Source organism: Halomonas sp. KHS3, from assembly GCF_000830495.1.
In the GTDB taxonomy this organism is placed as follows: domain Bacteria; phylum Pseudomonadota; class Gammaproteobacteria; order Pseudomonadales; family Halomonadaceae; genus Vreelandella; species Vreelandella titanicae.
On record NZ_JWHY01000001.1, the window covers coordinates 402,325 to 459,745 of the forward strand.

General features: G+C 52.9%; 57 protein-coding genes (2 of these 57 running past the window's edge). 16 read left to right on the plus strand and 41 right to left on the minus strand.

Annotated features, from left to right (window positions below; translation table 11 throughout):
- The 3 genes in view from glmU to RO22_RS01915 are tightly spaced (at most 12 nt apart) and all read right to left on the minus strand, a layout consistent with a single transcriptional unit that may run on beyond the window.
- A protein-coding gene (gene glmU, locus RO22_RS01905; protein WP_041157447.1) for a bifunctional UDP-N-acetylglucosamine diphosphorylase/glucosamine-1-phosphate N-acetyltransferase GlmU crosses the window boundary here: on the minus strand, positions 1-683 show its 5' portion. The gene continues 688 nt to the left of window position 1, outside the view; 683 of the gene's 1,371 nt are visible here — the first part of the coding sequence; its start codon is at positions 681-683; the stop codon falls past the left edge of the window.
- Between the two features lies 1 nt (position 684).
- On the minus strand, positions 685-1,854 hold the full coding sequence (locus tag RO22_RS01910) for an FAD:protein FMN transferase (protein WP_041157448.1): 1,170 nt from the start codon (positions 1,852-1,854) through the stop codon (positions 685-687).
- Between the two features lie 12 nt (positions 1,855-1,866).
- A complete protein-coding gene (locus RO22_RS01915) occupies positions 1,867-2,667 on the minus strand; it encodes an undecaprenyl-diphosphate phosphatase (RefSeq protein ID WP_041157449.1) in 801 nt (266 codons plus the stop codon).
- Positions 2,668-2,884: 217 nt separating this feature from the next.
- Here RO22_RS01915 and RO22_RS01920 point away from each other — a divergent pair, with 217 nt between their 5' ends.
- Positions 2,885-4,078 carry a cation diffusion facilitator family transporter gene (locus RO22_RS01920; RefSeq protein WP_041157450.1) on the plus strand — a complete coding sequence of 398 codons (1,194 nt, stop codon included), beginning with the start codon at positions 2,885-2,887 and terminating at the stop codon, positions 4,076-4,078.
- 26 nt (positions 4,079-4,104) lie between these two features.
- Here the strand turns inward: RO22_RS01920 and mgtE are convergent, their stop codons facing one another.
- From mgtE to argC, 19 genes are all read right to left on the minus strand, one after another.
- A complete protein-coding gene (gene mgtE / locus RO22_RS01925) occupies positions 4,105-5,487 on the minus strand; it encodes a magnesium transporter (RefSeq protein WP_009286337.1) in 1,383 nt (460 codons plus the stop codon).
- A gap of 173 nt (positions 5,488-5,660) precedes the next feature.
- Complete coding sequence (locus RO22_RS01930; RefSeq protein ID WP_027958509.1) at positions 5,661-6,089, minus strand: F0F1 ATP synthase subunit epsilon; 429 nt, start codon at positions 6,087-6,089, stop codon at positions 5,661-5,663.
- Positions 6,090-6,113: 24 nt separating this feature from the next.
- Positions 6,114-7,493: a F0F1 ATP synthase subunit beta gene (atpD, locus tag RO22_RS01935; protein WP_009286338.1), complete on the minus strand. Its 1,380-nt coding sequence runs from the start codon at positions 7,491-7,493 to the stop codon at positions 6,114-6,116.
- A 73-nt stretch (positions 7,494-7,566) separates the two neighbouring features.
- Positions 7,567-8,454 carry a F0F1 ATP synthase subunit gamma gene (gene atpG, locus RO22_RS01940; RefSeq protein ID WP_009286339.1) on the minus strand — a complete coding sequence of 296 codons (888 nt, stop codon included), beginning with the start codon at positions 8,452-8,454 and terminating at the stop codon, positions 7,567-7,569.
- A 68-nt stretch (positions 8,455-8,522) separates the two neighbouring features.
- The gene (atpA, locus tag RO22_RS01945; RefSeq protein ID WP_041157451.1) at positions 8,523-10,067 is read right to left on the minus strand and encodes a F0F1 ATP synthase subunit alpha; all 1,545 of its coding nucleotides are present in this window, start codon (positions 10,065-10,067) and stop codon (positions 8,523-8,525) included.
- A 16-nt stretch (positions 10,068-10,083) separates the two neighbouring features.
- Positions 10,084-10,620 (minus strand): F0F1 ATP synthase subunit delta, encoded by a 537-nt coding sequence (locus tag RO22_RS01950; protein ID WP_027958508.1) that lies wholly within the window; start codon positions 10,618-10,620, stop codon positions 10,084-10,086.
- 11 nt (positions 10,621-10,631) lie between these two features.
- On the minus strand, positions 10,632-11,102 hold the full coding sequence (locus RO22_RS01955; protein ID WP_022521052.1) for a F0F1 ATP synthase subunit B: 471 nt from the start codon (positions 11,100-11,102) through the stop codon (positions 10,632-10,634).
- Between the two features lie 76 nt (positions 11,103-11,178).
- On the minus strand, positions 11,179-11,406 hold the full coding sequence (atpE, locus tag RO22_RS01960) for a F0F1 ATP synthase subunit C (RefSeq protein ID WP_022521051.1): 228 nt from the start codon (positions 11,404-11,406) through the stop codon (positions 11,179-11,181).
- A gap of 76 nt (positions 11,407-11,482) precedes the next feature.
- Positions 11,483-12,310 (minus strand): F0F1 ATP synthase subunit A, encoded by an 828-nt coding sequence (atpB, locus tag RO22_RS01965; protein WP_009286341.1) that lies wholly within the window; start codon positions 12,308-12,310, stop codon positions 11,483-11,485.
- A gap of 32 nt (positions 12,311-12,342) precedes the next feature.
- On the minus strand, positions 12,343-12,735 hold the full coding sequence (locus RO22_RS01970; RefSeq protein ID WP_022521050.1) for an ATP synthase subunit I: 393 nt from the start codon (positions 12,733-12,735) through the stop codon (positions 12,343-12,345).
- Positions 12,736-12,940: 205 nt separating this feature from the next.
- Positions 12,941-13,870, minus strand: coding sequence for a ParB/RepB/Spo0J family partition protein (locus RO22_RS01975; protein ID WP_009286342.1), 930 nt, complete (start codon positions 13,868-13,870; stop codon positions 12,941-12,943).
- A gap of 15 nt (positions 13,871-13,885) precedes the next feature.
- The gene (locus RO22_RS01980) at positions 13,886-14,653 is read right to left on the minus strand and encodes a ParA family protein (protein ID WP_009286343.1); all 768 of its coding nucleotides are present in this window, start codon (positions 14,651-14,653) and stop codon (positions 13,886-13,888) included.
- A 47-nt stretch (positions 14,654-14,700) separates the two neighbouring features.
- Entirely contained in the window at positions 14,701-15,360 is a 660-nt protein-coding gene (rsmG, locus tag RO22_RS01985; RefSeq protein WP_009286344.1) for a 16S rRNA (guanine(527)-N(7))-methyltransferase RsmG, read from the minus strand.
- On the minus strand, positions 15,357-17,261 hold the full coding sequence (mnmG, locus tag RO22_RS01990) for a tRNA uridine-5-carboxymethylaminomethyl(34) synthesis enzyme MnmG (protein ID WP_039857846.1): 1,905 nt from the start codon (positions 17,259-17,261) through the stop codon (positions 15,357-15,359). The genes rsmG and mnmG overlap by 4 nt, the downstream gene beginning before the upstream one ends.
- 617 nt (positions 17,262-17,878) lie before the next feature.
- Positions 17,879-18,649 (minus strand): amino acid ABC transporter ATP-binding protein, encoded by a 771-nt coding sequence (locus tag RO22_RS01995; protein WP_022521047.1) that lies wholly within the window; start codon positions 18,647-18,649, stop codon positions 17,879-17,881.
- A gap of 11 nt (positions 18,650-18,660) precedes the next feature.
- Positions 18,661-19,332: an amino acid ABC transporter permease gene (locus tag RO22_RS02000; protein WP_009286346.1), complete on the minus strand. Its 672-nt coding sequence runs from the start codon at positions 19,330-19,332 to the stop codon at positions 18,661-18,663.
- Between the two features lie 118 nt (positions 19,333-19,450).
- Complete coding sequence (locus RO22_RS02005; RefSeq protein ID WP_009286347.1) at positions 19,451-20,227, minus strand: transporter substrate-binding domain-containing protein; 777 nt, start codon at positions 20,225-20,227, stop codon at positions 19,451-19,453.
- Between the two features lie 161 nt (positions 20,228-20,388).
- On the minus strand, positions 20,389-20,742 hold the full coding sequence (gene erpA / locus RO22_RS02010) for an iron-sulfur cluster insertion protein ErpA (RefSeq protein ID WP_007112206.1): 354 nt from the start codon (positions 20,740-20,742) through the stop codon (positions 20,389-20,391).
- A 103-nt stretch (positions 20,743-20,845) separates the two neighbouring features.
- Entirely contained in the window at positions 20,846-21,880 is a 1,035-nt protein-coding gene (gene argC / locus RO22_RS02015) for an N-acetyl-gamma-glutamyl-phosphate reductase (protein WP_041157452.1), read from the minus strand.
- A 134-nt stretch (positions 21,881-22,014) separates the two neighbouring features.
- Between argC and RO22_RS02020 the strand changes: the two genes are divergently transcribed.
- From RO22_RS02020 to RO22_RS02040, 5 genes are all read left to right on the plus strand, one after another.
- Positions 22,015-23,850: a chloride channel protein gene (locus RO22_RS02020; RefSeq protein ID WP_041157453.1), complete on the plus strand. Its 1,836-nt coding sequence runs from the start codon at positions 22,015-22,017 to the stop codon at positions 23,848-23,850.
- A gap of 9 nt (positions 23,851-23,859) precedes the next feature.
- The gene (hemJ, locus tag RO22_RS02025; RefSeq protein ID WP_022521043.1) at positions 23,860-24,291 is read left to right on the plus strand and encodes a protoporphyrinogen oxidase HemJ; all 432 of its coding nucleotides are present in this window, start codon (positions 23,860-23,862) and stop codon (positions 24,289-24,291) included.
- Positions 24,291-25,100: a hydroxymethylpyrimidine/phosphomethylpyrimidine kinase gene (locus RO22_RS02030; protein WP_041157454.1), complete on the plus strand. Its 810-nt coding sequence runs from the start codon at positions 24,291-24,293 to the stop codon at positions 25,098-25,100. The genes hemJ and RO22_RS02030 overlap by 1 nt, the downstream gene beginning before the upstream one ends.
- 36 nt (positions 25,101-25,136) lie before the next feature.
- Positions 25,137-26,417 carry a glutamate-1-semialdehyde 2,1-aminomutase gene (gene hemL, locus RO22_RS02035; RefSeq protein ID WP_009286351.1) on the plus strand — a complete coding sequence of 427 codons (1,281 nt, stop codon included), beginning with the start codon at positions 25,137-25,139 and terminating at the stop codon, positions 26,415-26,417.
- An 80-nt stretch (positions 26,418-26,497) separates the two neighbouring features.
- A complete protein-coding gene (locus RO22_RS02040; RefSeq protein ID WP_223828047.1) occupies positions 26,498-26,860 on the plus strand; it encodes a hypothetical protein in 363 nt (120 codons plus the stop codon).
- Between the two features lie 68 nt (positions 26,861-26,928).
- Here the strand turns inward: RO22_RS02040 and RO22_RS02045 are convergent, their stop codons facing one another.
- From RO22_RS02045 to RO22_RS02070, 6 genes are all read right to left on the minus strand, one after another.
- Positions 26,929-27,735, minus strand: a complete 807-nt coding sequence (locus tag RO22_RS02045; RefSeq protein WP_041157456.1) for a hypothetical protein — start codon at positions 27,733-27,735, stop codon at positions 26,929-26,931.
- A 60-nt stretch (positions 27,736-27,795) separates the two neighbouring features.
- Positions 27,796-28,335 (minus strand): hypothetical protein, encoded by a 540-nt coding sequence (locus RO22_RS02050; RefSeq protein ID WP_052475483.1) that lies wholly within the window; start codon positions 28,333-28,335, stop codon positions 27,796-27,798.
- A 239-nt stretch (positions 28,336-28,574) separates the two neighbouring features.
- On the minus strand, positions 28,575-29,405 hold the full coding sequence (locus RO22_RS02055) for a CsgG/HfaB family protein (RefSeq protein ID WP_041157457.1): 831 nt from the start codon (positions 29,403-29,405) through the stop codon (positions 28,575-28,577).
- Positions 29,406-29,454: 49 nt separating this feature from the next.
- A complete protein-coding gene (locus RO22_RS02060) occupies positions 29,455-29,871 on the minus strand; it encodes a curli assembly protein CsgF (protein ID WP_022521037.1) in 417 nt (138 codons plus the stop codon).
- Positions 29,871-30,392 (minus strand): CsgE family curli-type amyloid fiber assembly protein, encoded by a 522-nt coding sequence (locus tag RO22_RS02065; RefSeq protein WP_041157458.1) that lies wholly within the window; start codon positions 30,390-30,392, stop codon positions 29,871-29,873. Before RO22_RS02065 ends, RO22_RS02060 begins: the two co-directional genes overlap by 1 nt.
- 24 nt (positions 30,393-30,416) lie before the next feature.
- Positions 30,417-31,109, minus strand: coding sequence for a response regulator transcription factor (locus RO22_RS02070; protein WP_027958498.1), 693 nt, complete (start codon positions 31,107-31,109; stop codon positions 30,417-30,419).
- Positions 31,110-31,390: 281 nt separating this feature from the next.
- Here RO22_RS02070 and rdgB point away from each other — a divergent pair, with 281 nt between their 5' ends.
- From rdgB to RO22_RS02090, 4 genes are all read left to right on the plus strand, one after another.
- Positions 31,391-31,999, plus strand: a complete 609-nt coding sequence (gene rdgB, locus RO22_RS02075) for an RdgB/HAM1 family non-canonical purine NTP pyrophosphatase (RefSeq protein WP_009286354.1) — start codon at positions 31,391-31,393, stop codon at positions 31,997-31,999.
- Positions 31,992-33,176 carry a radical SAM family heme chaperone HemW gene (gene hemW, locus RO22_RS02080; protein WP_009286355.1) on the plus strand — a complete coding sequence of 395 codons (1,185 nt, stop codon included), beginning with the start codon at positions 31,992-31,994 and terminating at the stop codon, positions 33,174-33,176. The genes rdgB and hemW overlap by 8 nt, the downstream gene beginning before the upstream one ends.
- Positions 33,177-33,252: 76 nt before the next feature.
- The gene (locus RO22_RS02085; protein ID WP_027958496.1) at positions 33,253-33,927 is read left to right on the plus strand and encodes an OmpA family protein; all 675 of its coding nucleotides are present in this window, start codon (positions 33,253-33,255) and stop codon (positions 33,925-33,927) included.
- Positions 33,928-34,010: 83 nt separating this feature from the next.
- On the plus strand, positions 34,011-34,856 hold the full coding sequence (locus tag RO22_RS02090; protein WP_009286356.1) for a 23S rRNA (adenine(2030)-N(6))-methyltransferase RlmJ: 846 nt from the start codon (positions 34,011-34,013) through the stop codon (positions 34,854-34,856).
- An 18-nt stretch (positions 34,857-34,874) separates the two neighbouring features.
- On the opposite strand, the gene mnmE is transcribed toward RO22_RS02090, so the two are convergent.
- The 4 genes from mnmE to rpmH form a co-directional block, all read right to left on the minus strand.
- A complete protein-coding gene (mnmE, locus tag RO22_RS02095) occupies positions 34,875-36,245 on the minus strand; it encodes a tRNA uridine-5-carboxymethylaminomethyl(34) synthesis GTPase MnmE (RefSeq protein WP_039857850.1) in 1,371 nt (456 codons plus the stop codon).
- Positions 36,246-36,380: 135 nt separating this feature from the next.
- Positions 36,381-38,069 (minus strand): membrane protein insertase YidC, encoded by a 1,689-nt coding sequence (gene yidC, locus RO22_RS02100; protein ID WP_009286358.1) that lies wholly within the window; start codon positions 38,067-38,069, stop codon positions 36,381-36,383.
- A gap of 121 nt (positions 38,070-38,190) precedes the next feature.
- Positions 38,191-38,589, minus strand: coding sequence for a ribonuclease P protein component (gene rnpA, locus RO22_RS02105; protein ID WP_027958493.1), 399 nt, complete (start codon positions 38,587-38,589; stop codon positions 38,191-38,193).
- A gap of 7 nt (positions 38,590-38,596) precedes the next feature.
- On the minus strand, positions 38,597-38,731 hold the full coding sequence (rpmH, locus tag RO22_RS02110) for a 50S ribosomal protein L34 (protein WP_008959105.1): 135 nt from the start codon (positions 38,729-38,731) through the stop codon (positions 38,597-38,599).
- Between the two features lie 533 nt (positions 38,732-39,264).
- Between rpmH and dnaA the strand changes: the two genes are divergently transcribed.
- The 4 genes from dnaA (at position 39,265) to gyrB (ending at position 45,602) form a co-directional block, all read left to right on the plus strand.
- Entirely contained in the window at positions 39,265-40,731 is a 1,467-nt protein-coding gene (dnaA, locus tag RO22_RS02115) for a chromosomal replication initiator protein DnaA (protein WP_041157459.1), read from the plus strand.
- A gap of 60 nt (positions 40,732-40,791) precedes the next feature.
- Positions 40,792-41,895 (plus strand): DNA polymerase III subunit beta, encoded by a 1,104-nt coding sequence (gene dnaN, locus RO22_RS02120; RefSeq protein ID WP_022521028.1) that lies wholly within the window; start codon positions 40,792-40,794, stop codon positions 41,893-41,895.
- Positions 41,896-42,020: 125 nt separating this feature from the next.
- Positions 42,021-43,124 (plus strand): DNA replication/repair protein RecF, encoded by a 1,104-nt coding sequence (recF, locus tag RO22_RS02125; RefSeq protein ID WP_041157460.1) that lies wholly within the window; start codon positions 42,021-42,023, stop codon positions 43,122-43,124.
- 57 nt (positions 43,125-43,181) lie between these two features.
- A complete protein-coding gene (gene gyrB, locus RO22_RS02130) occupies positions 43,182-45,602 on the plus strand; it encodes a DNA topoisomerase (ATP-hydrolyzing) subunit B (RefSeq protein WP_009286362.1) in 2,421 nt (806 codons plus the stop codon).
- 250 nt (positions 45,603-45,852) lie between these two features.
- Here gyrB and gmhB read toward each other — a convergent pair whose 3' ends face one another.
- The 3 genes from gmhB to glyQ all read right to left on the minus strand — a co-directional run bounded on the left by gmhB (position 45,853) and on the right by glyQ (position 49,608).
- Positions 45,853-46,401 (minus strand): D-glycero-beta-D-manno-heptose 1,7-bisphosphate 7-phosphatase, encoded by a 549-nt coding sequence (gene gmhB, locus RO22_RS02135; protein WP_041157461.1) that lies wholly within the window; start codon positions 46,399-46,401, stop codon positions 45,853-45,855.
- Positions 46,402-46,570: 169 nt separating this feature from the next.
- Positions 46,571-48,637, minus strand: a complete 2,067-nt coding sequence (glyS, locus tag RO22_RS02140; RefSeq protein WP_041157462.1) for a glycine--tRNA ligase subunit beta — start codon at positions 48,635-48,637, stop codon at positions 46,571-46,573.
- On the minus strand, positions 48,637-49,608 hold the full coding sequence (gene glyQ / locus RO22_RS02145) for a glycine--tRNA ligase subunit alpha (RefSeq protein WP_041157463.1): 972 nt from the start codon (positions 49,606-49,608) through the stop codon (positions 48,637-48,639). Before glyQ ends, glyS begins: the two co-directional genes overlap by 1 nt.
- A 109-nt stretch (positions 49,609-49,717) precedes the next feature.
- On the opposite strand from glyQ, the gene rfaD reads away from it, so the two are divergent.
- On the plus strand, positions 49,718-50,674 hold the full coding sequence (rfaD, locus tag RO22_RS02150) for an ADP-glyceromanno-heptose 6-epimerase (protein WP_039857862.1): 957 nt from the start codon (positions 49,718-49,720) through the stop codon (positions 50,672-50,674).
- Positions 50,667-51,710 carry a lipopolysaccharide heptosyltransferase II gene (gene waaF / locus RO22_RS02155; RefSeq protein ID WP_041157464.1) on the plus strand — a complete coding sequence of 348 codons (1,044 nt, stop codon included), beginning with the start codon at positions 50,667-50,669 and terminating at the stop codon, positions 51,708-51,710. Before rfaD ends, waaF begins: the two co-directional genes overlap by 8 nt.
- Here waaF and RO22_RS02160 read toward each other — a convergent pair.
- From RO22_RS02160 to RO22_RS02185, 6 genes are all read right to left on the minus strand, one after another.
- Entirely contained in the window at positions 51,700-53,280 is a 1,581-nt protein-coding gene (locus RO22_RS02160) for a sulfatase-like hydrolase/transferase (RefSeq protein ID WP_101148389.1), read from the minus strand. The two genes, waaF and RO22_RS02160, sit on opposite strands and share 11 nt — an antisense overlap.
- 170 nt (positions 53,281-53,450) lie before the next feature.
- Positions 53,451-54,428: a glycosyl transferase family 90 gene (locus RO22_RS02165; RefSeq protein WP_052475486.1), complete on the minus strand. Its 978-nt coding sequence runs from the start codon at positions 54,426-54,428 to the stop codon at positions 53,451-53,453.
- The gene (locus RO22_RS02170; RefSeq protein WP_041157465.1) at positions 54,428-55,465 is read right to left on the minus strand and encodes a glycosyltransferase family 4 protein; all 1,038 of its coding nucleotides are present in this window, start codon (positions 55,463-55,465) and stop codon (positions 54,428-54,430) included. Before RO22_RS02170 ends, RO22_RS02165 begins: the two co-directional genes overlap by 1 nt.
- Before the next feature lie 3 nt (positions 55,466-55,468).
- Positions 55,469-56,251, minus strand: coding sequence for a glycosyltransferase family 2 protein (locus RO22_RS02175; protein WP_022521019.1), 783 nt, complete (start codon positions 56,249-56,251; stop codon positions 55,469-55,471).
- Positions 56,248-57,402, minus strand: a complete 1,155-nt coding sequence (locus RO22_RS02180; protein ID WP_041157466.1) for a glycosyltransferase — start codon at positions 57,400-57,402, stop codon at positions 56,248-56,250. Before RO22_RS02180 ends, RO22_RS02175 begins: the two co-directional genes overlap by 4 nt.
- Positions 57,399-57,421, minus strand: the end of a protein-coding gene (locus tag RO22_RS02185; RefSeq protein WP_041157467.1) for a glycosyltransferase family 8 protein. 922 nt of this gene lie beyond the right edge of the window; only the last 23 of its 945 coding nucleotides appear in the window; its start codon lies beyond the right edge, outside the window; it ends in the stop codon at positions 57,399-57,401. The genes RO22_RS02180 and RO22_RS02185 overlap by 4 nt, the downstream gene beginning before the upstream one ends.

A 57,421-nucleotide genomic window follows, 5' to 3' on the forward strand; every position in this document is an offset into this window, starting at 1 on the left:
GCTCGATTATTAACCCCTTCCACTTCAACGGCGGAGGCCGGTTGGGCAGTACATACCTTGATGCCTTCCGCTGCGGCCATGGCAATTACATCGGTCAGATAGTACTCACCCTGGGCATTTTCTGCGGAGAGCTGCGGTAACCAGCGTTTAAGCTGGGCACTCGTCATGGCCATAATACCGGTATTGCATTCGGTAATCGCAAGCTCGGCGCTGCTGGCATCTTTTTGCTCAACAATCGCCACTGCTTCGCCTGCGTCGTCACGCACAATTCGCCCATAGCCCGTGGGGTCAGCTAGCGTTACCGTCAACAGCCCCATGTGCTGCTCATCCACATGGGCCAACAGCTCGCTCAGGGATTCCCGCTGCAGCAGCGGTACATCGCCGTAAAGGATTAACACCTTACCGCTCCCTAACTGCTCGAGCGCTTGCGCCACCGCGTGTCCGGTGCCCTTCTGCTCGGCCTGAACGGCAAACTTTACAGGCTTTTCTGCCAGCACTTCGCGCAGTTGGTCAGCGCCATGACCAATAACGACATGGGTGCGATCCGGCTGCAACCCTGAAGCGGTATCCAGCACGTGCTGCACCATTGGCTTGCCGGCCAAGGGATGCAACACTTTAGGAATTTGTGAACGCATCCGCGTGCCTTTACCCGCGGCGAGAATGACAATATCCAGTTCTTGCATACTATTCACCTATTACTGATGGGTCAGCGGGCGCCGGGCTGTCTGTGGCGGGACTGTTGGTCGCTGGGGTTCGTCGTTGTTCAATGCCCAACTCATTAACCAGCGTTTCCCCAAAATAATTAACAAATTCCGGGCTAGCAATGCTGCGCCACTGCTCGCCATCACGCACGAGCAAAAGCACTTTAAGGTTATTCTCAATGGCCAGTTGCATCGCCTCCTGCTCGCCAACCACCAGTAGCGCCGTCGCCCAGGCATCTGCCCAGGCATTGGAGGGATGGAAAACAGACACCGAGGCAAGCTGGTGGGTCACCGGCCGCCCCGTGCGCGGATCAATGGTGTGGGAAAAGCGCTGGCCATTCACTTCAAAATAGTTGCGGTAATCACCCGAGGTGGCCACCGACATACTCTCTAGCGGGATAATATGCTGAGCACGCTGCTGAACATCTTCAGGCACCTCAATGCCAATCTGCCAGGGCGTTTGTTCTTCCTCATCGCGCAGGCCGCGGGCGATCAGTTCTCCGCCAATATTGACTAAGTAGTGCTCCAGCCCCTGCTGTTCCAGGTAAGCAGCTACGCGGTCAGTTCCATGGCCTTTGGCCACGCCGGAAAGGTCGACAAACACATCGCGGGTACGCCGCGCCTGCATATTTTGGGTGTCGATTTCTAGCGCATCAATGCCTACCTGGGCAAGCTCCTCGGACAGGGCATCGTCGGAAGGGACGGTTTCAGGCCGTGCACCGGGGCCAAAGCTCCATAAATTGACCAGGTCGCCTACAGTAATATCAAAAGCGCCGTGGCTGGCTTCAGCGACGGATTGGCTAATCGCAAGCACGTCAATAAGCTCATTGGAGAGCGGCTGCCACTCATCTAAAGGCGCTTCGTTGAAGGCGATCAGCTCCGAGTCATCCCGGTAGGTCGACATCGCCTGATCAACGCTCTCCAACTCTGCTTTAAAGCCCTCTTCCAATTCAAGAGACTCGCCCTGAGTAAGCGGATCCATAATGGTCACCTGGTAGAAGGTGCCGAAAATATTGCCATCAAAGCGTACCGGTGGTTCCAGCGGTCGATCACTCTCTGAGCAGCCTGCCACGCCTAACCCCAAGCCCAGCAGTGAGCCCGTTACGATCAGTGCACGTCCCCACCTTGCTGTGCGTTCAACAGCCTTTTTCATCGTTGCTTTATCCTAAAAATAAAAGAACCACAGCAGCCAGACGCCGAACAGCACGCGATAAATCACAAAGGGCTGCATTCCCAATTTTTTTATAACCACCAGAAAGTAGTGAATACACAAATACGCGCTTATTCCCGATAACAGGGTGCCCGCCAACATCGCGATCCAATCAATCGACTGTGGAACGCTAAACAGCCCTACTGCTTCTAGGCCACCTGCCAGCACAATCACCGGGATTGATAATAAGAAAGAGAAGCGCGAGGCGCCTTCTCGGTTCATGCCCACCATCAGCGCCGCGGTAATGGTAATCCCCGAGCGCGAGGTTCCTGGGATGAGTGCTAGCGCCTGGGCACCACCAATAATCAGCACATCCTTCAAACGCAGTTGGTACTCGCTGCGCGTACCCTCTTTACGCCAATCGGCATACCCCAACAATAGCCCGAAACCAATTAAACTGAAGCCGATAATCAGCGTAGAGCGCATAAAATGAGAAATAACATCGTGCAGTAGTAAACCAATAAGCCCCACCGGGATGGTCGCTAACGTCACCCATAAAGCCAGTCGTGCGTCTTCGTTCACTCCTTTGCCGCTGAGCGCAGCCAAGCTGCTAATGACCATCTGCCAAATTTCCTGCCGGAAATAGATAATCACCGCGGAGAGGCTGCCTAAATGTAGGGCAACATCAAAGGCTAGGCCTTGATCTTGCCACTCTGTCAGCACAGGCACCAAGATTAGGTGGGCAGAGCTTGAAACGGGTAAAAATTCTGACACTCCCTGAACAACCGCTAACACCACCACCTGGAGCCAATCCATAAAAAAATCCTGTGCATAGAAACAATTTAATGGTTGCAATGGCGCTTAAGGATACACATCCACCTATTCGTTGTCCGCCATTGCCTTTGCTGAGACTAGCCACCACTGACACACAAAGGTATCGTTTCACAGCCTGAAAGCAGTGGAGGCTATAGAGGATATAAGGAGTGCGCTACAATAGGCGTCTATTGAATGCGTGCGTCCTTGCAAGGTACCCATGACTCAGACCATCGAAACGCCAGTGGTTCACGACCAAGCGCGACTTAGCCAAGAGGCCAAGCGTGTTACCTACATCGGTGCGTGGCTAGATGCCCTATTAAGCATCGTCAAAGTCGTGATCGGTTTTATGGTCGGTTCAGCGGCGTTGATTGCCGACGGCATCCACTCCCTATCTGATTTAGTCACCGACGGCTTTGTCCTGGCGGCCATTCACTATGGGCGTCAGGAGCCCGATAAAGACCACCACTACGGCCACGGCCGTATCGAAACCCTGACGACCCTGCTGCTGGGAAGCGTACTGATTTTCGTGGCTGGCGCGATTGCCTGGTCGAGCCTGGATCGCCTGTTTAGCGGCGCCGACGTTAACGCCCCTGGCGCGCTGGCAATCGTGATTACTGTCATCGCGCTGTTTAGCAAAGAGTGGATTTTTCGCTACACCATGCGGGTTGCCAAGCGAGTAAAGTCAAAGTTACTCGAAGCCAACGCCTGGCACTCGCGCAGTGATGCATTATCCACTGCCGTGGTGTTGGTAGCCTTGGTGGGCGCCCAGTTTGGCTTGGGTTGGCTGGATGCCGTGGCCGCCATCATTGTGGGTTTATTAGTCGGCAAGGTAGGTTTGGACTTGCTGTGGGAGTCGGCGCGGGAATTGGTGGATACCGCGCTACCAGAGGACGTACAGGATCAGATGCACGATGTTGCCTGCAGCGTTCCGGGGGTGGATAGTGTCCACGATCTGCGTACCAGGCAATCCGCCGGCTGGGTAATGGTCGACCTACACGTGGTGGTCGGGCCGAAAATTACCGTGTCGGAAGCCCACGAAATCGGTAACGAAGTCAGCCGTCGCCTACGCCATGAGTTTCCCGCACTGACCGACGTGATATTCCACGTTGACCCCGAAGACGACGCCGGGGCGGGTGATCCTAGCCGCCTTCCCGGCCTTCCGCTCCGCCCTGAAGTAGAGGCTGCCCTGGATGCACGCTGGTACAAGCACCCTGTGTGGCGCACCCTGAACGAGCTCCAGTTGCACTACTTGGACGATAAGGTGTCGGTATCATTGATCATTGATGACGCAGTGCATCAGCCGCCCCAGTGCCTCGCTAGCCAACTAAAAGCGCTGGCTAGCGATATCGAGTGGCTCGGCCACGTCGAGGTGCTGTTTATCACCCGCGCCGCCAGTAGCTCGATGCGCTAGAGCCACTACCCGCTGGTTGTTTCCTCTTATAACCCCGTCAACAGCAGTGTGGCGATGCTGAAGTAGATCACCACCCCAGAGGCATCAATCAAGGTGGTGACCAGCGGTGCTGATGCCGTGGCAGGGTCGACCTTAAAGCGCTCGAGTACGAACGGCAGGCACATCCCCAACAAGCTGCCAAACAGCACGATGGTCACCATGCTCAAGGCGACCACCATTGCCAGCTCTTCTCCCCCGCGCATAATGCCAATAGGCGTTACCGCGATGGCCATGGTGATACCCAGTGACCCGGCGACAAGTAGCTCGCGGCCCAGTAGTTTGCCCCAATCTTTGACGCCAACGTCACCGGTCGCCATGCCGCGCACCATCAACGTGGCTGCCTGAGCCCCGGCGTTACCGCCACTACCGATCAATAACGGTAAAAAGAATACCAGTGCTACCTGGGCGGCAATGGTCTCTTCAAAATAGGCAATCCCGGCCCCCGAAAACAGATTGGCAAAGACCAGCAGTACCAGCCAGAATACGCGCTTACGGTAGAGGCTCCAGAGCTTCACACGGCTTACGCCATCTTCCAGTTGGCCGATCGACATCCCCTTGTGGAAATCCTCTGTCGCCTCGGATTCAGCGACATCCATCGCGTCATCGTGGGTCACGATACCGACCATGCGTTCATCGGCATCGATCACTGGCAGCGCCAACAAGTCATACTTCGCTACAATACGGGCGACATCTTCCTGGGCACTATCAACCCGTGTACTGATGACATCCTTGATCATAATGTCATCAACAATGGCGCCGGGGCGTGCCACCATAAGCTGACGCAGCGACATGGTACCGATCAGTTGTCCGTCGCTATCCAGGATATACAGCTGATAGACCGTTTCCGCGTCGGGAGCGGTCTGGCGTACCCTCATCATCGCCTGCGACACCGTCATGCCACTGGCTATGGAGACATAGTCAGAGGTCATGATGGCGCCGGCGGTACCCTCTTCGTAGCTGGCAAGCCGCTTCAGGTCTTCTCGCTCGCGGTGAGCCATGCGACGCAGCAGTGCCTCACGACGGTCTTCATTGAGAAGATTGAACAGATCGGCACGTTCGTCCGACCCCATTTCTTCGAGCAGCTTGAGAACCTGGCTGTCATCCAGCTTTCCTACCACCTCGAGCTGGCTCTCCCCAGGCAAATAGCCCAACACATTGGCTGCCCGTTCCGCAGAAAGAATATCCAGAAGGGCGAGCGCAGCAGGCAGCTCTTCGTCATCCTCGATCATCTCTTCGAGCACTTCACCGATATCCGCGGAGCGGGTTTCGGCCAAACGCAAAGAGAGCACCGATTTACTGGGCACTTCCTTGCCCAACTCGTCGAGCAGCTCGGCTTTTAATTCCTGTAGGCTTTCATCATTCAGTGCCATGATTCTCCCCCCTTGCGCTTACAAGCGTCGTGCTGCCGAGCTAATCCATCACCCAGCCCATTCTACTGACCAAACTCATCATACTTACTTATTTGACTGCCAAACAAAAAAACGCCCCTTAAACCCTGGTAGCGGGTTTAAGGGGCGTTGGACACACGCCAAGTGCGTGAGTATTAGCCTTTACCCGCCTTTTTACGCAGCTGCTGAATCGTTCGCAGCTGTGCAACGGCTTCGGCAAGTTCAGCGGCAGCACGAGTATAATCGAGCTCCGATGACTTCTCATTAAAGGCTCTCAGCGCCTGCTGACGCGCTTCTTCGGCAGCGGCCTCGTTGAGGTCGCTGGCACGTGATGCAGAGTCGGCCAGAATCGTCACGACATTCGGCTGGACTTCCATGAAGCCCCCCGAGACAAAGAAGTTCTCTTCCTTGCCGCCATCGTGAATCACGCGTACCGGACCCGGCTGAAGCTCGGTCAGCAGCGGGGCGTGACCCGGCAAAACACCCAGGTCACCCATAATCCCGGAAGCAATCACCTGCTCAACGGTACCTGAGAAGATCGATGCTTCAGCGCTGACGATATTGCAAGTAAAGCTATTCGCCATAGCGAATCCCCCTAATGGACGGGATTACTTCTTCATCTGGTTGGCTTTCTCGACGGCTTCGTCGATGGAGCCGACCATATAGAAGGCCTGTTCCGGCATATCGTCGTATTCGCCAGCAAGAATGCCCTGGAAGCCACTGATGGTGTCTTTCAGTGAGACATACTTACCTGGTGAACCGGTAAATACTTCGGCCACGAAGAACGGCTGCGACAAGAAGCGCTGGATTTTACGCGCCCGGGAAACGGCCAACTTGTCTTCGTCAGACAGCTCGTCCATCCCCAGAATGGCGATAATATCCTTAAGCTCTTTGTAGCGTTGAAGAACGTTCTGCACACCACGAGCGGTGGCGTAGTGCTCTTCACCGACGACCAGCGGATCCAACTGACGTGAGGTGGAGTCCAACGGGTCGATCGCCGGATAGATACCCAGCTCGGCGATAGAACGTGCCAATACCACGGTAGCATCCAGGTGCGAGAAGGTGGTCGCCGGCGACGGGTCGGTCAAGTCATCCGCAGGTACGTAAACGGCCTGTACGGAGGTGATTGAGCCGGTTTTCGTCGAGGTAATACGCTCCTGCAGAACGCCCATCTCTTCAGCCAGCGTAGGCTGATAACCTACCGCTGATGGCATACGACCCAACAGTGCCGATACTTCGGTACCCGCCAGGGTGTAGCGGTAGATGTTATCGACGAACAGTAGAACGTCGCGGCCTTCATCACGGAATTTCTCAGCGATGGTCAGGCCGGTCAACGCTACGCGCAGACGGTTACCCGGGGGTTCGTTCATCTGACCATAAACCAGCGATACCTTATCGATAACGTTGGATTCAGTCATTTCGTGATAGAAGTCGTTACCCTCACGCGTACGCTCACCAACACCGGCGAATACAGAGTAGCCGCTGTGCTCGGTGGCGATGTTGCGGATAAGCTCCATCATGTTAACGGTCTTACCGACACCGGCGCCGCCGAACAGGCCAACTTTACCACCCTTAGCGAACGGGCAGACCAAGTCGATAACCTTGATACCGGTTTCCAGCAGCTCGTTAGAAGCTGCTTGGTCGGCATAGCTCGGTGCTTTACGGTGGATCGGCATACGCTCTTGCTCACCGATCGGTCCCGCTTCGTCGATCGGTTCGCCGAGTACGTTCATAATACGGCCCAGCGTTTCCTTACCTACCGGTACGGAAATGGCGGCACCTGTGCTGGTCACGTCCATGCCACGCTTCAAGCCCTCAGTGGAGCCCATGGCGATGGTGCGCACCACGCCGTCGCCCAGCTGCTGCTGGACTTCGAGGATGGTCTCAACATCGGAGACCTTCAGCGCGTCGTAGACCTTGGGCACAGAGTCCCGCGGAAACTCTACGTCAATCACCGCGCCGATGATTTGTACGATACGTCCGCTCATCTTGGTTCCTCTCTAAAACCTGCAAATGAAACCTGTCTGCCGGGAGCCGCTAAAAGCGTCGGCTCCCTAGGCGTTATACGGCAGCAGCGCCGCCGACGATCTCAGAAATTTCCTGGGTGATGGCGGCCTGGCGGGCCTTGTTGTAGACCATCTCCAGATCGTCGATAAGGCCGCCTGCGTTGTCAGTGGCACTTTTCATAGCGATCATTCGGGCGGCTTGTTCGCAAGCGCCGTTTTCCACTACCGCCTGATACACCTGCGATTCGATGAAACGAACCAGCAGGCTATCGAGCAACGCCTTGGCATCCGGTTCATACAGGTAGTCCCAGCTTCCGGGACGGGCGTTTTCGTCGTCTTGCTCAGCGTCTGCGCCCATATCAGGCGACAGCGGAAGAAGCTGACGAACCACTGGCTTTTGGGTCATGGTGTTCACAAACTCGTTGTGCACCACGTAAAGCCGGTCGAGACGTCCTTCATCGTACGCTTCGAGCATGACCTTAATACTGCCAATCAGACCTTCAACGGTCGGGGCTTCGCCTAAACCACTCTTCGCCGCCACCAAATTGCCACCGTAGTTGCGGAAAAAGGTGCTGGCCTTAGCGCCCAAAGCGCAAAAATCCTGCTCTGCGCCCTGCTTTTTCCACTCGCTGGCCTGTTTAAGTAAGGCTTTGAAGAGGTTGTGGTTCAAGCCACCGCACAGACCACGGTCTGTAGAGACCACAATGTAACCAACGCGCTTAACCTCGCTACGCTCGACCATATAGTCGTGCCTGTACTCGGGGTTCGCGTCGGCAATGTGGCCGACCACATTGCGGATCTGCTTAGCGTAAGGCTGACTAGCTCTCATCAGATCTTGCGCTTTACGCATTTTAGATGCAGCCACCATTTCCATGGCGCTGGTGATCTTCTGCGTATTTTTAATGCTCCCGATCTGGGTGCGTATCTCTTTTGCAGCTGCCATAGCGATCTACCCTTCGTTCGTGGCTCTCAGAAAGCATGCAAACCCGTCCATCACAGACGGGCTAGACATTACCAGCTCTGAGTCGCCTTGAACTTCTCGAGACCCGACTTCAAGCTGTCTTGAATCTCACCATTGTAGTCGCCGCTCTGGTTGATCTTGTCGAGTAGATCAGCGTGCTCAGACTTCATGTAGTCGTGCAAGGCACGCTCGAAGTCCAGCACCTTGTTCACTTCGACATCATCCAGGAAGCCTTCGTTGGCGGCATACAGCGACAGCGCCATTTCAGCGATCGACATCGGCGAGTACTGGTTCTGCTTCATCAGCTCGGTAACACGCTGACCGTGCTCAAGCTGCTTACGCGTCGCTTCATCAAGATCAGAGGCAAACTGCGAGAACGCCGCCAGTTCACGGTACTGGGCCAAGGCTAGACGTACGCTACCGCCCAGTTTCTTGATGATCTTGGTCTGCGCCGAACCACCCACACGAGAAACCGACAGACCTGCGTTAATCGCCGGACGAATACCGGAGTTAAACAGGTTGGTTTCCAGGAAGATCTGACCGTCGGTGATCGAGATCACGTTGGTCGGTACAAACGCGGAGACGTCGCCGCCCTGGGTTTCGATGATCGGCAGCGCGGTCAAGGAACCGGTTTTGCCTTTCACTTCGCCGTTGGTGAACTTCTCAACGTAGTCGACATTAACTCGTGCAGCACGCTCAAGTAGACGCGAGTGGAGATAGAAGACGTCACCAGGATAGGCTTCACGACCCGGCGGGCGACGCAGCAGCAGCGATACCTGACGGTAGGCGACGGCCTGCTTGGAGAGGTCGTCATATACAATCAGCGAGTTCTCGCCGCGGTCGCGGAAGTATTCGCCCATGGTGCAGCCGGAGTAAGCGGCCAGGAACTGCATCGGCGCCGGATCCGCAGCGCCAGCAGCGACCACGATGGTGTGCTCCATGGCGCCGTGCTCTTCAAGCTTGCGTACCACGTTGGCAATGGTCGACTGCTTCTGGCCAATCGCCACGTAGACACAGGTCACGCCTTTGCCTTTCTGGTTGATGATCGCATCAATGGCAATGGCGGACTTACCGATTTGACGGTCACCGATGATCAGCTCACGCTGACCACGACCGATCGGCACCATGGCATCGATCGATTTCAGACCGGTTTGAATCGGCTCATCGACGGACTGACGGGTAATAACGCCCGGCGCCACTTTCTCAACGGCGTCGGTCATGGTGGTGTTAATGTCGCCTTTACCATCAATGGGGTTACCCAGCGCATCGACCACACGACCAATCAGCTCAGGGCCTACCGGCACTTCGAGAATACGACCGGTACACTTGGCGGTCATGCCCTCTTCGAGCTGCAGGTAGTCACCCAGCACTACGGCACCCACGGAGTCACGCTCCAGGTTGAGTACCATGCCAAAGATGCTGTTGGGGAATTCGATCATTTCACCAAACATCGCGTCTTCGAGGCCGTGAATTTTCACGATACCGTCGGAAACGGTCACGATGGTGCCCTGATTATGGGCTTCGGATGCGACGTCAAGCTTTTCAATTCGCTGCTTGATGATGTCGCTGATCTCGGAAGGATTCAGTTGCTGCATGCCATGTCCCTCAGACTCAAGCGGTTAGCGCTTCGGAAAGGCGGTTCAATCGACCACGTACGGAGCCGTCAATAACGGTATCGCCAGCACGCAGGATGACACCGCCAATCAGCGACTTGTCCACCTGAGTAGTAATAGAGATTTCGCGATTCAGACGTTTCTTAAGCGCGTTCGCTAGTTTGGTCTTCTGCTTACTATCTAACTTGTAAGCAGAGGTGACGTTCACTTCAACCCGCTGCTCGTGTTCGGCACGCAGGTGCTCGAACTGATCAGCAATGGAGGCCAACGCCATCAGGCGGCCCTGGTCAGCCAAAACAGTCAAAAATCGCTGTAAAGCCTCATCCTGTTGCTCAGGAATAAGCTCGACAAGCAGCGACACTTTTTGCTCGCTGTCTAATTTGGGACTGCTTAGCCGATGGCGCACGACGTCATCTGCTACCGCAACACTTAAAAAACCTAGCGCTTGTGACCAACTATCAAGCGCCTCATGATCACGCGCGTATTCAAACGCTGCCTTAGCGTAAGGACGAGCGACGGTAAGTAATTCCGCCATGGTTCACCTCCTTACAGTTCAGCAGCAAGCTCATCGAGTAACTTGCGATGGGCTTGTTCGTCGACCGACGCTTCAAGAACACGCTCGGCACCCATAACGGCGAGATAAGAGACCTGGGCACGAAGTTCATCCTTAGCGCGATTCACTTCTTGCTCAATCTCGGAACGTGCACTCGCTACTAGGCGTTCGCCTTCGGCGCGGGCCTGTTCGCGGGCTTCTTCAACTATCTGGGCAGAGCGTTTGTTGGCCTGCTCAAGAATCTGAGAAGCTTGCTCCTTGCTTTCGCGCAGCGTCTGCTCCGCCCGCTCTTGAGCAAGCTCAAGATCACGGTTAGCACGGCTGGCTGCATCCAAGCCATCAGCAATTTTTTTCTGACGCTCATGAAGCGCGTTGCTGATCGGAGGCCACACATACTTTAAGCAAAACCAGACAAAGATCGCGAAGGCGATCGTCTGCCCGATTAGCGTCATGTTGATATTCACAGGAATGTACCTCTGACAAGTTCGTGGCGACCGGAGTGAAACAAAACCGAGCGCTTAACGCTCGGCTGAGCTGTCATTAACCGGCAACAACGAAGATCAGGTACATTGCGATACCAACACCGATCATCGGAACGGCATCCAACAGACCTGCCATTAGGAAGGTTTTGGTTTGCAGTTGGTCGCCCAGTTCAGGCTGACGCGCTGTAGATTCCAGCAGCTTACCACCCAAAATAGCGAAGCCAATGCCGGTACCTAGAGCGCCGAGACCGATCATGATGGAAGCGGCAATGTAGATAAGTTCCATGGTAATGCTCCTAGTTTTTCAAGTTAAAGGTCGAGGGTTGAGGTTAAGGGTTAATGTGTTTCAAGCATTGCTCGGATTAGTGATGCTCGTGTGCAGCGCTTAGATACACCACGGACAGCACTGTAAAGATGAAAGCTTGTAGTACGACGATCAAAATATGGAAAATGGCCCACGGCACATCCAGCACCCAGATAGCCCAGAACGGCAGCATGGCGATCAAAATAAAGATCACTTCGCCGGCAAACATGTTGCCGAACAGACGCATCGCCAAACTAAACGGTTTAACCAGCAGCGCGACAATTTCCAGCAGGAGGTTAAAGGGAATCAGCGCCCAGTGGTTAAACGGGGTCAATGACAGCTCTTTGGCGAAACCACCCACGCCTTTAACCTTAAAGCTGTAGTAAAGGATCAGTCCGAATACCCCTAATGCCAAACCCAGCGTGGCGTTCACATCGGTGGTGGGGACAATTTTCATGTAGTCCACGCCCAGCTTGCTGAACAGCACGGGGAAGTAGTCGACCGGAATAATTTTGAGCGTGTTCATGAACAGAATCCACACGAACAACGTCAACGCGAGGGGGGCGATGATCGGGTTATGCCCTTTAAATGTCCCCTTGATCATGTCCTCGACAAACTCTACGACCATCTCAACGGCATTTTGCAGACCACTGGGTACTCCCGTGGTGGCCATTTTGCCCGCTTTGCGGAAAATCCAGATAAACAGCAACCCCATGGCAATCGACCAGCCCATGGTATCCAGGTGAATGGCCCAAAAGCCCATTTCACTTGCTTCTTCTGCTGAATGCGCCAGCGACCAGCCGTTCTCAGGATGATTGCCAAAGGTCAAATTCTGCAAGTGGTGCTGGATATAGTAAGTCGTTGAGACTTCGTTTCCTGCGGCCATGGATGTGTCACCTCAATCAGTTGTGCAATTTTCTAGGCATTAGCGTTTTTTGGCATTAACCAAGGCGTAAGCCAATGCGTTAGAACAACTGCAACATAAGCATAAAAAAAGAAAGTAGGGTTTGAGGGGGGCGCTGCCACGAACACTGCAACAAACAGTGCCACCGTCAAACCAAACTTGCCTGCCTCGGCGCGAAACAGGCGCATCGCTGCCTTTGAAGGGCTACTCGCGCGTAAAACCCCCATTCGTTTGATAAAAAAGGCGTGCGGTAATAAGGCTACCAGCGCCCCTTTAAAAACCGATGACACGCCTTCTAAATCGGCGACTAGATAGGCGGCCAACATACCAACGAAGGTGATCATCAGTTGCGCGATCGTGAGCCGAACGATGTAGGCTTTTCGACGCTGGGTTTCGTATCGCTGCATACCGGCCCAGCCTCACTGATAAAAACCAATACCTCGACCAGCTAATAGCTAGACAAACCAAGGCAACCTGCACAAATCTTGCGCGATTATAGGGAAGCGCTATCACACCTTCAACCGAAGTCGCACCGATTTTGCCCGCTTAAGGGCTGATTTGCGACCAAAGGGGGAAAACGTGTGCGCTTCTTACGTGATATTGAATAGCCTGCTATTTAATATGATTCAAGATGCCATCCAATTCTTCGAGGCTGGTATAACGTATCGTTAACTTACCTTTGCCTTTTTGACCATGATCAATGGAGACAGGCGCACCGAGCAGTTCGCCAAGATGTGTTTCAAGCTTGGCCACATCGGGCTGCTTGCTTTGACGGTTAGGCGTTTTGGTTGGTGTTTGGCTGGTTTGGACTTTTTTCACCAGCGCTTCGGTGGCCCGCACCGTCATATCGTTATTGACCACCTCATGAGCCACCTGCCGCTGCTGGGTGCTGTTCAGCGTCAGCAAAGCTCTTGCGTGGCCCATATCCAGGTCACCCCGTTCGAGTAGGGTTTGCACTTCCGGATCTAGCGCCAGCAGGCGCAACAGGTTGGCTACCTGGGTGCGCGATTTACCCACTGCGTCGGCAATCTGCTGCTGGGTAAGCTCAAACTCTTCGCCCAGGCGCTTGAGCGCCATGGCTTCTTCGATGGCGTTGAGGTTTTCACGCTGAATGTTTTCGATCAGCGCCAGCGCCAGGGCAACTTCATCGCTGACTTCCCGGATCACCGCCGGGATAACGTCCAGCTCAGCAAGTTGGGCTGCCCGCCAGCGACGCTCACCGGCAATAATTTCGTAGCGATCCACGCCAATTGGACGCACGACGATGGGCTGCATCACGCCCTGGGCGCGAATGGAGTCTGCCAGCTCTTCTAGCGCTTCGGGCTGAATATCCCGGCGCGGCTGATATTTACCTCGCGTTAATTGCCCTAACGGCAGACGTTCAAGGCGATCTTCGCTAACGTCATCGGCCGCGGCACTACGCGCGGCGTCAGAAAGCTCCAACGGGGTGCCGCTACCGGCAAGTTCTAAGCTGTCACGGCGACGGGCACCGGCACCAATCAGGGCATCCAGGCCACGTCCCAGCGCGGGTTTACGCGTCATTCGCTTTTCCTCATTTTATAACGCTAGGCGACGAATCATCTCTTTCGCCAACACACGATAGGCCTGGCTACCACGGGAGAACCGGGCATATTGCGTAACGGGTAGCCCGTGGCTTGGCGCTTCGGCAACTTTGACGTTGCGAGGAATGGTCGTTTTCAACAGCATGTCGCCAAAATAGTCACGCAACTGCTTATCCACTTCCCGCGTTAAGCTGGTGCGCTTGTCATACATAGTGCGCAAAATGCCCGCAATGGCAAGATCAGGATTCACATTTTGCTTAATCTGCTCAACGGTATCGAGCAGGGCCGACAGCCCCTCCAGGGCGTAAAATTCGCACTGAAGAGGGATCAGCACGCTATCGGAAGCCGTTAATGCATTCACGGTTAGCATGTTCAAAGAGGGCGGGCAGTCGATCAACACTACGTCATAGGCATCCGAGACCGAAGCTAGTGCGTTGGTTAAGCAGCTCTCGCTTTTATCGCGATCTAGCAGCTCGACTTCGGCGGCGGTGAGATCACCGTTACCCGGCAGTACGTCGTACTTGACCGCCAGCTTTTTGACAATCGTATCAGCGGCCGTTGCTTCGCCCAGTAGAACGTCAAGCACGCTTTTATCGAGCTCATATTTATCGATGCCGCTGCCCATGCTGGCATGGCCTTGGGGGTCAAGATCCACCAGCAGTACGCGACGGTCGAGCGCAGCGAGACTGGCCGCCAGGTTAACGGCCGAGGTGGTCTTGCCCACGCCGCCTTTTTGGTTGGTCAGGGCAATGATCTGGCTCACTTACTCAACTCCTTCTGGGGGTCAGAATCAACATTCAGCTTTCACATTTAGCTTTCAACATCCAAGATCAGCAGCTGCCGCTGGGCCGCTTCAAAGGGTACTTCCAATAGGTGACGCTGATATAAACGTATACCGGCGGGCAGGTCGCGCAGTTCATCATCCGCCCCCGGGCCTTTCATGGCTAACCACTGGCCATCGGCGCTGGGTAGCTGGCGGGTCAAGGTGACAAAATCGACCAAGCTGGCAAATGCTCGGGAAATCACCTGATCAAAAGCGGCGGCTTCAAACTGTTCCACCCGCGCCTGTACGGGAGTGACGTTTTCAAGCCCTAACTCCATTACCGCCTGACGCTGAAAGCGCACCTTTTTGCCATTACTATCCAGCAGTGTTACATCAAGCTGGGGGGCTAATATCGCTAATACGATACCAGGAAGCCCAGGACCCGCACCTACATCCAGTAGCCGCGGCCCCTGCACATAGGGCAACACAGCGGCGCTATCCAACACATGACGCGACACCATGTCGTCCACATCGCGCACCGCTGTGAGGTTATAAGCCCGATTCCACTTGTGCAACAGTGCCAATAAGCCTAGCAGCTGTTGGCGTTGATGTTCGTCAACGGCGATGCCTAATTGGGTAAGGCCTTGATCGAGCCGTGGTGCAACGCTTGTAGGTAGCGTCTTCAACAGTGGGTTCAACGAACTCATCCGTTAACTACCTCAGCTGCGGCTACCAACCGGCGCTTTTTCAGATGCACCAGCAAAATAGAGACGGCCGCCGGTGTAACGCCTGAAATCCGCGCCGCATGAGCAAGCGTTTCCGGCCGCGCTTCAGCCAGCTTTTGGCGAATTTCGTTAGACAAACCTTCGACTTTTAAATAATCCAGCTCCGCAGGCAGTGGCGTGGCTTCGTGGCGCTTGAGTTTATCGATCTCATGCTGCTGACGATCGATATAGCCTTGATACTTAGCCTGAATCTGCACCTGCTCGGCGACTGCTGGGTCAGTGACCAGGGTGCCCTCAATGCCGGGCAGATTGGCCAAATCGCTGTAATTCAATTCAGGGCGTTTAAGCAGATCACTCAAGCAATACTCGCGAGTGAGCGGTGCCCCGGTTTTTTCGGCCACTTGCTCAGCCGCTGGGCTTCCCGGTTGTATCCACAGGGTGCTTAGCCGCGCGCTCTCTTGTTCGATAGCCTCGCGTTTTTGGCTAAACGCTGCCCAGCGCGTGTCGTCGACAAGACCCAATTCCCGGCCCGCTTCGGTTAAGCGCAAATCCGCGTTGTCTTCCCGCAACAGCAGGCGGTACTCCGCACGGGAAGTAAACATCCGGTAGGGCTCTTTGGTACCCATAGTGATCAGATCATCAACCAGTACACCGAGATAGGCTTCATCGCGGCGGGGATACCAGGCGTCCAGCTCCTGAGCGCGGCGGGCGGCATTCAGGCCTGCGAGCAAACCTTGAGCACCGGCTTCTTCGTAGCCGGTAGTGCCGTTGATTTGACCGGCAAAAAACAGGTTGTGGATAAATTTAGTTTCCAGCGAGTGTTTTAAGTCTCGTGGGTCAAAAAAGTCGTACTCAATGGCGTAGCCAGGCCGGGTGATATGGGCGTTTTCCAAGCCTTTGATGGAACGCACCACCTGAATCTGCACGTCAAAGGGCAGCGAAGTCGAGATACCGTTGGGGTAGAGCTCATGGGTATCCAAGCCTTCGGGTTCGATAAACACCTGGTGGCTGGATTTATCGGCAAAGCGATGAACCTTGTCTTCTATCGATGGGCAGTAACGTGGCCCAATCCCTTCGATGACGCCGGAATACATCGGCGAGCGATCAAGATTGGCCAGAATCAGATCGTGGGTGTGCTGATTGGTGTGAGCAATGTGGCAACTCACCTGCTGAGGGTGCATCTCCCGCGATCCCAGGTAGGACATAACCGGCGTTGGGCTATCACCGGGCTGCTCTTCCAACTGGGAAAAATCCACGCTTTTGGCATCGATGCGCGGCGGCGTACCGGTTTTTAGGCGGTCAACCCGAAACGGCAGGGCGCGCAGACGTTCAGCCAGCGCGTTGGAAGGCGGGTCGCCCGCTCGGCCGCCTTTGCTTTGATCCAAACCAATATGAATCACGCCACCCAAAAATGTCCCGGTACACAGCACGACGCTGTCGGCATGAAAGCGAATGCCGGTTTCCGTGACGACGCCTCGTACGGTGTCGTTATCCACAATCAGATCACCAGCGGCTTGCTGGAAAATCGTTAAGTTGGGCTGGTTTTCCAGCATTCCGCGGATCGCTGACTTGTAACGGATGCGGTCAGCCTGGGCACGGGTGGCCCGAACGGCGGGCCCTTTGCTGGCATTGAGCACACGAAACTGGATACCACCCAAGTCCGTGGCAAGCCCCATGGCGCCGCCCAGTGCATCAATTTCCTTGACCAAGTGACTTTTGCCGATGCCGCCAATCGCGGGATTACACGACATTTGGCCCAGAGTTTCGATGTTATGGGTGAGCAGCAGGGTCTGACAGCCCATGCGAGCAGAGGCCAGTGCGGCTTCAGTTCCCGCATGGCCACCGCCGATGACAATCACGTCAAAGCGGTCGGGGTAATTCAAGAGACACCTCGTCTTGTGCCTGTCGGCACGGATGATGTGGCCAATGCAGTCGATTCTAGACGCAGCCACCTTAGATCAATGAGTCGGCAAGTATAAACCCCCTGTGGGTAACCGTCAGGTTTTTCCACACCCCAAATCGCTAAACCGCCTCTATTAATAACAACATAAATATAAAATAAGAGAAGTTCTGTAAATGTTGTAACTACTAGTGTGGACAATTTCTGTGTATAAGCGATTAATTATTAATTATTTCATAAACTTATATTGTTGACTTCTACATGTTTGAAGGCGGGAGTGCCTGGGTAGAAAGGGTGCTAAGCCTGTGGATGAAATAGCGCCTTATCCACAGATGCAATTGGCCACGGCTTATCCACCGGCCAGTACCTGGGTTGTTACCGCAGCTGTGAACAAGCAACGTTGGGTGTGGAGCTAACGCTGAGAGACGCCCATGGTAGTCCTTGCGGAGATAAAAACGATTAATGTAAAAAAAGTTTATCCACAGGCAAAAAAATGGCCTGTCGTGTCGACAGGCCGGTAAAAAAGCGTCATTTCGCATTAGCGAACGCGTTATTTAGGTGCCAAGCGCAGGTCTACGCGAGGGCATTGAGTGTTCACATCTAGTGTTTAAGCACCCGCGCAAGGAAGGATTGAGTACGTTCATGTTGCGGTGAATCGAACAGTTTTTCCGGGTGTCCCTGCTCGGTAATCTCGCCTTTATGGATAAAAATCACCCGGTCGGCAACCTCACGGGCAAAGCCCATTTCATGGGTAACAATCACCATGGTCATGCCCTCTTTGGCCAGTTCACGCATGGCATCGAGCACTTCACCGATCATTTCCGGGTCAAGCGCCGATGTGGGCTCGTCAAATAGCATCAGCCGGGGTTCCATGGCCAAGGCACGAGCGAGCGCCACACGCTGCTGCTGGCCGCCTGAGAGCTGGCTGGGGTACTTATCGGCCTGGTCGGCGATACCCACCCGGTCAAGCAAACGTTTGGCATTGCTGACCGCGTCGTCACGGCTTAAACCGCGCACTTTCATCGGCGCCAGTGTGACATTATCGATGACGCTGAGATGGGGAAACAGGTTGAATTGCTGAAAAACCATGCCCACTTCGGTGCGGATGGTTTGCAGTGCTTGGGTGCTCTTTCCATAGGGCAGCAGTTCATTGTCATCGACCACCAGACTGCCTGATTGGAACTCTTCCAGGCCGTTAATACAGCGAATCAGCGTCGATTTACCTGAGCCACTGGCGCCGATGATCACGACAACTTCACCGGGCACAATCGTAAGGTCAATATCGTTGAGTACGTGCAGGCTGCCAAAGTGCTTGTTGAGCTGCTGCATACGCACAATTGGTTGCGTTGTGTTGTTCAATGTCTCGCTCATTGCGCGTGTCCTTATTGTCCGGCCAGGCCTCTGCGCTCAAGTTGGCGCAGGATGATGGAGAGCGTCCAGGTGATCGCGAGATACATCAGGGCGACCATAAAGTAGACCTCAAGGGCCGTGAAGGTGGTGGCGATATAGATCTGCCCTTGGCGCACCAGCTCACTGACGCCAATCACTGAAAACAGGGAGGTATCTTTGATACTGATGATGCCCTGGTTACCAAGAGGCGGGATCATGCGCCGAAACGCCTGGGGCCAGATAACGTAGCGAAACGCCTGAGTGCGGGAAAGGCCCAGAGAGAGCGAAGCTTCCCCTTGACCGCGCTCAATTGACTGCACACCGCCACGCACGATTTCAGAGATGTAAGCGCCGGAATTAACGGCGATCGCGGCAATACCGGCGACCAGGGCGTTAATTGGCCCACCCAGCAGTTGTGGTAAGCCGTAAAAAATAAACAGTACTTGAACCAGAATCGGCGTGCCGCGGAACACTTCGACATAAATGATGGCCGGCCAGCGTAGCCAGCGCAGGGGGCTAATGCGTAACAGGCCAAAGAATATGCCGATAAAAAAACCAATGGCCAAGCCGCCAAATGAGATAAGTAGCGTCCAGGGAATACCCGGCAGCAGGTAAGGGATAGACCCAAACGCCGCCGACCAATCAAACTGAAAATTGACGTCCACGCGTAGACTCCTGAAACAAAAAAGCAGTTGGCAAAAAACACATGATCAACGCAGCAGGGCCGGGGGTTTTGGCCACCCGGCCCTGTAATGGCGTTACGCTATTATAGAGGTTTTACACTCACTCTTCGCTGGGGGCTTCACCAAACCATTTGGTGTAGATCTCATCGTAAGTGCCGTCTTCTTTCATCGCGGCGAGCGCTTCGTTGGTGGGTTCCACCCACTCGCTGCCTTTGTGGAAGACGATGCCGTACTGCTGACCTTCATATAGCGGGCCAACAACCTTGGTACGGCCTTCGCCACGGGTTTGCGAGAAGTAGGCAACGTTAGGGGCGTCATAGAGCACCGCGTCAACGTTGCGGCCTAGCAGCGCCATGTACATGTCGGCAGTACCCGGGAAGGGGGTGATGTCAGCATCTTCGCCAAGCTCTTGCTGCAGGTAGTCGTAGCTGGTGGAACCAATTTTGGTACCAACGGCGAGATCCTGAAGGTCTTCTAGTGTTTCGACGCTGTCATTGTCGGCACGCACAATAATGCGAAGACCGGAATCGTAGTAGGGGTCGGAGAAGTCGACAACTTCGGCACGCTCTTCCGTAATGGTGGTACCGGCAATGGCGATTTCCTGGCTGCCGGTTTGCACGGCGGGAATGATGCCGGAGAACTCCATGGTCGTGAGGTTGACTTCAAAACCTGCGCGTTCGGCGACTTCGTTGATGATATCCATATCGAAGCCGACCATTTCGCCGGTCTCTTGATCCATCATTTCAAACGGCACAAAGCTTGGGTCAGTGGCCACGTTCACCGATGGCGTTTGGGCCATGGCGGCAGTGGCGCTGCCCAATCCCAGTGCAAGCGCCAGCGTTGTTTTGGTTAGGCTGAGTGGTAGTGCTATTTTCATAAGTTTCCCCGTGCTTTATATGGCTGATGGCGGGTTACAAAGCGGTTTTTTACCGTTTGATGCTCTTTATAAACCGTTATTTAAGCCGTTGTTGACCTATTAACCTTGGCGAGAAACCGTCAGGGCGTCAAGTCACGGGGAGCGCTGCGGGCCAACGCTGTTTAGACCATAAAGGAGGCGCCGCAGCCGCAGGTGGTGGTGGCATTAGGATTTTGAACGCGAAAACGTGCGCCCGCCAGGCCCTCTTCGTAGTCGACGGTGGAGCCTACCAAGTATTGGTAGGAGAGGGGGTCAACCACTAGGGCTGCGTTACCGAACTCTATTACGGTGTCATCGTCGGCGACGTTTTCGGCAAAGTCGAAACCGTACTGAAAACCTGAACAGCCGCCACCAGTTACATAGACCCGCAGTTTAAGGGATGGGTTATTTTCTTCTGCAATCAGCGCATTAATACGTTTTCGTGCGCTATCAGAGAGCAGTAGTGGAGTAGGAACAAAGGCTTCTGCACCGCTCATGGGTACCTCCCGCGAGCTTTAAGAACGAATAAATCGGCATTGGGGGGTGATTATGGGTAATTCCCAGCAAATTGGTCAACTATTCCTGGAAATTACTAAAACATTAAGGCATCAAGGCCGGGGCTGAGAGACCGGTGTTCTCGTCAAAACCGAACATCAGGTTGAGGTTTTGAATCGCCTGACCCGAAGCACCTTTGACCAGGTTATCGATCACCGATAGCACGACGACGGTGTTGCCATTGCCCGGGCGGTGGACTGCCAAGCGGCAGGTGTTGATGCCTTTGACACTGCGCGTTTCAGGGTGGCTCCCCGCGGGCATCACATCGACAAAGGGTTCGTCGGCATAGCGCTGCTCAAACAGTGCCTGCAGGTCGCCCGGCTCAGCGGTTAGCTGGCCGTAGAGTGTGGAGTGAATGCCGCGAATCATCGGCGTTAGGTGGGGCACAAAGGTTAAACCCACCGCGGATTGCTGGATATCCCTAAGTCCTTGGCTAATTTCCGGCAGGTGGCGGTGGCCCGAGGCGCCGTAGGCTTTCATCGACTCGCTGGCTTCGGCAAGCAGTGAACCCACTTTAGCACCGCGGCCTGCGCCGGTAACGCCGGATTTACAGTCAGCAATGAGTTGGCTTGGGTCGATCAAACCCGCTTCCAGAAGCGGCAGGTAGCCCAACTGAACGCTGGTGGGGTAGCAACCGGGAACCGCAATTAAACGTGCGTTTTTGATTTTCTCTCGGTGCATTTCCGGCAGCCCGTATACTGCCTCTTGCAACAATTCCGGGGCACCGTGGGCCTGGCCGTACCAGCGGCTCCACTCGTCAGCATCGCGCAGCCGGAAATCGGCCGATAGATCAATCACCCGAGTGCCGTTTTCGAGTAGCTCACCGGCTAGGGCATGGGCAACGCCATGGGGTGTGGCAAAAAATACCGCATCCATGTCGCCCAGCTGTTTGGCGTCCGGCTCGCTAAACGCCAAGGTGTCGTAATGGCCGCGCAGGTTGGGGTACATATCGCACACCTTGACGCCGGTTTCCGAGCGCGAGGTAATCATGGCTACGTTGACTTGGGGGTGCTGGGCGAGTAGCCGCAGTAGTTCAACGCCGGTGTAACCTGTACCGCCAACAATGCCGACCTTAATCACAAATCACTCCTTACGGATGCTGCTGAGTAGAAAACCAAATTCGCTATTAGCTTAAGCATAGGACACCAAGCTGTTTAAGCGTATCCAGCTATGATACACAAGAGTGTAAAGATACAAGAGTAAGGAAGGTCGCTGTGGCGCGTTTTTCCCGATCGGATTTTACCTTAGAGAGTTTTCGTCGCCAGTTGGCCAATGTCGACGCCCTTCCGCAACTCTGTTTGCTGGGCCTTGTCTCGGGGGTTATTACCGGCGCTGTGATGGTGGCGTTTCGGCTGCTATTGGAAGCTGGCGCCGCGCTCTACATGACCGATGGCGACCCAGAAGCGTTTGAAAGCATGGTGCCCTGGCTGCGTGTGCTGCTACCTATGTTGGCGGTTACCCTTGTGGGTGTGCTGCTGTACCGGCAAAAACCGGCAGCGCGCAAGCTGGGCGTTGGACATGTAATTGAGCGGCTTACCTATCATCAGGGCCGTTTTCCGTTACGCAATTGGTTAAATCAGTGGTGGGTAGGTGTTGTGGTGGTATTGGGCGGGCTCTCTGCTGGGCGCGAGGGCCCGGCGATTCATTTGGGCGCGGCGGCGGCCAGTGGACTAGGCCAACAGATGCGTTTGCCCAATAATAGTCTCAGGGTACTGGTGGCGTGCGGTACCGCAGCAGCTATTTCCGCTTCTTTTAACACGCCTATCGCGGGTGTCATCTTTGCCATGGAAGTGGTGATGATGGAGTACACCTTGGTGAGCTTTATGCCCGTGATTTTGGCCTCTACCATGGGTGCGCTGGTAGCACAGTTGGCTTATGGCAATGAACCCGCTTTTCGTATCCCCGAGATAGCACTAGGTTCACTGATCAACTTGCCGTGGATTGTGGTTACCGGGCTGGTGATTGGTCTGTTAGCGGGGCTGTTTATTCATATTTCACGCAACCAGCGGATTATGCTGTGGCCGCTCTGGATGCGCCTTGGCTTGGTGGGTGTGGCAACTGGCGCGGTGGCTTGGTGGTTCCCTCAGGTTCAGGGCATCGGTTATGACAGCGTGGCGGCGGCGCTCAATAACCAGCTGGAAATTAAAGTGCTGCTGGCGCTGATGATCGTCAAACTACTGCTTACAGCGCTAACTGTCGCTGGCGGCGTACCCATTGGTATTATCGGCCCGGTGTTGGTCATAGGTGCTGCCACAGGTGCACTGTTTGGTTTACTGGGAGGCTGGCTTTGGTCTGATAAAGCCGCGGATCCTGGTATTTACGCGATGCTAGGCATGGCCGCAATGATGGGGGCGGTGTTACAAGCGCCTCTTGCTGCCCTAATGGCGCTTTTGGAGTTAACCCATACGCCGAGTATCATGCTTCCCGGCATGCTGGCGGTGGTGGTGGCGTGCTTAACCTCGCGTCAATTGACCGGCTGTGAAGGTTTCTTTATTAGCACGGTGCGCTACGGGCTTCACCCGCTTCAGCAGCCTTTGATGCAGGCACTCTCACGGGTTTCGGTGCCTGCGGTGATGGAGCGTCAACTGGTGCGCACCGAGCGAATGATCACCCCTGATCAAGCGCGGCTTTTATTAGAGAAGAACCCAGTGTGGTTAGTGATTGAGCGGTCAACAGAGGAAAAACCTGTGCTGGCGCTAAAAGCCGCTGAATTGGCACGCTGGCTACTTGAGCACGATGAGGCGCTGCAGGGGGATGAGCCGCCTGAGGATGAGCTGATTGATCTACTGGAAATCCCCGGCCAGCGTTTAGAGCTGGCGCCGATTGGTTTACAGGCGACGCTTTCCGAAGCGTTTCTAAAACTGCAGGATAACGCTCTGGGGGCGCTCTACGTCGTTCATGGCTATCGCCCAAAGCAGCGGCGTATTTCAGGTATTATCACCCGTGGCGCCATCGAACGTTATTATCACTACACTGACCCCCGTGGTGCCGACCTTCGTGACAATGAAGTACGAGAGAATGATACCCGTAAGAAGGACTCATCACTTTAAGGAGCGACAATGTACCTATGGGTAAAGGCCATTCACTTAATGGCCGTAGTGACGTGGTTCGCTGCGCTGTTCTATTTACCCCGCCTGTATGTGTATCACGCCACTGCGCGGGATAACGGCGACGAACAGGCCATCAGCTATTTCAAAACCATGGAGCGTAAGCTCTACCGTGGCATCATGACCCCATCGATGATTGCGGTACTCATTTTTGGTGGCTGGATGCTCTATCTGGTGCCCGAATGGTTTAGCCAGGGCTGGATGCATGCCAAGCTGGCGCTAGTGGTTCTGCTTATCGCCTATCATCACGTTTGTTTGATCTATTTGAAGCAGTTTGCCCAGGATCGTTGTACCAAAGGCCATGTGTTTTTTCGCTGGTTTAATGAGGCGCCGGTGATTGCGCTCGTGGCGATTATTCTGCTTGCCGTTGTGAAGCCCTTTTGATGCGCCAACCGCTTCCCCCCGTGGTGTTGGTACTCGCCGGACATGATCCGACTGGTGGCGCTGGGTTGATCGCTGACAGTGAAGCCATTGCGGCCTGTGGTGGTTGGGCGGTAACGATCCCCACTGCGCTGACGGTACAGAATTGTCATAATGTGACCCGCGTGATCCCTGCTGAGCCGACCGCGATGCGCCAAATGGCCGAGGCAATTAGTGAGATGCAGGTCGCGGCGATTAAGATTGGCCTACTCGCTGACGAAGACACCCTGCGCGCAGCGGAGCAAATGATTCGTCGTTTTCCAGGCATTCCCGTGGTGGCCGATCCGGTCTTTAAGGCCGGTGGCGGAACTGAGTTATCCACACCTGCTTTGCGACAATTGTTTATTGATCGCTTGTTACCGCTTGTGGATATCTTAACCCCGAATCGCGCTGAGTTGGCTCAGCTTACGCCCGACATCATCACTCCTTTCGATGATACGGCCCGTGCGGTGGCACTGATGTCACAGGGGTGCCAAGCCATTCTGGTCACTGCCACGGATGAGCCGCTGCCCGGCAACGACCAACAGGTGGTGCACACCCTGCACTCGCCTGATACTACTCGCCAGTGGCAGTGGCCACGTTTGCCTGAATTGTTCCATGGTTCTGGCTGCACGCTGGCATCGTCTCTAGCTGCTCGTCTCGCTGTTGGTGAGCGCTTACCAACAGCTTGTGAGCAGGCTCAGCACTTTACTTGGCAAAGTTTGTCTCAAGGCTTTCAACCGCCCAGCGGCCAGTGTTTGCCACATCGTTTTTCACGGGCTGCCCGTTTTTGATCCTATCTTCTGTACGCCATTGACCGAGAGGATGCCATGACTACATCAGCTGAACTGTTCGATCTTGCCAGTCGCCATATACCGGGCGGAGTAAACTCACCCGTCCGGGCGTTTAAAGGGTTGCACCGCCCGCCGGTCTTTATGGAGCGTGCTCAAGGTGCCTTTCTGTTTGACGTCGAAGGCAATCGCTACGTGGATTATGTCGGCTCCTGGGGGCCCATGATCACTGGGCATGCCGACCAAGACGTATTGGCAGCCGTACGGGCGCGATTAGACAACGGCCTGTCCTTTGGTACCCCTACCGCAGTCGAAACCACCATGGCGGATTTGATCTGCGAGATGATCCCCTCCATGGATATGGTGCGTATGACCAGCTCGGGCACCGAAGCCACCATGTCGGCGATTCGCCTGGCGCGAGGTACCACCGGCCGCGATAAGATCGTTAAGTTCGAGGGTAACTACCACGGCCACTCTGATTCACTGCTGGTTAAGGCGGGCTCTGGCGCGCTTACCCACGGCGAACCCAGCTCACCGGGCGTGCCCACGTCGCTGGCTGAACACACTATTACCCTGTCGTTTAACGACCCTGAAGGGGTTGAAGCGTGTTTTAGCGAAATTGGCGATCAGATTGCCTGCATCATTGTTGAACCCGTTGCCGGCAATATGAATTGTATTCCGCCTCAACCGGGCTTTTTGGAAACGCTGCGCCGAGTATGTAACGAGTATGGCAGCGTGCTGATTTTTGACGAAGTGATGACTGGTTTTCGAGTGGCATTGGGCGGTGCCCAAGCCCACTACGGTATAGTGCCTGATCTAACCTGCTTGGGAAAAATTGTCGGTGGCGGCATGCCGGTGGGCGCCTTTGGTGGCAAGCGCGAGATAATGCAAAACATCTCCCCCCTGGGGCCGGTTTACCAAGCGGGCACATTGTCGGGTAACCCGTTGGCGATGGCTGCAGGTGTGGCACTGCTAACCAAACTACAGGTACCGGGCTTCCACGATGCGCTTACCCAGCGGGTTAACACCCTTTGTGCGGGCCTTCAGGAGCGTGCCAATGCCGCACGGGTGCCGATGATGACGCAGTCGGCGGGCGGTATGTTTGGACTTTTCTTCACCTCTCAAAGCCGTGTGGATAACTTTGCCCAAGCCACCGCCTGTAACCCGGATGCCTTCCGCCGCTTCTTTGGCGCGATGCTCGATCATGGCGTTTACTTGGCGCCTTCTGCTTACGAAGCAGGCTTTATGTCCAGTGCTCATACCCCGGAAGACATTCAGTTCACGCTGGATGCAGCAGAAAAAGCCTTTGCGGTAATGTAACGGCACGTAACCTAAAGCCAGCTATACTGTCAAGAGCCGCTCAACTTGAGCGGCTCTTGGCTTATATGAGAGTTACACTCATGGCACGACCAACGGCTTGGCGATACATGATCTGCGCAGCGGGGCTGCTGGTTTGCTTCCCGCTGGCTGCTCAGTCGCCTCAGGAGCAGGACATGACCCAGATCCATATCACCATGAGCGGTTCGCCGGGGGCAGAGTTTTACGCCCACTGGCGAATTACCCATGAAGGCGAAACCACCGAACACGTTGAGGAGAGCGGTACAGTGCCTGCGGAGTACACCTTTACTGGTACAGAGCTTGAAGGCACCGTTAAATTGTTAAGCGATGACGAACGGTTAGAAGTAGATATTCAAAAAGGCAGCAATCGGTCGCGTTCGTCGACTCAGGGGGCCGGGGGTACATTAACGCTGATGATTCGTTAACTTTTGCATTCTTAAAGTAATAAAAAACCGCCCCAGAAGGGGCGGTTGGCAATCACTAATTTAACAGTTTACCACTGTAAGCTGCTGGCATAGTTATTAGATCCATTTACTTGAGTATGCGTAGCGACAGCGGCGCCACCCATATTGGTATTTTGACGAATCATAGATAGGCTGTTAGATTCGTCACGTTGAACGACAGTTGCTGTATGTGCTTCGGTACCATTTTGGAAGATATACGAAGCTGAGTTATTAGCACGAATCTGCGTTACATCTGCATAATTACCGTCACCGGTTTGAGAAATATGACTCCAAGTGGTGTCAGAATTATCAAGCTGCGAGACATATGCATCATTATCATAACCATCTTGGAAGATAACTGAATCGCTTGAATCAGTGTTATTTAACTGTTCAACGTCTGCAGTGTTATCTCCAGTTCCTGTTTGACGAATATAAGAGTCGTTAAGGTTGCCGGTTTGTGTAACCCTTGCCAGGTTATTTTCACCACCAATTTGGAGCACTTCAGATTCATTTTGCTCGTTGCCGCCATTTAGGCCTTGATTGACAAACGCTTGGTTCCCAATGCCATCACTGATTTGACGAATACGGGAATACTGCTCCGTACCTTTTTGCGTGGCGTTGGCAACGTTATCACTGCCGCCATTTTGTAGTATGATTGAGTCCCGAGTATTTGGGTTAGTTGTCGTAGCATAACCATTTAAACCATTGCGAATTCCTGCTTGGGCGTCAAAAACACCCTTGCCACCATTGAAAGTATTACCATCATGGTCGTAATTAGGATCACGAGGGTCAGCAGATACGCCCATGCTTAATGCAACAGCAATAGCAGCAGCGATAGTAGTAATTTGAGTTTTCATGGTGTTTCCCCTGTTTCACGATTTACTTGCTTTGGTTATAACTGAGAAGCTGGCTGCGACTCAGTTGGTATCGATAGTGACCGGTCGTGCATAGCCCGAATAATTTTGTTGTTCGACACTTATGCTGCGAAGGCCACTGCCCGATTGAGAAAGAGCTATATCACTGTTCCGTCCAAACTGGGTTACTTGTGCTTTAATTTCAAATTGGCCACCAGTTTGACTGATATTTGCGGTATGATTTGAACCTACCTGTTTTATTAAACCAATGTTAGCGCCATTATTTTGAGAAATACTGGCTTGATTGTTATATCCATCTTGATAGATGTAGGCGATGTTACCCATTTGATAACTCGCTGAGCGAGACTGTATAACGCTAGCTTGGTTATCATTACCGTTTTGACTAATGATGCTAACGTTACTTTTTAAAAGGCTATTATGATATGTGCCTGCTGCATACTGAGTTATTCTGGCATCTTCTTCCGATGAATGTGGAAAGTCATTACCTGCGGCTAATGAGGTGGAAGCGTTGGTTAAAGAAATTGCGGCCACTAACGCAGTAAAATAGATTCGCATGTGCTGGCAGTAACTGAACGGTTTCATATTTTGCCTTTAGAAACTTTGCGTATCATTTTGTATCAATGTGTTTAGTTTGGCGTATTTTTAGAAATTAACCATAATGATTTTTTTTGAGATATCGATTGTTTTTTTAAATATGATAGAAATAATACTTATTATTAAAATTACTATAAAAGAATTAGGTTTGTAGTCATTTTAGGTATTATTTACGTATGTAACGGCCACTCGAAATGTGGCCGTTGTTACTTTTTATATAAGAAATATTAAAGCATGGGCGTTGGGGAGTTTAGGTAGTCATTAAGTATGGTATCTTGAATATTCGTCCCTGGTGCCAAGTTCCACAGGCGGTTTTCAACTCCTCTAGCAATAAGGTGAATAACTGCTGATTCAATCGCTGACATGACTGCAAGTTGAACGGGTTCATTTGTGGTAAGGCCTACTTCGGCCTCTAGCAAACGACGAAAATCGATAAAACGATAAACACCCGCTCGCATCTCTTTCGAGTAGATAGTTTTCGTAGTGGTTACGTTAGCCAGAACTTCACCGGTGGATATTTCAACCGCGCGTAAATTGACCGTTACCTGATCAACTTGGTATTGCCCTGAGGCGCCAATACCAAAATACTCAGCGCCAGCACCACCGGTACGAACATTGGATTCATAAGCGATAATGCCGCCTTCCAACATTACCGAGGCCGCACGAAGTGATGGTAGCGTATCGGGTTGACCAAAGCGTTCGAACTCTGCGCGGATAATACGTCGCTCGGTAAGCAGGTTTTGTAGTCCCACACGCTCAAGCGGTATAAACCAGCCAGAATCCGCCAGCGCACCGGTCAGCATTGCTGCTGCCCCCTGGGTAACGGCGGTGGAAAAAGTACTGGCAGGCGCTGGTCGATATTGACCTGTTTGGTCGCGAAAGTCATAGACAGACACAAATATCTGCCCAGCGGTGGGAGGCAACGATATTAAGTCCTGATAGGTTGCTCCGCGTGGGGTCAGCGTTGCGTCTGCACCTTCTAAATTTTCCGATGTGGCGACCATGCCAGCACAACCACTCAGTAAACTGGCGACAATAAGTGATGCGATAATTTTCATGGTGTTCCCCTGAGATGACGGATAATTTTTAGTGAGCTATTTTGTTGTTTTAAGGATTGAATAGCCCACCCACGCTTATTTCAGTCACATCTCCAGTTAACTTATCGACTACTCTAACTACTAATTGACCACCATTGTCGCTAACCACTACGCCAAACTCATCACTATCAAAGCTACCTTCGCTAACATCGCCCGAACTGACATCCGCTATTAATTGAGAAATGAGTCGGCTCTCTAAACTTTGTAGTAATCTTTCTGTCGCGGAAGTGGGAGTTGATCGGCTAGCGCTGGAGTCTTTATTGGTATCTTGAGCCTGCGCTTTTCCTAGTAAATAACTACCCACAAAGGGATCACCTCCAAAAGAAGGATTAAGTGGCTTATAGATTAATTCCCCAGCTTGTGCTGTTGTGGATAGCACCAAGGCCATTCCCATAACGACTAAGCAAGTTCTTTTTATTGGGTTCATTAGAAAATCTCCTCTTTTCCCAAGTCTTTGTCGGAAGATAGCGAAGCGGATATTTGCCGTTCAATCAGGGCTCTTTCGACGGTCTGCACGGCTTCCTCAGCGGTACGATCGGCTTCATTGATCCTGGGGGAGAGCTGTGTACGGAAATACATACGGTTGCCCTCCATCACCCATACTTGGCTGCCCCAGCGTGCATCGGGGCGCTCTTTAATGGTGATGGTGGCATTGCCGATAATCAGGTTATCCATCGCCCGCTGGCTGAAGGCTCGGTAGAAGGTCTTACCGGCCATGGTGATTGTTCTATCTACCATCACGCCAGTTAGCTCACTTCCTCCATTAGCGCTTCCTTGCACTCCAGGCCCATCAGGACTGGAGAGCTGATTAATAGCGTCGATCGCTTCTTGTTCGTTGGCAGGCAATGCATCGGTTGGGGCTGTTGGTTCGTTAGCTAATGCTAAAGATGACCCGATCCATACCGCCATGAAGAAAAAGATGATGGATAAACGGTGCATTGATGGCATGACAGTTACCCTTGCGCATTAGCGCTAACGATGTCGTTGAAGACTGCGTGCGGTCTCAATATTGGGCAGAATCGGGCCCAGGTTCTGATGAATCCAGTTGAGCGCTTGAATGCGGTTGTGAACGTTAATTTTGCGAAAAATGTTGTATAGGTGTGACTTAACGGTGTGTTCGCTAACAAACAGCTTTTCGGCAATTTGTTGATTAGAAGAGCCAGCACTAAGTAGGGAAATAATTTCCATTTCCCGGTTAGTGAGTCCGCAGGCTGGGCGGAAAGCATTACTTTGGTATTTGCGATAAAACAGGATTAAACGCGCCATTAAATCTCGTGACATCCACAGCTCCCCTTCAAGCAGCGAGTGGATGCCTTTACAAATTACCTCAAGGCTTTCATTGCGATAAAAAACGCCTTTTAACTGAGCGCACGAAAGTGCTTCAAGGGCGTGATCCATATCATGAATATTGAAGGCCGCTAGAGGAGTTTTAGTTAACGTGTCGGGTAACTTATCTTGCCACTCTGGCAGTGCATCAATGCCAATATGATCGCTGTCAATGAGAATCAGCAAGTTGCCCGATGCGGAAATAGGTAATGCTGTATGAGGAGAATGGATACTAATTTGACAGCCGGTGTGTTTGTTCAAGTACTCAGCGAACAACTGAACCTGGGGACTTTTTTCGGTAACGACATACACCGTTCCGGTAGACTTTTCCTGCGACATTGGGTGGCCCTCGTGGAAAGAAAGAGTGAGCAGGTAACCACTGAAGTGTTGACCATAAGATACGTTTCGTAAAGTTTTGTTATTAAATATATGGTAAAAATATTTTTCATCTCTTCAATATTTTCATTAATATGGAAAATATTGTTATTTAACAAATGTTTATTATTAATTAAGCAATAAATTAATTACCTAATTATTAGATACGTTATGTAACATTTTGATGGCTTTTGATACCAGCAGTGAGCGCGTAAACTGCAGTTCTACTGTTAGGAGTACATACCATGGCCGCCGTCAATACCCTTGTACTTGCCAGTGGCAATACAGGAAAATTAAGAGAATTCAGTCAGTTACTTTCACCTTTGGGGTTCGATGTTCGCCCCCAGGCGGATTTTGGCGTCACGGATGTGGAAGAGACGGGGCTAACCTTCGTCGAAAATGCACTGTTAAAAGCGCGTGAAGCGAGCCTCATCAGTGGATTACCTGCATTAGCTGACGATTCTGGGCTTGAAGTAGACGCACTCAATGGTGCGCCCGGTATCTATTCCGCTCGGTATGGCGGTGAGCCGAGAAGTGACGAGAAAAATAACCAAACGTTGTTAGCCGCATTAAGTGACTGTGCGGAAGGGCAGAGAAGTGGACGTTACTGGTGTGTGCTGGTTTATTTGCGCCATCCGAAGGATCCGGTGCCGGTCATTGTGCAACGGAGTTGGGAAGGCGAAATTCTTGCTCATCCCCGAGGGAAGGAGGGGTTTGGCTATGATCCGCTTTTCTGGTTACCTGATCAGGGTATGAGCGTCGCCGAGCTGCCCAGCGAAAGTAAAAATCGCCTTAGCCATCGTGGTCGCGCGTTGCAGGGGTTAGTGGAGTTACTGAAGGTGGCGCATGGCTGATACGTTGCCGCCACTCTCTCTCTATATCCACACGCCCTGGTGTGTCCGTAAATGTCCGTACTGTGATTTCAATTCTCATGAGCCGGGCACACACGGTTTTACACCGCGAGATTTACCTGAAGCCGCCTATCTATATGCGCTGTTACAAGACCTGGATAGTGATCTTGACCTGGCGGCTGGTCGAGAAATTAAAACCATCTTTATAGGCGGTGGGACTCCCAGCCTGCTGTCCCCCGCATTTTATGAACGATTACTGAAAGAGATCCGGATCCGTTTACCCTTCTCTAAAGAGATAGAAATTACCTTAGAGGCTAATCCAGGTACCACGGAGCAAGAGCGTTTCATTGGTTACCGGAAAGCAGGCATTAACCGTCTTTCGCTGGGTATTCAAAGTTTTCAGCCTGATCAACTGCATGCGCTGGGGCGAATTCATAGCGGTGATGAAGCGATTACTGCGGTAGCACAGGCGCGCCAGGCAGGCTTTACCAACATTAACATTGACCTTATGCACGGTTTGCCTGATCAAACGCCTCAATTGGCGATGGATGATATTGCCCAAGCGCTGGCATTGGCACCTGAACATCTCTCTTGGTATCAGTTGACCCTTGAACCGAATACCGCCTTTCACTCCCACCCCCCGGTACTGCCAGAGGAAGAGGCGCTTTGGGATATTCAGGATAAAGGGCATCAGCTCCTAGAGCAGGCGGGCTTCAAACGCTACGAGATCTCGGCTTACGCTAGTGCCGGTCACCAGAGTCGCCATAACCTTAATTACTGGCAGTTTGGTGACTACCTAGGGATTGGCGCTGGTGCCCATGGCAAGCTTAGCCGTATTGACTCAAATGGAGAGTGGCACATTGAACGGCGCTGGAAAACTCGCCAGCCAGACGCCTACCTAAAGCGCGTAGATGATCTGCGTGGCTTTATCGCCGGTAAACAGCTGATAAAAACGGATGAGCTACCGTTGGAGTTTGCCATGAACGCTTTACGTCTCACCGACGGGGTGTCGCTTGAAACATGGAGAGCTAACACCGGTGAAGCGCCTGCAAGGTTACTCACGCGTTTACAATCTGCCGAGAAAAAAGGACTTTTGATGCAAATGCCTGAAAAACTGCGTGCATCGCCTCAAGGTCTATTATTCTTGAATGAGTTGCTAGCTTTGATCAGTGATGATTGACCAGCAATCTACAGAAATTTTTTTCTGAAATAACAGACTTGAACCATCAAGCTTGACGACTTACAAGGAGTGAGTGATGCGAATTTCTCGACTACTGACACCGTTGGCGGCTGCTATTCTACTGGCCGGTTGTGCTACATCGGATCCTTACGGTGGCCAAACGCAGCGCTCTAGCACCGCTATGGGCACCGGGATTGGTGCCGCCGTGGGGGCCGCTGCAGGCGCTCTGTCTGGTGATGGCAGCACCAGCCGTCGTGACCGTGCACTAATTGGTGCTGCCGTGGGCGCAGCAGCGGGCGCTGGTATTGGTGTTTATATGGATCGCCAAGAGCAGCAGCTACGTGAAAACCTACAGGGGTCACGCATTGAAATCGATCGCCGTGGCGACGATATCGTGCTCAATATGCCCAGCGGCGTTACCTTTGGCTTTGACTCTGCTGAGTTGACTAGTGAAGCGCGTGGCTCACTCAATGAAGTTGCTAACGTACTTTCTCAGTACCAGGATACCCGCGTTAGTATCGCTGGCCACACCGATAGTACCGGTGACGCGAGCTATAACCAGCGTCTATCTGAGCGCCGTGCCCAAGCCGTCTCCAGCTACTTGTCTCAGAACGGCGTTTCATCCATGCGCCTGAATACTTCTGGTTACGGTGCTACTCAGCCAGTCGCCAGCAACGACAATGAGCAGGGCCGTGCTCAAAACCGTCGGGTAGAAATTACCTTGACGCCTACCGGTAACGGCCAGGGCTAAGCCTCTTAAAGCTGCACATTGCCGTTCAAAGCCCGCTATGCTCCTATAGCGGGCTTTTTTCGTTCACCTGTTTACGAGCTACCATGCTGTCCTACCAACACGCCTACCACGCCGGTAATTTTGCCGATGTACACAAACATCTGACGCTTTACGCCGTCACTGATTACCTATTACGTAAAAAAACACCTATTACATATATAGACACACATGCCGGTAGAGGGCTTTATCCATTAGCCACCAAAGAGACCCAGCGACTCCAAGAGTACCGTGAGGGCATCTGGCCACTGTGGCAGAAGCGTGAACAGCTAACCGACGCGCTGCTGGGAAGCTGGTTAAACGCTATTGTTGGGGCGCAGCCAGATCATAATGAATTGACCCTCTACCCAGGCTCGCCCTGGTGGCTGAGCCAGCCGCTGCGCGAGCACGATCGTCTGTGCCTGTTTGAGCTGCACCCGGGCGAACACCAGCACTTGAATGGCCAGGCGCTCCCTGCGCAGGTCAAGCGCGTGTATGGCGACGGGCTGGCAGGGCTTAGAGCGATGCTGCCGGTAGCAACACCCAGGGTATGCGTGCTGATTGACCCAAGCTTTGAGCGCAAGGTGGAGTACCAGGAGGTCGCTGACACTGCTATCCAGGCCCTGGAAAAGGCTCGCCATGCGGTGATGATGATCTGGTACCCGCTGCTGCCTGCCGGGCATCACCAAATGCTGTTGGACGTGCTGCAGGCCAGTGGAATACGCAAGATATGGCGCAGCGAGCTGCTGCTGCGCGAACCTGGCGAGCAGGCTCACGGCATGTTCGGTAGCGGTATGCTGGTGATCAATCCGCCCTGGGGGTTGGATAAACGCCTGGCAGCAGCGATGGCAGAAATTACCCCGCTGCTCGGCGCTGATAGCCGCTATCAGGCGGATTGGTGGGTGGGAGAGTAGTTGTCGAAAAAAGTAACTCTATTTGCCGATGCAAAAACTGCCAAAAATTTCGCCCAATAAATCATCGGCGCTGAATTCGCCAGTGATCTCGCCTAAGGCTTGTTGGGCGTCGCGCAAATCTTCCGCCAGCAGTTCCCCTGCGCCATATCCATCCAACTGAGCACGGCCGGTATCAAGGGCTGCCATGGCGCGATCTAGGGCGTCCAGGTGCCTTCGGCGGGCGGAGAAGCGACCCTCGGTGGTGGCGGCAAAACCCATCACATCCTTCAGATGCGCTTTCAAGTTATCCACACCCGTACCGGTTTTCGCCGATAGGCGCACAATGGGTATGGTTGTGGATAAATCAATGCCCGCCGGCTCGGCACTGGTATCGATTTTATTACGCACCAGGGTTAAGCGGCTCTGGTCGGGCAGGCGAGCGACAAACTCCGGCCAGATGGCCATGGGGTCGGTTGAAGTAGTGGTGCTGGCATCAACGAGTAGCAGCACTCGGTCGGCTTTCTCTATTTCGGCCCAGGCACGTGCGACACCAATTTTCTCCACCGCATCAGGCGTATCGCGCAATCCAGCGGTGTCGATGATATGTAGGGGCATACCATCAATATGAATGTGCTCACGGAGCACGTCCCGGGTCGTGCCCGCGATATCCGTCACAATGGCGGTATCTTGTTCGGTCAGCGCATTTAGCAGGCTCGACTTCCCCGCATTGGGTCGCCCGGCAATGACCACGCTCATTCCTTCTCGCAGCAGTGCACCTTGGCCTGCCGCCTGGCGTACGTCGCTCAGCGCTTGCTGGACGCTGCTTAAGTGCTGGGCAACGTGACCGTCGGCAAGAAAGTCGATCTCCTCTTCGGGGAAGTCGATCGCCGCTTCAACGTAAACGCGCAGTTCGATCAAGCGCTCCACCAGCGCAGAAACGCGCTTCGAGAACTCACCCTGGAGCGAGCGTACAGCGTTTTCTGCCGCCGAGCGTGAGGTGGCATCGATGAGATCGGCAATCGCTTCCGCCTGAGCCAGATCGAGCTTATCGTTCAAAAATGCCCGTTCGGAAAACTCTCCCGGCCGCGCCAGGCGGGCACCCAAGACCACACAGCGCTCCAGCAGCATATCCATAATAATCGGGCCGCCGTGTCCCTGGAGTTCCAGTACGTCTTCACCGGTAAACGAATGGGGGCCGTTGAAGAACAGGGCGATGCCTTCATCAATGCTCCCTTCTGCGCCTTGGAATGGGCCGTAGTGAGCGTATCGCGGGGCAGGGCAATGCCCAACCATGGCTTGAGCGATTTCGCGGCAGGCGGGCCCGGAGACGCGGATAATACCCACGCCGCCGCGTCCTGGGGGAGTTGCCAGCGCCGCAATGGTGTCAGGCGTATAGAGGCGTTCGGCCATGGTGAATCTCTTAGTCAATTGGCAGAAGTAGCATTTGATCGGTCTAGCATCGATCTACATAGTTTGGATTTGTCGACCTTAAAACGCCAGACCCCCGCTCGGGGCGGGGGTCTGAAGGGCGATGACAAAGGCAGTCTATTTGGTTTTCATGCCTTTGCCGATACTCGGATCATTTTCGATTTTGCGCGTGATGTAGTACTGCTGCGCCACCGAAATGATGTTGTTGACCACCCAGTAAATAACCAGACCGGCCGGGAACCACAGGAAGAAGAAAGTAAAGATGATGGGTAGCATCTTCATGATCTTCGCCTGCATAGGATCCGGAGGTGTCGGGTTCAACATTTGCTGAACGAACATCGAAATGCCCATCAGAATCGGCAGAATGAAGTACGGATCCTTCACCGATAGATCCTGAATCCAGAAGATAAACGGCGCATGCCGCAGTTCAACCGACTCCAGCAACATCCAGTAGAGAGCGATGAAGACAGGCATCTGAATCACAATAGGTAGACAGCCCCCCAGCGGATTAATCTTCTCCTTCTGGTAGAACTTCATCATCTCTTGCGACATTTTCTGCCGGTCGTCGCCATACATCTCTTTCAGGCGCTGCATTTCCGGGCCGAGTTTACGCATCCTACCCATGGATTTGTAAGCTTTGGCTGAAAGCGGGAACAGCACTGTCTTAACCAGTATGGTCAACAGGACAATCGACCAACCCCAGTTACCGACTACCTCGTGGATATGATCCAGCAGCCAGAAGAGGGGGTTAGCAATAAACCATAACCAGCCATAATCTACGGTTAATTGCAGGTTGGGAGCGACTTGTTCCAGATAGTCCTGCACTTTTGGCCCGACGTACAGAGTGGCGCCTAGAGTGGTTTCACTATCGGCGGCCACAGTGCTGGTGGGGCCAGCAAAGGCTACGACGTTACGATTACTGGAGTCGGTGGTGACGTAGAAAAGGTTTTGCTGATCCTGCTGAGGCGCCCATGCCGACACAAAGTAGTGCTGAATAATGGCTATCCAGCCGCCCTGTGCTTCACGGTTTTCGAAGTTATGGCTTTGAATATCCTCAAAGTCGATCTTCTCGTAGCGTGCATCTGGCGTTGAGTAAGCGGCCCCTAAGTAGGATTTCATACCCATGGAGACACCGCTTGATGGGTCAGGGCTATTGTCGCGTGCCAACTGACCAATAAAGCGCGCACTAACCGGTGCGTCGGTGTTATTGGCCAGGTAGTAGTTGACGTTGACCGCATAGCTGCCGCGCTCAAAGGTAAGCCGCTTAATGACCTCAACGCCGTTAACATCAGCGGTTAGATCAACGCTTAGCTCGTCATCGTTATCGCCTAAACGATACTCCGAGTTTTCAGGCGTGAACGCGATACGGCTGGCTTGGCCATCGAGCTGCAGGCCTGAGCGAGCCACGTAACTACGGCTGCTGTTATCGGATAACAGCACATAGTTACGGTCTGAATCCAGAGAGAGTTTGTGCTGCGGTAACGCGGCATAAACAATATCGCCACCGTGTGGATCAATACGCACATCCAGAACATCGGTGGTCACGGCAATGAAGTCGCGGCTTGATGTCTCGCTTTCGGTATCAGGAATACCTTCACCTACCGCACTTTGCTGTGAAGACGTGCTCGGCACCGCTAAGCCGCTTTCTCCATCTTCAGCATTGCTAGGAGACGTGGAATTGCTGCGTTGCGTCGTTTCAGGCACTGAATCGTAATTCGGCTGCCCGTAATCCTGATTCCACTGGACGACTAGCAAGTAAGCGAGTACGGCTAGTGGAATCAGTAATAAAAGTCGTTTTACGTCCATGAGGGTTCTGCCCGCTGGGTGGTGAACATGCTAATGGCGCAGTGTCATTTACTCGACTCTTGACACACGAAAGCCTGCCAGTTGGCAGGCCGAGGTCGAGCGGCGAGGGGTGCACCAAAGGTCACGTGTCACGCTTAGGCGTTGGTGCTGCGATCACCGCCTGTGCGTCACGCTGTAGTCGTTTCCACATGCCGTGTAACTGGCGATGCAAGGTGTCGTTATCGAGATCCTGAACGCCACGTCGCGCAAGTACCACTATATCCACAGAGGGTAGGTGATCTTGACGAAGGCGAACGGATTCTCGAACCAGACGCTTGAAACGGTTGCGATCTACGGCGCGCTTAACATTTTTTTTGCTGACCACCAGTCCAAGGCGGGGGTGTCCCCGAGTACTAAAGCGAACTAACGCCATCATACCTTTGCCATGCACTTTCAGGTCGGCTTGCTCAAACACGTGACTAAAGTCCCCAGCATTTAGTAACCGTAATTGCCGGGGAAAGCCTTGCTGCGGTACACGCAATCTGAGATCAGGCGCTCAGACGCTTGCGGCCCTTGGCACGGCGACGTGCGAGGACGGCGCGACCGTTTTTGGTTGCCATACGAGCACGGAAGCCATGCGCGCGCTTGCGCTTGAGAACGCTAGGTTGAAAAGTGCGTTTCATAACTCGTTATTCCCACGTGGTTTAGGACGGAAAGTGAATTCCAAAAAGCCCGGTCCAGTGAGGAACTAGCCGGGGAGATTCAATTCAAGACCGGAAATTGTAGAGACTTCCTCTGCTGGGTGCAATTTTTCCTTGCATAAAAGCGTTATCACGCCTCAACCAGCGTGCTTGATACGGAAAGAGTAGCCATTAATAAAGTCACTATTATTACTAATAGGTAGTTCTAAACCTGTTGTTATTAATAGTGGGGATACTATTTGTGGATAAGTGGTTTTAAACGATATTTTTCAATTGCCTATAACAATAAAAAATCTGTGTGTAAGTCCCGTATAAGCCGTCTACAAGGTGTTGGCGAGATGTGATTAACCCGTGTGTAAGACACGTATTTAACGATTATCCCCGTCCCTCCACAAGGTTTTCCCATGGGCTCATCGCTAGTTGTCCACAGGCCAATATTGAGGGCTAAACCCGTGTGGATAACCGAGGCTTTGGGCGCTACAATGGTCGGCCGTTTTCAACCGATGGTGAGATGAGTGTCACTGACGCTTTGGCAACAGTGCCTGGACAACCTGCAGGATGAGCTGAATTCACAGCAGTTCAATACCTGGATACGCCCGCTGCAGGCAGAAGAAGGAGAGTCCAACGAGCTGCGCTTATTGGCGCCGAATCGTTTTGTGCGCGATTGGGTGAACGATAAGTATGCCAAGCGGATTAGTGAGCTGATGCGTGAACTCGCACCGGCCAAGCCGCCAAAGGTCAGCCTGACGGTGGGTAGTCGCCGTTTGGCAGCCCAGGCCCCTCAGCATCGTGATTTAGGTAATCCTGTATCGGCTTCGCCGTCGCGGCCAGCATCGCCAGCGGTACATACGCCGCCACGCGGCGATATTGCTGATGAGCGTGAAATCGATAGGCTGCGCGATGAAGCGCCGAGTCGGCGTAATAATGAACGTCAGGTACAGGTAGAAGGCAGTCTGAAACATGGCAGCGGGCTCAATCCGAATTTTACTTTCGATACGTTCGTGGAAGGTAAGTCTAACCAGTTGGCTCGTGCTGCCTCCCGCCAGGTGTCTGAAAACCCTGGTGGCGCTTATAACCCCTTGTTTTTATACGGCGGCGTAGGCTTGGGTAAAACCCACTTAATGCATGCAGTGGGGAACGCATTGGCAACCCGGCGTGAAAACGCCCGGGTGGTATACCTGCACTCAGAGCGGTTTGTCGCCGATATGGTTAAAGCGCTCCAGCTTAATGCGATTAATGATTTTAAGCGTTTTTATCGCAGTGTTGATGCGTTACTTATTGATGACATTCAGTTTTTTGCTGGAAAAGAGCGCTCTCAAGAAGAGTTTTTTCATACCTTCAATGCGTTATTAGAAGGTGGTCAGCAAATGATCCTGACCTCTGATCGCTATCCTAAAGAGATCAGTGGGGTAGAGGAGCGCCTTAAATCACGCTTTGGTTGGGGGCTTACGGTCGCGATAGAGCCGCCTGAGCTTGAAACCCGTGTGGCCATCTTGATGAAAAAGGCCGACCAGGCTAAGGTCGATTTGCCTCACGATGCGGCTTTCTTCATTGCGCAAAAAATTCGTTCCAACGTGCGCGAATTGGAAGGTGCGCTGAAAAAAGTCATTGCTGATTCGCACTTTATGGGTAAAACGATTACCCAAGACTTTATTCGTGAGTCTCTGAAAGATCTGTTAGCGCTTCAGGATAAGCAGGTAGGGGTAGATAATATTCAGCGTACGGTCGCCGAATATTACAAGATTAAGGTGGCGGATCTGCTTTCGAAGCGCCGTTCACGCTCAGTTGCCCGCCCTCGTCAGGTGGCGATGGCGCTTGCTAAAGAGCTCACCAATCACAGCTTACCTGAGATTGGCGATGCCTTTGGCGGGCGTGACCACACAACGGTGTTGCACGCTTGCCGAAAAGTGAAATCCTTGCAGGAAGAGAGCGCGGATATTCGTGAGGATTACAAGAATTTACTGCGCCTGTTGACCAGTTAATCATTCCATGGGACGGGCCTGTTATACGCAGGTCTTTCAGGATATAGAACCGGAGTATTGATGAAATTTTCGATTTCCCGAGAGGCGCTGCTACGTCCGCTGACTCTGGTCGCTGGTGTTGTTGAGCGCCGTCAAACGCTGCCAGTACTGTCTAATGTGCTGATTCAGGTAGAGGGTGACCAGGTGTCGCTCACCGGTACTGACTTAGAAGTCGAGCTCGTGGGCCGCACGGTGGCAAGCCAGGTCGATCAGGCGGGCTCCGCGACAGTGCCAGCGCGTAAGCTGATGGATATCTGCAAATCATTGCCCGATCAGTCCGACATTCAGCTCGCCGTTGAAGAGGGCCGCGCGGTACTACGCAGTGGCCGTTCACGTTTTACGTTGTCGACGCTCCCGGTCGCTGAATTCCCCAATATCGAAGATGCGGACGGCAGCCAGGAGATTAGCGTACCCCGCGGTACCCTAAAGCACCTGATAGAAGCGACCTCGTTTGCCATGGCGCAGCAGGATGTGCGGTACTACCTCAACGGTATGCTGCTGGAAATTCAAAGCAATTTGCTTCGCACGGTCGCTACTGACGGGCACCGTTTGGCGATGTGCTCGCGGCCAATCGAGGTCTCTGTGAGCCAGTCTCAAAAGCTGATTGTGCCCCGGAAGGGGATTTTAGAGCTGTCGCGCTTGCTAGACGATAGCGATGAGCCTGTCAGCCTGACGCTTGGCTCCAGTCATGTGCGTGCTCATACAGGCGACTTTACCTTCACCTCCAAGTTAATCGACGGTAAATTTCCTGACTATGAGCGTGTCGTGCCGCGCAATGGCGATAAAGTATTGATTGCCGAGCGTGCGGAGCTTCGCCAAGTACTTTCACGTACTGCTATCCTCTCTAATGAGAAGTACCGTGGTGTGCGCCTTTATCTTGAAGAGAACAACCTTAAGGTAATGGCCAACAACCCCGAGCAGGAGGAAGCGGAGGAGAATATCGCCGTTGAGTATAACGGCGGGGCAATGGAAGTTGGTTTTAACGTCGGCTATTTAGTTGATGTACTAACAGTGCTAAATGAAGATCGCGTGCAGATTACCCTGGCTGATCCCAATAGTAGCGCGCTGCTGGAAGAGCCCGGCGGCGGTGATGCGCTTTATGTCGTTATGCCGATGCGCCTGTAAACGCTTTGGGCGGGTAACAGCAATACGTAAGCAAGCTACGTTAGCGGCGCTTCTGGTAGCAGAAGCGCCGCTAACGCGTTGGAATACTCCCTTTTTTCGAGGATATTTTAAGTGGTGATAATAGGATGAGCCTGACACTGCTTAATTTCCACGCTTTGCGCAATCTCAGGCCGGTTGAGATGACGCCCTCTTCGCATATCAACGTCATTAGCGGTGCTAATGGCAGCGGTAAAACCAGTCTGTTGGAGGGGGTACATATTCTTGGCATGGGCCGCTCTTTTCGTACTCGCCAGTTAAAAAACGCGATCCAAACGGATGAGCCGTATATGACGCTGTACGGACGTTTAAGTGGTGAGCCTGAGGTTACCCTTGGTGTGCGTCGTTTAAGAGCTCAGCGGGAGCTGGAGCTTCGTTTAAAGGGAGATAAAAACGCTCGGTTGGCGGAACTGGTAGAGGCTATGCCGCTTCAATTAATTAACCCTGATGCTTTTCGATTGCTTGAAGGTTCTCCAGCCGGACGTCGTGAGTTTCTCGACTGGGGCGTGTTTCACGTGAAACATGACTTTTTAGCAATCTGGAAGCGCACCCGGCGTGCGTTGAAACATCGGAATGCACTGCTCAGGCGTGGTAGAATACTACCTCAGGAAATGGCGGTGTGGGAGCATGAACTAGCCCTTTGGGGTGAACAGATGGACTCGTTACGCCGTGCTTGGTTTAGTGACTTTTTGCCTGTCTTTGAAGAGACACTTAAGGTATTGCTTCCCTTGCCGGGATTGTCGCTTCACTACGCCAGAGGTTGGGATAAAGATCGAACTCTTGCGACTGTGTTACACGATAGTCGGCCAACTGATCAGCAGATGGGGTTTACTCAGCAAGGTCCGCAGCGCGCTGACTTACGTATCAGGATAAACAAACAGCCTGCTGTAGAAGTGCTTTCCAGAGGCCAGCAAAAGTTAGTGGTGAGTGCATTAAAGCTTGCCCAAGGGCGGTTTCTGGAAAGAACAGCACAGCGGCACTGTATTTATCTTATCGATGATTTGCCCGCAGAACTTGACGAGAAAAACCGTTACCAGTTTTGTGGTTTACTCGAAGATATGCAGTGCCAAGCATTTATTACCAGTGTCGAACCTTCTGCATTGAAGAATGCCTGGCGAACTGATACCCCCGTAAATATGTTTCACGTGAAACATTGCAAGGAGGGGTTTAGTGGTTTAGAGAAAGTCAGCTAGCGCAGGAAGAAGGGTAGGACGATACAGGATGAGACAGACTTCACAACGGAGTGGTCAATGAGCGAGCAGGCTTACGATTCATCAAGCATCAAGGTGCTCAAGGGGCTGGACGCGGTGCGTAAGCGGCCAGGTATGTATATTGGTGACACCGACGACGGTACTGGGCTCCACCACATGGTCTTCGAGTTGGTGGATAACTCCATCGACGAGGCGTTGGCTGGGCATTGCAGTGAAATTCGCGTTGTCATCCACCCGGATGAGTCGGTCACCGTGAGTGATAACGGCCGTGGCGTACCTACCGAGCTTCATGAAGGGGAAGGTGTTTCCGCTGCAGAAGTTATTATGACGGTTCTGCACGCAGGCGGTAAATTCGACGATAACTCCTACAAGGTTTCCGGTGGGTTGCACGGCGTCGGTGTTTCTGTTGTCAATGCGCTTTCCGCTGAGCTGCGCTTAACGATTTGGCGTCAGGGTGAAGTGTTCGAACAAATGTACCGTCACGGTGTTCCTCAAGCACCATTGGGCGTTGTGGGCAAAACCGAAAAAAGCGGTACCCGGGTTCACTTCCGCCCATCGCCAGAAACCTTTGGCAATATCGAGTTCCATTTTGATATTTTAGCCAAACGACTTCGCGAACTATCCTTCTTGAACTCTGGTGTGGCTATCCGTTTACTGGATGAGCGCAGCGGCAAAGAGGAGCTGTTTCACTACGAAGGTGGCTTGAGAGCCTTTGTTGATCACCTCAATACCAATAAGAGTGTGATTAATCCGGTATTCCACTTTAACGCTGTTCGTGATGACGGCGTTGAAGTAGAGGTAGCCATGCAGTGGAGCGAAGCCTTCACTGAAAATATTTTCTGCTACACCAATAATATTCCGCAGCGAGACGGCGGGGCGCACTTGGCGGGGTTCCGGGCAGGTCTTACCCGTACGCTCAATAACTATATTGAAGCTGAAAACCTGCTGAAAAAAGCCAAGGTGAATACCACGGGCGATGATGCTCGTGAGGGGCTAACAGCTATTATTTCAGTTAAAGTCCCGGATCCTAAGTTTTCGTCTCAAACAAAAGATAAGCTGGTCTCCAGCGAAGTGAAGACAGCGGTTGAGCAGGAAATGAGCCGTCTCTTTTCCGAGTATCTTGTTGAAAAGCCTAACGAAGCCAAGGCGATCGTTAATAAGATGCTGGATGCCGCGCGTGCACGTGAGGCGGCACGCAAAGCGCGGGATATGACCCGCCGCAAAGGCGCGCTGGATATTGCCGGTTTACCTGGCAAGTTGGCGGATTGCCAAGAAAAAGACCCCAGTCAGTCAGAGCTTTACTTGGTGGAGGGTGACTCGGCAGGTGGCAGTGCCAAACAGGGCCGTGACCGCCGTACACAGGCTATCTTGCCGCTCAAAGGTAAAATTCTGAACGTGGAAAAAGCACGTTTCGACAAAATGCTCTCCTCTGCAGAAGTGGGCACGCTTATCACTGCCCTGGGTTGCGGCATTGGCCGTGAAGAGTTTAACCCCGATAAGTTGCGTTACCACTCGGTTATTATCATGACCGATGCCGATGTCGATGGATCGCACATTCGTACGCTGCTGTTGACGTTCTTCTTCCGTCAGATGCCGGAGTTGATTGAGCGTGGTCATATCTTCATCGCTCAACCACCACTTTATAAAATTAAGCGCGGCAAGCAAGAGCTTTACCTGAAAGATGAACAGGCGATGGTGGATTATTTAACCACCACGGCCTTGGATGGGGCCGGCCTGCATGTTAACGCTAATGCACCGGGTATTTCCGGCTCACAGCTTGAAGCGTTAGTGAACCAGTACCGCAACGTGATGAAGCGAATTGATCGCTTGTCGCGGGTTTATCCCAATGAAGTACTTAAGCAAATCGTTCATGCTTCGGCACTGAAAGGTGAGGAGAGCCTGAAAGATCGTGTGACCATGCAGAACTGGATTGATGAACTCCAGAAGATCATGGATGACATGGTTGCCTATGAAGGCGGGCCCCGTTACCACTTCCATCTCCACGAAGATTCTGAGCGCGGGCTTTTCCTACCTACCGTCTCGCTGGTTGCTCACGGTGTGACGACTGAGTATAGGTGGGGCCTCGACTTCTTTGAAAGCGCCGACTATCGCGGTATCGCTGAGCTGGGCGAAACCCTGGATGGCTTCCTGGAAGAGGGCGCCTTTATTGCCCGTGGCGAGCGGCAGAAGCCGGTATCGCACTTCTCGGAAGTACTGGCGTGGCTAATGCAAGAGGGCCAGCGCGGGTTGTCTGTACAGCGCTATAAAGGCTTGGGTGAAATGAACCCGGATCAGCTCTGGGACACCACCATGGATCCCGATAGCCGCCGCATGCTGCGGGTGACGATCGAAGATGCCGTGGGTGCCGATATGATGTTCAACACCTTGATGGGTGACGATGTAGAACCGCGCCGTGACTTTATTGAGACCAACGCGTTGGTGGCAAATTTAGACGTGTAAGGTGGATTGCTTTCGTTAAGATGTTTCACGTGAAACACTGCTTTAACGATCCTTAGCCTCAGTATGGTTTAATGCCACTATGACAGGCGTCGCTATGAAATTCATAGCGACGCTTTTTTTATTGATAGATAGATTGGCAGGATCAGGATACGTGTAGCAGAAGAGGGTAGTTAGTTTCAGCCAAATTTCTCATGCAACAGTTACTCATGCAACGCAGAGCGATCATGACTACCAGCTCGGTGTCGCTTAGCTATTTAATGAGCCATTCAACAAATTGCGCTAAATCATCGAAGATATTGGTCTTTTCAAGACCAGCGCCTGCTTGCTCCGTTTTACTTCCCTTCCCAGTTCTCACCAGCGCTGTTTTGCAACCTACGGCTTCGCCCGCCTGGAGATCGCGAAGGCTATCACCGACCATCCAGCTTCCCGTTAAACTTTCTAGTCCCAGGATCTGCTGGATCTGTATTAGCATTCCTGGCAATGGTTTACGGCATTGGCAATTATCATTTGGCCCATGGGGGCAGTAAGCAATATGAGCAATATGCCCGCCTTCCGCTTCTACTAACGAAATTAAGTGTTCATGCATCGTATGGAGGGTTGCTTCATCATAATAGCCTCGGGCAATCCCGGATTGATTCGTTGCGACGGCAACGGTGTATCCCGCGCGGGTGAGGCGGGCAATGGCAGTGATTGAAGAGGGGTAGGGCACCCACTCCTCGAGAGATTTGATGTAGTTATCAGAGTCATGGTTGATGACGCCGTCTCGATCCAGGATGACAAGTTTATCGGCACTTAGCATAGCGATCCTATTGGTACGGTTGCCGGCGATACTTTCTGCCCGCGAGATTTAAGACTATTTTACCCCGATCTAACAAAGATGTTTCACGTGAAACACGTACTCCCCAAACAATAAAAAAAGCCCAGCCGTTAGGGCTGGGCTTGGGGATTTGCGATCCATTAGTCGACGACTACTGAGGGAGCAGCGAAATATCGGCGACTTCTAAAAACAGCGCTTGAAGGCTTGCAAGAAGCGCTAACCGATTACGCTGAATAGCCGGGTCGTCCGCCATCACCATTACTTGGTCAAAGAAGGCATCTACTGGATCTCGCAGTGTGGCAAGTGCGTCGAGTGCACGCTGGTAGTCACCCGCAGCAAATAGGGGTGCCACCTGTGCTTGGCTACCTGTCACAGCGTCGAACAGTGCCCGCTCGGCATCTTCCTGCAGCAAGTGTTGATCGACCTGTGTGCTGCCGTCATGCTCCTGCTTGCTTAAAATATTCGAAACGCGCTTGTTAGCCGCCGCCAGCGCTGTGGCTTCGTCACGCTGGGCAAAGGCCTTCACAGCGCGCAGGCGGCGAGCGAAGTCGAGAGGGTTTGTGACTGGGCGCGCACGAACAGCAAGGTACATTTCTGCGCTGATGCCTTCATCCTGGCCCCAGGCGCGGAAGCGATCCAACATGTACGTCAGCACGTCCTCAACCAGCCCGTCAGCTTTGGGGAGGCCCTGGTGCTGCTCAGAGGCAACCGTAAGCAGCTCGCGCAGGTCAAGATCCAGCTCGCCTTTGACCAGAATGTTAAGCACGCCAATCGAAGCACGACGTAAAGCGAAAGGATCTTTCGCACCGGTTGGGCGTTGGCCTATCCCGAAGATGCCTACCAGGGTATCCAGTCGATCCGCCAGGGCTAATGCCTTGCCTGTAGCACTTTGGGGAATCGCATCAGTAGCAAAGCGCGGCAGGTATTGCTCTTCAAGGGCTTGGGCAACCTCCGCGGGTTCGCCATCTTGCTGCGCATAGTAGCGTCCCATAATGCCCTGAAGTTCAGGGAATTCGAGCACCATCTCCGTCACAAGGTCGCACTTGGCGAGTGCCACGGCGCGCTGAGCGTGAGCCACGTCGCCATTGATACGTTCGGCAATAAATGTCGCAATAACCGAACTGCGGCGAGCTTTATCCGCCAGGGTGCCTAGCTGCTGCTGGAATACCACGCTCTCTAACTGTGGGATGCGTGACGCTAATGTGTACTTGCGATCGGTGTCGTAGAAAAACGCTGCATCGGCTAAGCGCGGACGAATGACTTTCTCGTTACCGGCAATGACCTGGTCGGGGTCAGCGCTGTCGATATTGGCAATGGTGATAAATAGCGGTTTCAGCTTGCCAGCGTCGTCCAACAGGTGAAAATATTTCTGGTTAGCCTTCATCGAAGAGATCAAGCACTCGGCGGGCACTTCCAGAAAGCGCTCATCAAAGCTACCGGTAAGGGCGATTGGCCACTCCACCAAGCCGCTCACTTCTACCAGAAGCTCTTCGTCGATAACCGCATTGGCCTCCTGCACTTCGGCCTCTGCTAATACCTGTTCGCGGATGCGCTCGCGGCGTTGCTCACGATCCACCAGTACATAGGCATTTTCCAGCGTAGCCACATACTCATCAGCGTGCGCCAACTGAATGGCATCAGGGGCGTGGAAGCGGTGACCGTAGGTCGTGCAGCTAGCCTCTAGGCCAAGTGCCTCGGCGGCCACTACGTCGCTACCGTAAATGGCTACCAGCCAATGAACGGGACGGGAAAACTCAACCCGTGAAGCGCCCCAGCGCATGTTTTTAGGCACAGGGAGGGTGCTGATTGATTTGCGGATAATCTCGGGCAGCAGCGCTTGAATAGATTCTCCCTGCTGCTGCTCACGAAAACCTAACCAAGTACCTTTATCGGTTTCTAAATGAATCAGCTCGTCGACGCTTACACCGCAAGAGCGGGCAAAGCCTTCCGCGGCTTTAGTGGCAACGCCATCCTTAAAGGCAGCTGCCAGCGCTGGGCCACGGCGCTCAACGTCACGATCAGGCTGTTTGTCGGCCAGTTCATGCACCTGTACCGCTAAACGCCGTGGTGTCGCAAAAGCGGTAACGTTGGAGAAGGGAACATCGGCTTCTTGCAGGCCTTTCTCGATGCTCGCGGCGAACGCATCGGAAAGAGCGTCCAGGGCCGTGGGCGGCAGCTCTTCCGCGCCGAGTTCTAGTAAAAGCGTATTAACAGCCATTAGTCGTCTCCCTGATCGGCGAGTAGCTCTTGTAACAGTTCTCGGCGAAGATTTTCTGGCGCCATGGGGAAACCTTCGGCCTTACGCGACTCAAAGTAAGCAGTGGCGACATCCCGGGCCATAGTGCGAACGCGCAGGATAAAGCGCTGACGCTCGGTGACCGAGATAGCGTGACGGGCATCTAATAGGTTGAACGTGTGTGATGCCTTCAGGACTTGTTCGTAGGCTGGCAGCGGCAGGCTGGCAGCGAGCAGCTTGCTGCACTCTTTTTCCTGATGGTCAAAGTTAGCAAATAGCTGATCGACATCGGCATGTTCGAAATTGTAGGCGGACTGTTCGCGCTCGTTTTGCAGATAGACATCGCCATAAGTCACTTTGCTGCCATCGGGGGCAATGGCCCAGACGAGGTCATACACACTGTCGACGTCCTGCAGGTACATGGCGATGCGCTCAAGCCCATAGGTCAGTTCGCCGGTGACCGGATAGCATTCGATGCCACCGGCCTGCTGAAAGTAGGTAAACTGGGTCACTTCCATGCCGTTTAACCAGATTTCCCAGCCCAGGCCCCAGGCGCCCAAAGTAGGAGATTCCCAGTTATCTTCGACAAAGCGCACATCGTGAACCAGCGGATCAAGACCCAGGCGTTTGAGTGAGCCCAGGTAGAGATCCTGCAAGTTGCTTGGCGATGGCTTCATCACCACCTGGAATTGGTAGTAGTGCTGAAGGCGGTTAGGGTTCTCGCCATAGCGGCCGTCAGTAGGGCGGCGGGAAGGCTGTACATAGGCAGCATTCCAGGTTTCGGGACCAATCGCCCGCAGGAAGGTAGCGGGGTGGAAGGTGCCCGCGCCGACTTCCATATCGAGCGGCTGAAGGATGACACAACCCTGTTCTGCCCAGTACTGCTGCAGAGCAAGGATCAAGCCTTGAAAGGTCGACACATCGGGTGTCGATTGGTTTGTCGAGACACTCATCGCGGAAAGCACCGTTGGCCATGAATTCATAAGGCGTCAAGTATACAATCCTAGGCAGATGGGTTATAGGCACGTATGCCAACAAGCTGCTTTAGGTAAGGAGAACAGTATGATTGTGGTAACAGGCGGTGCCGGTTTTATCGGGGCCAACATAGTTAAAGCATTGAACGCCCGCGGTCGAAACGATGTGATGGTCGTTGACGATCTACGCGATGGTACCAAATTCGTCAATTTAGCCGACTGCACGCTGGCTGATTATCTCGATAAAGATGATTTCCTCGCCAGGGTAAAAGCTGCCCTGCGCGGTGAAAGCGTCGAGCTACCTAAAATCGATGCTATTTTCCATGAAGGCGCCTGCTCGGATACTACCGAATGGGATGGCCACTACATGATGGAGAATAACTTCGAGTACTCCAAAGTGCTGCTTAATTACTGCGAGCAGCAGAGTATTCCTTTTTTATACGCCTCGTCAGCCGCCACCTATGGCGGCAGCGAGGTATTTAAAGAGGTACCCGAATGCGAAAAGCCGCTTAACGTTTACGGCTATTCCAAGCTGCTGTTTGATCAGCACGTGCGTTCGCGCTGGAGCGAGTTAACCACTCAAGTAGTGGGCTTTCGTTACTTTAATGTCTATGGCCCCCGTGAACAGCACAAGGGCAAAATGGCCAGTGTGGCCTATCACAACCACTTGCAAATTCGTAATGGTGAAACGCTCAAGCTGTTTGGCGGCTATGACGGCTACGAGGCAGGCATGCAGAGTCGTGACTTTGTTTATGTGGGCGATGTAGTCGATGTGAATCTTTGGTTTTTGGATCATCCTGACAAGTCAGGAATCTTCAATCTTGGCACTGGTCGGGCTGAACCTTTTAAAGCCATTGGCGAGGCGGTTATCGACTTTTACGGTAAAGGTGAGATCGACTACATTGCCTTCCCCGAAGAACTCAAAGGACGCTATCAGAGCTATACCCGAGCTGACATTGGTCAGCTACGTGAGAGCGGCTGCGATGTTGAGTTTAAAACCGTTGCTCAAGGGGTGAAGGCCTACTTGGGGTGGTTAAATGGCTAATTCAGCTCAGCGCTTGCTGGTGATTGGCCCTTCGTGGGTCGGTGACATGGTCATGGCACAAAGCCTGTTTATGACCTTAAAAGCCCGCCAGCCAGGCGCGACGATAGGGGTGGTTGCACCAAAGTGGTCACAGCCTATTTTAGAGCGTATGCCCGAAGTGGATGAAGTGCTGCCGCTGGCAGTGGGGCACGGTGAATTTGGCTTGGCCAGCCGCCGTGAACTGGCCAACCGTTTGCGTGGCCGTTTTGACCGAGCCATTGTCTTGCCACGCTCTTGGAAGGCAGCGCTGGTGCCCTTTATGGCGCGCATTCCTGAACGCATAGGCTTTTTAGGCGAACACCGCTATGGGCTTCTCAAGGAGCGCCGCAAACTCGATAAACAGGTGCTGGATCAAACGGTAAAGCGCTTTGTTTCCTTGGGCCTACCCCTGGAAGAAGCAGCTAGGGGTGATTTTGTGCTGCCCAAGCCACGCCTGCAGATTGATCGCGATAATCTGGTCAATTTACGCCTGAACCACTCGCTTTCTTCCCGCACGGCGATTGGCATGATGCCGGGCGCTGAGTACGGCCCTGCCAAGCAGTGGCCGGTCAGCTACTTCCACAAGTTAGCCAAACGGCTGGTGGAAGAGGGGTTTGAAGTACGCGTACTCGGGGGGGCAAAGGATCACCCGGCGGGCGAGGAGATCACACAGGGGCTTTCCCATGCCCATAACCTGTGTGGTAAGACGCAGCTGGCTGATGCGGTCGATCTGTTGGCGGATTGCCGGCAGGTAGTCACCAACGACTCGGGGTTAATGCATGTGGCTGCAGCGGTAGGTGTTCGTGTCCATGCGCTGTATGGCTCCTCATCGCCCGCCTACACGCCGCCGCTCACTGATAACGCCGTCATTCACTACCTAGCGCTCTCTTGCTCTCCCTGCTTTCAGCGTACCTGCCCGTTGGGGCATACCAATTGCCTGAATCTGCTCAGCGTTGAGCAAGTCTACCAACAGATTCACGCGGCTCATCAGTGGGAGAGCGTGATCGTTAATGGATGAGCTCGACTTCGTCTGCCGCGTCAGCAGGCGTCTCTAGGGTTTGCTCTTGAGTAACTTCTTGAGAAGGCTCGTCGGACTCACGCCGCTGAGGGGAAATGCCCTCCCAAAGGCGGTGCTGAAGCGCCGTCTCTTCCCGTAAACGCTCATTAAGCACTTCGATACCGTGGGCCTCTACCAGCGTACGATTATTGCTGAAAAGCGAAGTGCCCAATCCAGCGCGGTCGCGCTCTAAACTAAAGCCCAGCGCATCGAGTATCGTGGGGAAAACATCCAGCATGGTAGCGTCTCGGCGAATACGCTGTGGCTCGATATCGTTGCCGAGCATTATCAGCGTGTTGTCGCGGTCTAGCGCGGTCAATTGATCCCACACAGAAACGCGCATCGTCAGATGGTCGCTCAGTATGACCACCAAGGTATTATCGAGAAGACCCTCAGAATCCAACCGTTCAACCAAATCTTGAGCCAGCCAAGTCGCGCATTCCACCGAATAAAGAATATCCTGGCCGTCAAACTCTCCTTGACGTTCCACGCACGACTGGGAGGGATAACCATTAGGCGCATGACCCGCCAGATTGAGGCTAATTACACCCCAGGGGCCGCTATTCTGGCTATCTAAATGCCGGATCTCATCGGCGGTGATGTCATACAGCGTGTCGTCATACAGGCCCCAGCTATTTACATACTCAGGATTCTCTAGCAGGGGCTCTAAATCTTCACGTCCTTTCACCGTATCGAATTGGTGGCCGCGATAGAATAGTCCTTTACCCGCGAATTGTGTGCTAGCACCGCCTAGATAGCTTAGTTGGTAGCCCTGTGCAGCAAGAATGTCGCCGAGACAATCGACCCCGGGAACAACCTTGGAAAGAGGCTCGAACTGGCTGTCGTGAAGGAGTCCAGCAGGCATCAATGGCACGCCGCACTGGCTGGCAATCATGCCCGCCATTGTCCAGCCCGTATTATCCATCTGGCGCACGCCCTCAAAAACGGCACCTCGTTCCCCTAGGGCGTTGAGACTGGCGTAGGCGTCCCCAAATATGTCATTAGAGTAGGTACGCTCTATGCTTTCCAAATACAGAATGAGTAAGTTAGGGGCGTCCCTAAGTTCCTCGGCAGGGGGCGGCTTGTAGCGTCGATCCAGCCAGGCGCCGTCATCAGTGACAATGGCCGCGCTGCGTTGGCTTATGCCATAAAGTAGCGGGTTGCTAGCCAATAATATAATAGCGAAAAAGCGCTCGGCTAACCGCCAGCGCTGGTCGTGGCGTGATAGCCACGTCACGGCCGCCAGTACGCCAATCATTATTAACGTATAGAGCACCGCGGAAATCATTTTGCCTGCGCCACCATGCTTGGCTATGCCTGCCTGGAGGTGAAAAAACACCGCACCCAAATCGACAATGCCAAAGCTGTCCGCCAAGTAAACGTACACACCCCAAAGACTTAACGGTACAAGCGACCAGGGCCACATTTTACGATAGCGAGCATTGGCAGGCTGGCCCCAGCGCAGCTTAAGCCCCACACCAATCCATGCGGCCGCTACTAAAAATAGCGTCCACCAGGGCAGACGGGTCATTACCGTGACCGTGTAACCCAGGCTGAGGCCAATTAGTGTCAATGCAATGGTGGCTAGCCTAGCGGTATCCCATGCAATGAAAGAGCGATAACGTATGATGACATTTACCTAATATAAACAGTGAAAAAGGGGACACTACAGAAAATTGATAGCTCTGATGATAACGGCTACTACGGGAGAAGTTGATGGGTGCGCTCGAAATATTTCTGCATAACCAAAAGACCCATCAAGCGTTCTTTATCAGTATTCATAAATTGAGCGAAGTAGCGGTTAGCATTACCGATAATTTTTTTCGCCGCCGCGGGGTTTTCAAGGTAATAGGTGACTTTCTCCTCAAGGTCTGAGTAATCATCTTTGAGCTGCACATAGTGATAGTCAGGTAACAAAGTGCCTTCCATAAACCATGTTTCAAAGCGCGGTTGTCGCATAAAACAGAGTGAATTAGAGGCCATTATCCATTTGAGATTCGTTGCAACATCTTTGCCTTCGATACTGAGTACGAATTTATATTTCAGTTGCTCCAGTACCGACATAAATTGGCTATGCCAGGGCTGACCTTGCGCATTTTTGTGAATATCGCCCACATTACATAGCGGGTGATCATAAAAGTCTCGAATGAATTGTCGCCGATGTTCTTGATGACAAGAACCACGCCATACCACAAGGTCAAGCTTGTCATCATAGCGGTGAGGATCTTTCACCGTGTAGTAATGACGAACACGGTTTAACTTAAGTAAAACTGAGTTTTGATTGTGGTCATTAATGGGCCGGCTTTTCACTAAGGTAGGTGCATCCGGCACGGTGGTTACATCACCAAAGCGATGGCAGAAGCGTAGTTCAGGCGGAAAATAGCGCAGCACACTGAGCAAATCCAAGTAATAAGTGCCGCTTTTCTCGCGTTTGAAACTAGATAAACTTATAGCCTCCTTAGGCAGTTCAACGTTGTTTTCCAGTTGATTACAGTAGTTAACTCGGAGAAGTAACTGCTGCTGCTCCTCTTTTGACAATTGCTTTAATGAGCGAAGTAAATTTAATCTTTGCCGTTGCAGAAACGTACTGGGAATTAGGCGGTGAACGGTATGTTGCGCATAAAAGCCTAGTTTATGAAGATTTTTATGCGCTTTTGCAGAAGCTGCAAGCATAATCATTAACTCACTATTGTTTGATAGAGGTGCCAGTACGCTGCAGTCATTGACTGAGGGCTATAATGATCTAAACGTTCAGTGGCTCCTTGGGCCAATCGTTGCCGAAGAGCGGGATCCTGCCTTAATCGCATAATGTCGTTAGCCAGTGCATCGGCGTCGCCGGACGGTATCAGCAACCCCGTTTGTTCGTGCTTGACGATATCGGGTATGCCGCCAACCTTGGTAGCAATGACAGGAACGCCTAGCTGCATGACATCCAGCAGCACAGATCCCAGGCCTTCATTGCGTGAAGGAAATGCAAACACATCCAGGCCAGCTAGATAGTCGGCAATATTGCTTTTAAATCCCAGCCAGGAAACATTGCTAAGTGACGAGGATTCTGCTTTTAGCGTTTCTGCATCTTCACCGTCACCTAGAAAAATAAACTGTATATCAGGCGCTTGATGCTCAAGCTTCTGCGCAGCCTGCAATAGCACTCGCTGACCTTTATGACGGTCAACCATGGCGCCTGCATGGCCGACCAAAAATTTATCGGCAAAATCATTGCGAAAACTTTTGGTCGCCTCAGGCGAGGGCGTTAAGCGCGCATAGGCACTGGGTATCAAGGTAACGTCGCCACACTGATTGTCTTCCAGCAGACGCTTTATGACGTGGGAGAGGGCAACCCTGGCGGATGCTTGAGAGTAACACTGCTGATTAAACCACTTACGTTTGACGGGCGAGTCGACACGGCGTGTAATTAAATAGGGCGTGCCTTTTAAACGGTAGTGTAAGTAAGCCCAATGAACGCCTTTTGCATCGTGGGCATGTACCAGCTGTGTCCCGCCGAGATCAAAATGCCCCGCTAACTGGTGATTGGCTGCTTGAAAGTTGAGTCGCGCTACACTCTGCAGGTGCTGGCGCATGGGCGAGTCTCGACGGCAAACCAGCGTTTGTGCAATATCGTTTGGTGCATGCTCTGCTAACGTTTTAATTAATAACTCAGTTTGACGCTCTCCACCGCGAAAACCACGCGCCAAATTTACATGAGTAATATGCATCAATCACCAAACCTTATTAAAGTCTTCCGCTTCAAGCACTTTGGGATCGCGTTGATATTCGAGTAGCTTGGCATACTTCAAGTAGCTATTGAGACCTGCGCTGATCGCAACGGTCATGCCGTCTACTCCGCCCATGAAGCCTCGCTGGAATATGTATTTGCGTACAAAGGCATTCAGGCCATGCGCAAACGGTGAAAAGGAGTTGGCCCGCTTCCCCTTTTGAAACATGATTTTGGCCGCACGACCGCTGAAGTTTCGCCCTGGCTTGGCAAATAACTGACCTAAGTTAGCAAAGGAGTAATGCACTATATCTGCGTTAAGTCGCTTGGGGTTGGCAGCCCCTATGCTGGCATGCTGTTTTACATCAGCAAAGCGAGCATGGTGCCGGTTGTAGAGCCGAATACAGTAATCGGGATACCAGCCACAGACTCTAATCCAGCGTGAGCCAATCATATTGCGGCGACGAAAGGCAAAGGCGTCATGCTCGGTTGCAGCTAGGTCTAGTTGTCCAATCGCTTCGACCATCTCTGGCGTTAGGCGTTCATCGGCGTCTAAGCTGAGCACCCAGTCGTACTTTACGTGCGCTAGCGCGATATTTTTTTGAACGCCGTCACCTAAATAGGCTTGTTGAACCACCTTGGCACCTAACTCACGCGCGATAGCGGTGGTGCGGTCTTGGCTGCCTGAATCCACCACAACGATGTCTTCACATACTTGGCGAGCGGAAGCAATACAGTCCGCAATATTGGCTTCTTCGTTAAAGGTAATAATATTAGCCGATATCATGAAGCAGGCATCTCTTGCAAAAAGGCAGTCGTAATGTGCGCTGGAGAAAAACGTTCCAGCCAACGTCCATCAATAGCATAGCCGTCAGCATCAAGAATGGCATCGACACGGGCTGCTAACGCCTCCGGTGTCATTTCACACAGATAAGCTTCCAGCTCACCGGCCATAATATCACGTACCCCGCCTGGGCAATCGACCGAGACAATCGGCGTTTGGCAGGCCAGTGCTTCAAGTAATACGATGCCAAGACCTTCGTGGGCAGAGCTCAAGATGAATAGGCGTGCATGATGCATCCAAGGATAAGGGTTTAGTTGGCGACCGGTAAACGTAACCCGTGCCGCAATACCCAGCTCAACGGCTAGCGCTTCCAGTTCTTTGCGCAGTGGCCCCTCGCCGACAATCACCAGTGGAAGCGTTGTGCGCATCTTGGCATACGCCCGCAGTAGAAGGTGATGGTTTTTCTGCGGTACCAAGCGGGCTACATTGAGTAAATATGGAGAATTGGGTCGCTCCGGGAAGTCTTCGCACATAGCCTTTCGAATAGCCCCTAAAGGGCATGGATTGGTGATGGTTCTCAGCGAGGACGGCTTGACTTGTAGCGTCTGCATGGCAGTGGCGATTTGCTTTTCGACGCCGTGGGATACGGTTACTAAGTGTTTGTTATGAAACAGACAGCGTGCTTTTAGTCGCTCTAGCCAAGGGGCATGACTTCCGGTAGTTTTGACGATATTTTCCAGAACATAACAGGCGCGGGGGTCTTGGAAGGACCATACCGTTTCAAAGGTACCAATGCCGCGGAAAATAATTCGATCAAAAGCGCCATATTGGCGCTCAAGGCGACGTACTTCGCGACGAAAAAGTTTTCCACCCCACCAGCCTGATAATAAAAAATAGCTTTTCCTTAACACGCTATTGAGCAGGCGTGCTACCACCTCAATAATGCCACCCACACCCGATGTCCACATGGCACGAGACAGTGCGAAATGGTGAACTTTGACTCGCTTATTGCTTGGTTCTAACTGAGGGGGGCGCGGCTTAAAGTACATCAAATGGCTCTCATGGCCGTGTTCCGCAAAGGCGTCAGCAAGGTTTACCGCAACCCGTTCCATGCCACCTATTTTTAACGTACGCACGACAATCAATACCTTCATGTGGGCGAGTCCTTTTGGT

Excerpts from the sequence above, each read along its gene's own strand:
- atpG (WP_009286339.1), bottom strand. The coding sequence starts at position 8,454 with ATGGCAGCTGCAAAAGAGATACGCACCCAGATCGGGAGCATTAAAAAT.
- atpB (WP_009286341.1), bottom strand. The coding sequence starts at position 12,310 with ATGGCCGCAGGAAACGAAGTCTCAACGACTTACTATATCCAGCACCAC.
- rdgB (WP_009286354.1), top strand. The coding sequence starts at position 31,391 with ATGGCCGCCGTCAATACCCTTGTACTTGCCAGTGGCAATACAGGAAAA.
- RO22_RS02165 (WP_052475486.1), bottom strand. The coding sequence starts at position 54,428 with ATGATTATGCTTGCAGCTTCTGCAAAAGCGCATAAAAATCTTCATAAA.
- RO22_RS02070 (WP_027958498.1), bottom strand. The coding sequence starts at position 31,109 with ATGTCGCAGGAAAAGTCTACCGGAACGGTGTATGTCGTTACCGAAAAA.
- RO22_RS02085 (WP_027958496.1), top strand. The coding sequence starts at position 33,253 with ATGCGAATTTCTCGACTACTGACACCGTTGGCGGCTGCTATTCTACTG.
- atpA (WP_041157451.1), bottom strand. The coding sequence starts at position 10,067 with ATGCAGCAACTGAATCCTTCCGAGATCAGCGACATCATCAAGCAGCGA.
- RO22_RS02050 (WP_052475483.1), bottom strand. The coding sequence starts at position 28,335 with ATGAAACCGTTCAGTTACTGCCAGCACATGCGAATCTATTTTACTGCG.
- RO22_RS02045 (WP_041157456.1), bottom strand. The coding sequence starts at position 27,735 with ATGAAAACTCAAATTACTACTATCGCTGCTGCTATTGCTGTTGCATTA.
- atpD (WP_009286338.1), bottom strand. The coding sequence starts at position 7,493 with ATGAGCGGACGTATCGTACAAATCATCGGCGCGGTGATTGACGTAGAG.
- RO22_RS02005 (WP_009286347.1), bottom strand. The coding sequence starts at position 20,227 with ATGAAAATAGCACTACCACTCAGCCTAACCAAAACAACGCTGGCGCTT.
- RO22_RS02060 (WP_022521037.1), bottom strand. The coding sequence starts at position 29,871 with ATGAACCCAATAAAAAGAACTTGCTTAGTCGTTATGGGAATGGCCTTG.
- hemJ (WP_022521043.1), top strand. The coding sequence starts at position 23,860 with ATGTACCTATGGGTAAAGGCCATTCACTTAATGGCCGTAGTGACGTGG.
- erpA (WP_007112206.1), bottom strand. The coding sequence starts at position 20,742 with ATGAGCGGTGCAGAAGCCTTTGTTCCTACTCCACTACTGCTCTCTGAT.
- RO22_RS01950 (WP_027958508.1), bottom strand. The coding sequence starts at position 10,620 with ATGGCGGAATTACTTACCGTCGCTCGTCCTTACGCTAAGGCAGCGTTT.
- rsmG (WP_009286344.1), bottom strand. The coding sequence starts at position 15,360 with ATGAGTTCGTTGAACCCACTGTTGAAGACGCTACCTACAAGCGTTGCA.
- rfaD (WP_039857862.1), top strand. The coding sequence starts at position 49,718 with ATGATTGTGGTAACAGGCGGTGCCGGTTTTATCGGGGCCAACATAGTT.
- RO22_RS01970 (WP_022521050.1), bottom strand. The coding sequence starts at position 12,735 with ATGCAGCGATACGAAACCCAGCGTCGAAAAGCCTACATCGTTCGGCTC.
- hemW (WP_009286355.1), top strand. The coding sequence starts at position 31,992 with ATGGCTGATACGTTGCCGCCACTCTCTCTCTATATCCACACGCCCTGG.
- RO22_RS02175 (WP_022521019.1), bottom strand. The coding sequence starts at position 56,251 with ATGATATCGGCTAATATTATTACCTTTAACGAAGAAGCCAATATTGCG.
- RO22_RS02170 (WP_041157465.1), bottom strand. The coding sequence starts at position 55,465 with ATGCATATTACTCATGTAAATTTGGCGCGTGGTTTTCGCGGTGGAGAG.
- RO22_RS02160 (WP_101148389.1), bottom strand. The coding sequence starts at position 53,280 with ATGACCCGTCTGCCCTGGTGGACGCTATTTTTAGTAGCGGCCGCATGG.
- gyrB (WP_009286362.1), top strand. The coding sequence starts at position 43,182 with ATGAGCGAGCAGGCTTACGATTCATCAAGCATCAAGGTGCTCAAGGGG.
- RO22_RS01975 (WP_009286342.1), bottom strand. The coding sequence starts at position 13,870 with ATGACGCGTAAACCCGCGCTGGGACGTGGCCTGGATGCCCTGATTGGT.
- mnmE (WP_039857850.1), bottom strand. The coding sequence starts at position 36,245 with ATGGCCGAACGCCTCTATACGCCTGACACCATTGCGGCGCTGGCAACT.
- RO22_RS02065 (WP_041157458.1), bottom strand. The coding sequence starts at position 30,392 with ATGCCATCAATGCACCGTTTATCCATCATCTTTTTCTTCATGGCGGTA.
- yidC (WP_009286358.1), bottom strand. The coding sequence starts at position 38,069 with ATGGACGTAAAACGACTTTTATTACTGATTCCACTAGCCGTACTCGCT.
- RO22_RS01930 (WP_027958509.1), bottom strand. The coding sequence starts at position 6,089 with ATGGCGAATAGCTTTACTTGCAATATCGTCAGCGCTGAAGCATCGATC.
- RO22_RS02040 (WP_223828047.1), top strand. The coding sequence starts at position 26,498 with ATGGCACGACCAACGGCTTGGCGATACATGATCTGCGCAGCGGGGCTG.
- RO22_RS02055 (WP_041157457.1), bottom strand. The coding sequence starts at position 29,405 with ATGAAAATTATCGCATCACTTATTGTCGCCAGTTTACTGAGTGGTTGT.
- dnaN (WP_022521028.1), top strand. The coding sequence starts at position 40,792 with ATGAAATTTTCGATTTCCCGAGAGGCGCTGCTACGTCCGCTGACTCTG.
- RO22_RS01910 (WP_041157448.1), bottom strand. The coding sequence starts at position 1,854 with ATGAAAAAGGCTGTTGAACGCACAGCAAGGTGGGGACGTGCACTGATC.
- hemL (WP_009286351.1), top strand. The coding sequence starts at position 25,137 with ATGACTACATCAGCTGAACTGTTCGATCTTGCCAGTCGCCATATACCG.
- glyQ (WP_041157463.1), bottom strand. The coding sequence starts at position 49,608 with ATGAGTGTCTCGACAAACCAATCGACACCCGATGTGTCGACCTTTCAA.
- RO22_RS02090 (WP_009286356.1), top strand. The coding sequence starts at position 34,011 with ATGCTGTCCTACCAACACGCCTACCACGCCGGTAATTTTGCCGATGTA.
- RO22_RS01915 (WP_041157449.1), bottom strand. The coding sequence starts at position 2,667 with ATGGATTGGCTCCAGGTGGTGGTGTTAGCGGTTGTTCAGGGAGTGTCA.
- waaF (WP_041157464.1), top strand. The coding sequence starts at position 50,667 with ATGGCTAATTCAGCTCAGCGCTTGCTGGTGATTGGCCCTTCGTGGGTC.
- glyS (WP_041157462.1), bottom strand. The coding sequence starts at position 48,637 with ATGGCTGTTAATACGCTTTTACTAGAACTCGGCGCGGAAGAGCTGCCG.
- atpE (WP_022521051.1), bottom strand. The coding sequence starts at position 11,406 with ATGGAACTTATCTACATTGCCGCTTCCATCATGATCGGTCTCGGCGCT.
- gmhB (WP_041157461.1), bottom strand. The coding sequence starts at position 46,401 with ATGCTAAGTGCCGATAAACTTGTCATCCTGGATCGAGACGGCGTCATC.
- rpmH (WP_008959105.1), bottom strand. The coding sequence starts at position 38,731 with ATGAAACGCACTTTTCAACCTAGCGTTCTCAAGCGCAAGCGCGCGCAT.
- RO22_RS01995 (WP_022521047.1), bottom strand. The coding sequence starts at position 18,649 with ATGAGCGAGACATTGAACAACACAACGCAACCAATTGTGCGTATGCAG.
- RO22_RS02180 (WP_041157466.1), bottom strand. The coding sequence starts at position 57,402 with ATGAAGGTATTGATTGTCGTGCGTACGTTAAAAATAGGTGGCATGGAA.
- RO22_RS02030 (WP_041157454.1), top strand. The coding sequence starts at position 24,291 with ATGCGCCAACCGCTTCCCCCCGTGGTGTTGGTACTCGCCGGACATGAT.
- recF (WP_041157460.1), top strand. The coding sequence starts at position 42,021 with ATGAGCCTGACACTGCTTAATTTCCACGCTTTGCGCAATCTCAGGCCG.
- mgtE (WP_009286337.1), bottom strand. The coding sequence starts at position 5,487 with ATGGCACTGAATGATGAAAGCCTACAGGAATTAAAAGCCGAGCTGCTC.
- RO22_RS01920 (WP_041157450.1), top strand. The coding sequence starts at position 2,885 with ATGACTCAGACCATCGAAACGCCAGTGGTTCACGACCAAGCGCGACTT.